The sequence below is a fragment of the Pseudooceanicola endophyticus genome (assembly GCF_018760365.1).
Taxonomy (GTDB): Bacteria; Pseudomonadota; Alphaproteobacteria; order Rhodobacterales; family Rhodobacteraceae; genus Pseudooceanicola; species Pseudooceanicola endophyticus.
Map to the genome: position 1 here is coordinate 79813 of NZ_JAHIAB010000001.1, position 54480 is coordinate 134292.

Sequence of the window (54480 nt, forward strand, 5' to 3'; positions counted from 1 at the left end):
TGGGCTTGGGCTTGGGCTTGGGCTTGGGCTTGGGCTTGGGCTTGGGCTTGGGCTTGGGCTTGGGCTTGGGCTTGGGCTTGGGCTTGGGCTTGGGCTTGGGCTTGGGCTTGGGCTTGGGCTTGGGCTTGGGCTTGGGAAAAATTCGCCGCTATCGCAGGTCGCTGCAAGCCCCCGACCGGTGCAGGCTCAAGCCCCCCGGGATCAGAGATCGGCCGCCACCCGGAAGCCGGCGTTCGACGTGGCGCTGTCGGGATCGTTGCGGGTGCGCGAATGCACATGGTAGCGATCACAGTAGCTGACGTGGCACAGGAAGGAACCGCCGCGCTGGATGCGGGCCTGCCCCTCTGCCGGACCCGCCGGGTCGACCTCGGGCAAGGCCCCCGGGGGGGTGCGGGGCCCGTAGTAATCGGCCACCCATTCCCAGACATTGCCGGTGCAATTGTAAAGACCATAGCCGTTCGGCGCATAGCTGCGCGCGGGCGCGGTGCCGACAAACCCGTCCTCGGCCGAATTCTCGTCCGGGAAATTGCCCTGCCAGGTGTTCATCGCAAAGCCCGTCTCGGGCACCAATGCATTGCCCCAGGGGAATTTCAGCCGCGCCTTGCCGCCCCGGGCCGCGCGCTCCCACTCGGCCTCGCGCGGCAGGCGCAGGCCGGCCCAGGTGACATAGGCCAGCGCATCGTACCAGCACATCTGTGCCACCGGGTGATCGGCGCGCCCGTCCTGCCAGCTGCTGCCCGGCCCCTCCGGCGCCGCCCAGAAGGCGCCATGGACCTGACGCCACCAGCGCAGCCCCGGCGGGCTGACGGGATATTGCGCGGGATCCGCCAGCAGGATGTGGAAGACGTAGCTCCAGCCTTCCTGCTCGGCCACGGTGCGATAGCCCGTCTCGGCCACGAAGCGGGCATACTGGGCATTGGTGACGGTGGTCGCGCCGATCCGGAACGGGCTGACCTTGACCTTGCGGCGCGGGCTGTCGAGGTCCTCGGGGAAGGTCGACTTGCGGGTACCCATCTCGAAGATGCCGCCGGGGATCTTCACCAGCTCGGCCTTAAGGGCCTGCTGCACCTCAGGCGCGGCCCGGGGCACCGCCAGCGCGGCCTCCAGAAAACCCGCGTCCCGGCCCTTCGGCCCTTCCCGTTTGGCGCCGCAGCAGCCGCCCTGTCCCATGATCCTACCTCCGGTCCTTGCGGAAGATCACCGAGGCCAGCCAGCCGGTGGCAATGGCGATCAGCACCGCAATGCATCCGTAGAGCGTCCCGTTGCCCTGTGCAAACTGGTAGACGTAGCGTTCCAGCGGGGCCTTGCGGACGGCAAAGACCCGGCGGGTGGCGTCGATCACCCGGCCGTCCCGGGTCAGGAAGACCCGCACCACGTAATCCCCCTGCGAGGTCGAGGAAGGCAGCGAGAAATGCGCGTCAAACAACGCCCCCTGGGCCAGCCGCACCGCGCCCTCTCGGCTGCGGAACCGCCCGGACCGTTCGCCAATCCGTGTCATCGCCGCCGCGAAGGCCTGCGGATCGCCCGAGGGCTGGCGGGCGGTGACGGCGCGGGTGCGCGCGGGCACGCTGATGTTGTAGGCGGCATCCTCCGAGCCACGCAGCAGATCGGCCAGCGGCGCCGAGGTCGCGACATCGTAAAAGCTGGGCACCGGGGCATAGGCGGCGGCGTCGGAATTGACCCAGATCCCGGCCTCGCGGGTTTTCTGGCGAATGATGGCGACGCCCTCGGGCCCCTCGATGGTGACGATGACGCCGGGGGGCGTGTCGGGCGCGGCCTCGCCCGGGTCGGGACGGATGGCACCGTAGACCGTCAGCTCGGTGCCGCTGAAGGTCGAGGTGATCGAGACCTGCTCCTGCGACAGCTCGAAGACCGCGCGTTCGGCATGGGCGGGTGCGGCCAGCAGCAGAAGCGCCAGGATCGGGCGGATCATCGCATCAGCTCCATGGTGAAGGAGAACGGATCATCCGGCGCCAGCACCAGATCGAGCGCGACCTTGAAGCACACGATCAGCACCAGGATCGAGAGCAGGATGCGCAGCTGTTCGCCGCGCAGCCGGGCGCCGAACCTGGCCCCGAACTGCGCCCCCAGCACCCCGCCGATGCTGAGCAGCAGCGCCAGCAGCACGTCGACGCTGTGGTCGGTCGCGGCATGAAGCACCGTGGTGAAGGCCGAGGTGAACATGATCTGGAACAGCGAGGTGCCGACGACGATCTTGGTGGGCATCTTCAGCAGGTAGATCATCGCGGGCAGCATGACGAAACCGCCGCCCACCCCCATGATCGCGGCCAGCACCCCGCAGAGGAACCCGATGCCCAGCACCGGGATGACCGAGATCACCAGCCCCGAGGTGCGGAACCGCATCCTGAGCGGCATCCGCGCCGCCCAGCCGCGCTGACGCTTGCGCCGCACCGGGGCCTTGCGGGTCAGCGCCCGGGCACTTTCGACGAACATCATCGCGCCGATGCCGCCCAGGAAGACCACGTAGAACAGCTGCACCATCAGATCGACCTGGCCGATCCGGCTGAGCAGGTTGAAGATCCAGACGCCAACCGCCGATCCCGCCAGCCCGCCGGCCAGCAGCATCAGCCCCATCTTCAGGTCCAGCGTGCCGCGTCGCAGATGCGCCAGCGTCCCCGAGAAGGAAGAGGCGACGATCTGGTTCGCCTGGGTCGAAACCGCCACCGCCGGCGGAATGCCGGCGAAGAACAGAAGCGGCGTCAGCAGGAAGCCCCCGCCGACCCCGAAGAGGCCCGACAGAAAGCCCACGAGGCCGCCGAGGCCCAGGATCACCCAGGCATTCACCGAAACCTCGGCAATCGGAAGATAGAGTGTCACGTCACGGATCCGCTTGGTCCGCTCCACGGACGGCGCCGCGCCCCCGGGAAGGAGGCGCGGACAGGGCCGGAGAGCGATCGTCAGAGAGAGAGCGGACCGCGCGGCCCGCAGGAGGTCGCGCGCCCGGGATCAGGCCGGTTCGGGCAGCTTCAGCCCGGCCAGCACATCGGCGCTGACATGTTCGGCCACATCGCCGATCTCGGCCATCTTGGCATCCATCAGCGCCAGCATCTGGGCAAAGACACCGGCATGGGCGGGATCATGGGCCAGGTTGGTCAGCTCGAACGGGTCGGTGTCGCAGTCGAACAGCTCCCATTCGGGCTGGGCGTCGTTCGGATGCGCGCCGATCTGGCCGAGGGGCTTGTTGTACCAGTAGATCAGCTTGTAACGCGGGCCGCGCACGCCGTAATGCGCCCAGGCGCCGTGGAAGGCATCATTGTGCATCCAGTAGCGGTGATAGGCCAGCTGATCCCAGTCTTCGGGGGTCTTCCCCTCAAGCATCGGGCGCAGCGAGGTGCCCTGCATGAAGCTCGGGACCTTGACGCCCGCATAGTCCAGGAAGGTCGGCGCGAAATCGACGTTGCAGCAGATGTCGCGGCTGGTCGTGCCCGCCGGGATCGCCGCCGGGTAGCGCACCAGGAAGGGCATCTGAAGGCTTTCCTCGTACATGTAGCGCTTGTCGAACCAGCCATGTTCGCCCAGGAAAAAGCCCTGGTCGGAGGTGTAGATGATCAGCGTGTTCTCGGTCAGCCCCAGCTCATCGAGCTTGTCGAGCATCCGCCCCACCCCGTCGTCGATGGATTGCACGGTGCGCAGGTAGCGCTTCATGAAGCGCTGGTACTTGAACTCGGCGAAGGCCTGGGGATCGTCGAAGGTGAAGCGTTCGCCGGTCTCGGCGCAGATCACGCTGATGGTGTCGCCCGGGGCCAGGTCGGGCACCTTGCGCATCTTCAGGAAATCGACGACCAGCTCGCCCGCCACGGCCTCGGGGCCGATGGGCTGCACCAGCGCGATGTCTTCCCAGGTCAGGTCCGAGCGCACGCGCATCTTGGCGGCGGCGGCGGCGGCGGCGCGGTTGGAATAGTCGTCGTTGAAGGTCTCGGGCAGCGGCACGTCCTCGTCCGCCCAGAGGTGCGCATGACGCGGATGGGGTTCGAAGCTGCGGTGCGGCGCCTTGTGGTGGCACATCAGGAAGAAGGGCCGGTCCTGGTTCTTCTCGATGAAGTCGATGGACATGTCGGTGATGATGTCGGTGGCATAGCCCGGCACCCGGCGCTTGCCATCGGGGAAGATGAAGGCCGGATCCCAGTAATCGCCCTGCCCCGGCACCACGGCCCAGTCGTCAAATCCCTTCGGTTCGTGCGCGGGCCCCTCGCCCAGGTGCCACTTGCCGTAGATCGCGGTCCTGTAGCCCGAGCTGCGCAGCAGGCCCGCGACGGTGGGAAAGCGGTTGTCCAGATGGGTGACCAGCGTCGTCACCTGGTTCACATGGTTGTGGGTGCCCGTCAGGATCGCCGCGCGCGAGGGCGTGCAGATCGAATTCGTCACATAGGTCGCGTCATGGCGCAGCCCGCCTTCCGCGATCCGGTCCAGATTCGGCGTGTGGTTGATCCCAGCCCCGTAGGCCGAAATGGCGCGCGAGGCATGGTCGTCTGCCATGATGAAGATGATGTTCGGGCGCAAGCTGGTCCTCCTCGTCGTCGTCTGCCGTGGCAGTGTCGGGGGGACCTTAGCCGTGCCTGCGATGACGGGATAATGCAATTACCCCAGCTTCCGATGCACCAGAGGCATCACTCGGGCGCAGAGGCTTCTCCGGTTGCGAGCGCTATCAGTGCCGCCAGTGGCGGCCAGTTCTGCATTTCCTCGCGGTAGATCATGTTGGCGCGCACGCCGCGTTCCCGAAGTCCGGTGCGCACCGGGCGCAACTCGGCCCCCAGGAAGGCCGCCATGGTGGCATCCGGCAGGATCGAGAGATGGTCCGAGCGTTGCAGCACCGTCAGCGTCGACAGCAGGCTTTCGCACTGGATGGTGATGCGCGGCTCCTGCCTTAGCAGCTGATAGAGGCCGTTGCGGGCGGTCTCATGATAGGCCGGGATCTCGGAGTAGACGACCCAGGGATAGTCCAGCAGCCGTTCCGTCGGGATCTGGCCGTCGGGTCCGGCATGGTCAAAGATCGGATGGCCGTCACGCGCCACCACATGGTCGGTCACCTGCGCGAAGGGGCGCGAGACCAGCCGCTGCTCCTCGGCCTCAAGCATCGGGCTGCCGGTAAAGATCACGTCCAGCCGCCCCTCCTTCAGATCGCCGATGGCCTGGGAGAAACGGGTGTTGCGCAGCTCGAACTCAATATCGGGAAAGTCCTTCTCCAGCGCCAGAAGGAAGCCCGGCACCACCGAGGCGCGCCAGACCGGCCCGGCCCCGATGCGCAGCCGGGTCTGGCCAAGCGCGGGATCATGGCGCAGCGACTGTTCGGCCAGCTGCCACTGGCGCTGCATCCGCAGGGCCTCGCTCAGCACCCTTTCGCCGAAGGGGGTGGGCCGCACGCCACGGGCATGGCGTTCCAGCAGCGGATGGCCGAAATAGCGCTCCAGCTGCGCCAGCGAACGCGACAGCGCCGGTTGGGTGATGTTCAGACGATTGGCCGCAGAGCGCAGGCTGCCCTCTTCGAATATGGCCTGGAGGCGGAAGAGGTGGGTGATCTGGTCAAGCATCCGAGCGATAACCTTAAGGCATCAGTTGCGCGCATCTTTTCATTGTCCGTGCATGGGCGCAACTGATACCTCTGTCGGGTACCGGAAGAGCCGGGTGTCTATCGGGAATTGCCCCGACCCGGCCCAGACCTGACACTGGGAGGACCCTTTGACCCAACCGCTTCGCGCGGTCGTGCCCGCCTTCGCAGGTGGCACGGCCATGTCGTCTTTGCCCGCAGGCCGAGGCCCCGCCCCATGCTGACCTATCTTCTGAAGCGCATCGGCGCCGGGATCATCCTCCTGGTGCTGGTGTCGACCGTGACCTTCGCGCTGATCTACGGCTCGACCGGGAACGTGGCCCGCAACATCCTTGGCGAAAGCGCCTCGGCCGCCGACATCGCCGCCAAGGAGCACGAGCTGGGCCTTGACCGCTCTCTGCCGGTGCAGTTCGCCGACTGGGCCGTCCATGCGGTGCAGGGCGATCTGGGCAACAGCTGGACGCGCAACCAGCGTGTCGCGCCCTCGCTGGCCAGCCGTTTCCCGGTGACGCTGTCGATCGTCGCGATCTCGGTCGTCATCATGTTCTTCGTGGCCGCCGTGCTGGGCATCACCGCCGCCGTGCGCCGTGGCATCGCCGACCAGATCATCCAGGTGATCAGCGTCGTCGGCTTTGCCATGCCGAACTTCTGGCTGGGCCTGCTGCTGGTGCTGCTGTTCGCGGTGCGCCTGCAATGGCTGCCGCCCACCGGCTATGTCTCCTTCGCCACCTCGCCCGCGTCCTGGGTCGCCTCGCTGGTGCTGCCGGTCGGCGCGCTGGTCTTCTCGGGCATCGCCTCGGCCAGCCAGCAGGTGCGCGGCGCGGTCATCGACGCGCTGAACAAGGACTACGTGCGTACCCTGCGCGCCCGCGGCGTCAGCCCGCGTTCGATCCTCTATCGCCATGCGCTGCGCAACGCCCTGCCCGCGACGCTGACCGTGCTGTCCGTGCAGTTCATCGCCCTGCTGGGCGGCGCTGCCATCATCGAGCAGGTCTTCGCCATTCCGGGCCTCGGCTCGCTCACCGTGGATGCCGCGCTTCAGGGCGACGTGCCGGTGCTGATGGGCGTGGTCGTCACGCTGATCATCACCGTCGTCATCATGAACATCCTGATCGACATCCTGAACGCCTGGGCCAATCCGAAGGTGCGCCTGCAATGACCGAGACCACCGCTTCCATTCCCGCCGCCGGACCGCAGCGCAGCAGCCTGACCGGGCTGGTGCTGCGCAACCCGCTGGGCCTGCTGGCGACGGCCCTGATCATCGTCGTTCTGCTGACCGCGATCTTCGCGCCGCTCATCGCCCCCAACGATCCCGCCGCCGTGCAGATCTTCAAGGTCAACGTCGCGCCGGGCGATGGCTACCTGCTGGGCGGAGACGGCTCGGGCCGCGACATCTTCAGCCGCCTGGTCTGGGGCGCGCGCAACACGCTGATCGGCGCCGCCATCGCCGTTGTCGTGGCGGCCCTGCTGGGCGTCACCGCCGGCCTTTTCGCGGGCTATTTCGGCAAATGGTACGAGACCGCCTCCAGCTGGATCTCGGACGCGCTGATGGCGCTGCCGGCGCTGATCGTGCTGCTGGCGCTCTATCAGGCGCTTGGCGCCTCGATCTACCTGTCGATGGGCATCTTCGGCATCATGCTGAGCCCGGGCTTCTACCGCCTGACCCGCACCCTGGTGAAGGGCGTCAAGAACGAGCTTTACATCGACGCCGCCCGGGTTTCGGGCCTGACCGACATGCGCATCATCATCCGCCACATCCTGCTGGTGGTGCGCGCGCCGGTGGTCATCCAGACCTCGATCGTGGCGGGCATCGCCATCGTCATCCAGGCGGGGCTTGAATTCCTGGGCCTGGGCGATCCCTCCATGCCGACCTGGGGCGGGATCCTCCAGAACGGCTTCCAGAACATGTACAACGCCCCGCTCGGCATCCTGTGGCCGGGTCTGGCGATCTCGATCACCGTGGCCTCGCTGGTGCTGCTGGCGAACGCGATCCGCGATGCCATGCAGACCGGCGCCGCGCCCAGCTTCCGCACCCCGGCGATCCCGGCGAAATACGCCGCCGCAACGCCCGCGCCGACGCCCGAAGAGGGCGTACTGCTGGACATCCGCGATCTGGTCGTGGCCTATCCCGACGGCAATGGCTGGCGCGAGGTCGTCCATGGCGTGACCCTTCAGGTCCGCAAGGGCGACGTGGTCGGCCTTGTCGGCGAAAGCGGCTCGGGCAAGACGCAGACCGCCTTTGCCGTGCTCGACCTGCTCTCGACCGGGGGCAAGGTGCTGTCCGGCTCGATCACCTTCGACGGCGAGGATCTGACGAAGAAGTCCGAGACCGAGATGCGCGCCCTGCGCGGCCGCCGCATCGCCTATGTCCCGCAGGAGCCGATGTCGAACCTCGACCCCTCGTTCCGCATCGGGGCACAGATGGTCGAGCCGCTGATGAACGTGCTGGGCCTGTCCAAGGCGCAGGCCAAGGCCCGCGTGCTTGAGATGCTGGCCCGCGTCGGCCTGCCCGACCCGGAACGCACCTTCAACGCCTATCCCCACCAGGTCTCGGGGGGGATGGCGCAACGGGTGCTGATCGCGGGCGCCGTCGCCTCCTCTCCGGATCTGCTGATCGCGGACGAGCCGACCACCGCGCTTGACGTCACGGTGCAGGCCGAGGTGCTGGAACTGCTGCGCGAACTGCGCGAGGAATTCCACATGACCGTCGTCATGGTGACCCACAACTTCGGCGTGGTGGCCGATATCTGCGACCGCGTGGCGGTGATGAAGAAGGGCGAGATCGTGGAGGAGAATGCCATCGGCGCGCTCTTCTCGAACCCGCAGCACCCCTATACGCGGATGCTGCTGGGCTCGGTCCTGGAAGACACCGAGGTGCGCGCCTACCGCGCCCCCGCAGCCAAGGGAAATGCGGCATGAGCGACGAGAAACTGGTCGACGTCCGGAACGTCAACATCCACTTCGGGCCGCTGCATGTGCTGAAGGACGTCTCCCTCGACATCCGCCCCGGAGAGACCGTCGGCCTGGTCGGCGAAAGCGGCTCGGGCAAGACCACCATCGGGCGCGCCATCCTGGGGATCTGCCACGTCAATTCCGGGCAGATCGACTTCGAGGGCAAGGACATCGCCAATGTCGCCCCGCGCGAACGCACCGGCGATGCCGCGCGCATCCAGGCGGTGTTCCAGGACCCCTACACCTCGCTCAACCCCTCGATGACCATCGAGGAAATCCTGACCGAGCCGATGATCGCCCGCAAGATCGCCACCGCCGCCGAGGCGCGGGACCGGGTGCGCGACCTGCTGGATCAGGTGAACCTGCCCGCCGATGCCGCGCATCGCTATCCGCGCGAATTCTCGGGCGGGCAGCGCCAGCGGGTCGCCATCGCGCGCGCCCTCGCGCTCTCGCCGCGCCTCATCGTCTGCGATGAGCCGGTCTCGGCGCTGGACCTGTCGACCCAGGCGCGGGTCATGGATCTGTTCATCGAGATCCAGGAGCGCACCGGGGTCGCCTATCTCTTCGTCAGCCACGACCTTGCCGTCGTGCGCCACATCTCGCACCGGGTCGCGGTCATGCGCTCGGGTCGGATCGTGGAATTCGGCGAATGCGACCAGGTGACGGCACGGCCCGAACATCCCTATACGAAACGCCTCCTGCTGGCCGCCCCGGTGGCCGATCCGGTGCGACAGGCCGACCGCCGCCGCGCCTTCCAGGAGCTTGAGGCGGAGGCCTGACATGCGTGCCATCGTCGTGATGTATGACAGCCTTGTCCGGCGGATGCTGCCCCCCTGGGGCGCGCCGCCGGAACAGGCGCCCAACTTCGCCCGCCTTGCCACCCGCAGCGCCACATTCGACACCTGCTATGCGGGCTCCATGCCCTGCATGCCGGCGCGGCGAGAGATGCACACCGGGCGCTACAACTTCCTGCACCGCTCCTGGGGCCCGATCGAGCCCTTCGACGACAGCGTCTACGAGATCCTCGCGAAACAGGGCGTGCACAGCCACCTGATCACCGACCACCAGCATTACTGGGAAGACGGCGGGGCCACCTACCACACCCGCTTCACCACGCACGAGACCTTCCGCGGCCAGGAAGGCGATGCCTGGATGCCGTTCCTCGACCTGCTGGACCGGGACGTGATGCAACAGTACCTGCCGCGCGCGCACACCCAGGACCAGGCCAACCGCACGGTCATGACCTCGCGCGAGGACATGCCGATGACGAAGGTTTTCGACGCCGGTCTGGACTTCCTCGAACGCAATGCGGGCGCGGACGACTGGCTCCTGCAGATCGAGACCTTCGATCCCCACGAACCCTTCACCGTCCCCGGCGAGGAAGGCGACGACTGGCCCGCCTATGGTCCGGTGACACAGGATGCTGCGGGGGTCGAGGCGATGCGTGCGCATTACCTGAAGCTTCTGGGCGAATGCGACCGCCATCTGGGCCGGGTGCTGGATGCCATGGACCGGCTGGAGCTGTGGCAGGACACGATGCTGATCGTGTGCACCGACCACGGCTTCCTGCTGGGCGAGCGTGGCTACTGGGGCAAGAACGTCCTGCCCTGGTATGACGAGGCGATCCACACGCCCTTCTTCCTGTGGGATCCGAAGGCGGGTGTGGCGGGCGAACGGCGCCAGGCACTGGTGCAGACCATCGACATCGCCCCGACCCTGCTGGAAGCCTTCGGCGTGGCCCCCACCGCAGACATGCAGGGCAAACCGCTGGGCGCCACGGTGCGCGACGACACGCCCGTGCGCGAGGCCGCGCTGTTCGGCGTCTTCGGCAGCCATGTCAGCGTGACCGACGGGCGCCATGTCTACATGCGCGCCCCCCTGCCCGGCAACACCCCGCTGGAGGAACATTCGCTGATGCCCACCCGGATGCGCGGCTTTGCCTCGGGCGACGATCTGGCCCGCGCCAGCCTGCACCCGGGCTTTGCCTTCACCAAGGGCATGCCGGTGCTGCGCTACCCGGGGCGGCTGATGCGCGGCCCCGCGCAGCTCCAAAGCCTTCTGTTCGATCTGCAGACCGACCCCGGCCAGCAGACCCCGCTGGAGGACAAGGCCCTCGAAACCCGCATGGCCGGCCATCTGGTCGAGCTGATGCGGGCCTCTGATGCGCCGCCCGGACAATACCGGCGCCTCGGCCTGCCCGAGACCGGCCCGGTGGAAGATCCCCACCTGGCGCTTCTTCCCGCCCAAGACTGAAAGACCCCGCCGATGCAGCCCGAAGACCTGATGCGTGCCCCCTTCCACCTGGACCAGGAGGCCCTGGACTGGGTGGTCGCGACCTGGGACGGCCTTGATCCGCTGCAACAGGCCGCCCAGCTTTTCACGCTGAATTCGCGCGGGCCGGTCGATGCGGCCGAGCGCGCCCGTCTGGCGGCGCTGCAACCGGGCGGCATCACCCGCTTCTTCGGTACCGATGGCGAGGCCGAACGCAGCGCGCTGGATGCGTTGCAGGAGGATGCCGCGATCCCGATGCTGGTCTCGGCGGATCTGGAGGGCTCTCGCATGAGCCTCCCCTTCGGCACCCCGGTGCCCAACCCCCTCGCACTGGCCGCCGCCGATGACGAGGCCCTGACCCGCGAGGTCAGCCGGATCATGGCCGCCGAGGCCCGCGCCATCGGCGTCAACTGGTCCTTCACCCCGGTCCTCGACATCAACGCCGCGCCGCGCAGTGCCATCGTGGCGACGCGCGGCTATGGCTCGGATCCCGCGAAGATCGCCCGCCATGCGCTGGCCCAGCTGACGGAATTCGAGGCCGCGGGCCTGGCCGCCACCGTCAAGCACTGGCCGGGCGAGGGCTATGACGACCGCGACCAGCACCTTGTGACCACGATCAACCCGCTGTCGATGGAAGACTGGCACGCCAGCTTCGGCAAGCTGTACGGGGACGCCATCCGGGCCGGGGCGCGCGCCGTCATGTCCGCCCATATCGCCCTGCCCGCCTACCGACCCGATGCCCCGGACGCCGAACGCTACCTGCCGGCCACGATCTCTCGCGCGCTGAACGAGGACCTGCTGCGCGGCGAGCTGGGCTTCAACGGCATCATCGTCTCGGACGCCTCCGAAATGGCCGGCCTGACCTCGGTTCTGGCGCCGCTGGAGGCCAAAATCGAGATCCTGCGCGCGGGCTGCGACATGGTGCTGTTCTCCTCCGATCCGGAGACCGAGATCGCGGCGGTGCGCGATGCCGTCGCCTCGGGGCGCATCCCGGCGGAACGCTTCCGCGCTGCCGGTCTGCGGGTGCTGGGGCTGAAGGCCTCGCTGGGGCTGCACAGGTCCCGCAAGGCCCCCGAAACGCCCGCGCCCGAGGGACGCGCCACGATCACCGAACGCGCCTTTGCCGCCGCGCCGACCCTGGTCAAGGACCGCGACGCCACCCTGCCCCTTGATCCCGCCAGACATCGCAGGATCCTGGTGCTGAGCCCCGGCATCGTCGAACCCATGGGCAACGAACAGATCCCCTTCGCCCTGCCGCAGATGCTGCGCGAGGCGGGCTTCGAGGTGACCGAGGCGCCCTACGGCACCCCGCTCGACATCACCGGTCAGGACCTGGTGCTGTACCTCTTCGGAGAGGAAACCCTGCTGACCCGAAGCCGGATCTTCCTGGACTGGCGTGCGCTGCATGGCCATTTCAAGACCGCCATGGCGCGGCCCTGGACGGCGCTTCCCACGGTGATGATCAGCTTCGGCTATCCCTACTACCTTTACGATGCGCCCCGGGTGCCGACCTACATCAACGCCTATTCGACCCACGAGGCGATGCAGCGCGCGGTCTGCGAGGCCCTTCTGGGCCGCGCCCCCTTCGCCGGCACCAACCCCGTCGATCCCTTTGCCGGTGCCCCCGACGCCCGGCTCTGAGCCCGCCCGAGCGATAACAACCGTGCATCACCAAGCGGTGAAAATGCACTCCTTACGCATTCCCCACTCGGGTACCACGAGGGCACGCAAGACCCGGGTCCCCAGGGGGCCCACCTTCTGGGAGGAAACCATGTTCAAATCCACCTGTGCCGCGCTGGCGCTCAGCTTCGGCCTGGCCGCCCCCGTGCTGGCCGAGATCCCCAATGATGCGGATACGCTGGCCATCGGCGCCTACCGCGACAACCGGACCTTCGACCGCGCGCAGCTGACCGGCTCGCACTGGATGAACTACTGGCAGCCGGTGTTCGACACCCTGCTGAAGGCCAAGGACGACGGCTCGATCGAACCGAACCTTGCGGAAAGCTACAGCTATTCCGAGGACGGCACCGAGCTGACGCTGAAGCTGCACGCGGGCGTCAAGTTCACCGACGGCACGCCGCTGACGGCGGATGCGGTCAAGGCCAACATGGAATACCTCCAGAACAGCGCCGGGCAGAACAAGTGGATGCTGGCGGGTGTCGACAAGATCACCGTGGTTTCCGACACCGAGCTGGTGCTGCACCTGGCCCAGCCCAACCCCGCCCTGCTGTTCGGCCTGGCCACTGTCGGCGGCGTGGTTGCCCTGCCCTCGACGCTGGGCACCCCCGAAGGCGCGGCGCATCCGGTGGGCTCGGGCCCCTACATCTTCGACACCAAGGACACGGTGACGGGCCGCCAGTACGTCTACACCCGCAACCCGGACTACTGGAACAAGGACGCCTATCCGTTCGACCGCGTCTCGATCACCCCGATCACCGAGCTTTCGGCCCGGCTGAACGCGCTGCGCTCGGGGCAGATCGACGCCGCCGTGGGCGAACCCCGCGTGGTGAACGAGGCCAAGGCCGCCGGCCTGACCGTGACCTCGCTTCCGGCGGACTTCTTCGGCTTCTTCATCGCGGATCGCGACGGCAAGATGGTGCCCGCGCTTGGCAACGTGAAGGTGCGTCAGGCGATCAACATGGCGATGGACAAGGCGCAGATCCTGAAGTTCGTCGACGGCGGCATGGGCAAGGTCACCGACCAGGCCGTCGCGGCGCCGAACGCGCTGTATGATCCGGCGCTGGAAGGCACCTACAAGTACGACGTCGACGCCGCCAAGGCGCTGATGAAGGAAGCAGGCTACGGCGACGGCTTCACCGTGCAGATGCCCGACCTGGCCTCCATGTCGGCCTACAACCCCATCGTCGAACAGCAGCTTGGCGCCATCGGCATCAAGGTGGACTGGGTGAAGGTCTCTCCGACCTCGACGATCCCGGAGCTGCTGTCGGGCAAGTTCCCGCTGTTCCTGTTCCGCCTGGGCGGCAACTCTCCCTGGGGGGACGTGGTGAAATACATCGCCCCCACTGCGCCCTGGAACACCGCCAAGACCGAAACGCCCGAGCTGGACGCGCTGCTGGCGGATGCCCAGAAGGTGCTGCCCGGCCAGGATGACGCGAAATACCGCGCGATCACCGACTACCTGGTCAAGAACGCCTGGTTCGCCCCCTGGTACCAGATCGACTCTGTCTACCTGACGAACAAGAGCGTCTCGGTCTCGCTCCCGGTCGAGAACATCACGCCCTACCTCTACGACTACAAGAAGACCGGCAAGTAAGGCTGGCGCCCCCGCTCCCTCCCGGGCGGGCGTCAGAGCAAGGCCCGCGGTGTCCCTCCCACCGCGGGCCTTGTCGTTTTTAGCCCTGTCGTTTTGGGCCCTGTCATTTTTGGTCTTGTCGTTTTCGGTGCGTTTTCGGAAAGGCCCGCCTCAGGCCGTCGCGCGGTCGCCCGCCACGGTGTCGCGGAAGGCGGCCAGCGCCTCCTCGACCAGCGCCGGACCGGCGCCCTTGCGATGCGCCCCTTCCGAGAGCATCCGCCGCCAGACCCGCGCCCCGGGACGGCCCTGGAACAGGCCCAGCATGTGCCGCGTCACCTGCGCCAGCTTGCCGCCCGCGCTCAGATGCGCCTCGATATAGGGCAGCATGGCGATCACGGCGGCCTCGGGCTCCAGCGCATCGGTCTTCGCCCCGAAGATCCGTTCATCGGCGCCGCACAGCACCGCCGAGGGGTCATGGTAGGCCGCCCGCCCGATCATCACCCCGTCCAGCCCGTCGGCCAGGAAGCCCTCGGTCTGCGCCATCGTGGTGATGCCGCCGTTGACCGAGAGGTGCAGATCGGGAAAGCGCGCGCGCATCCGGCGCACCAGGTCGTAATCCAGCGGCGGGATGTCCCGGTTCTCCTTCGGAGAGAGCCCCTGAAGCCAGGCCTTGCGGGCATGGATGGTGAAGCGCCGGCAGCCCGCCGCCGAAACCTTTTCCAGGAAATCGGGCAGCACCACCTCGGGGTCCTGATCATCGACGCCGATGCGGCATTTCACCGTGACCTCGACATCGACGGCCGCACGCATGGCCTCCACGCAGCGCGCCACAAGGTCGGGCTGCTGCATCAGGATCGCCCCGAAGGTGCCCGACTGCACCCGGTCCGAAGGGCAGCCGCAGTTGAGGTTGATCTCGTCATAGCCGGCCTCGGCGCCCAGTTTCGCGGCCTGCGCCAGCTCGGCGGGGTCCGAACCGCCCAGTTGCAGCGCCACCGGATGTTCCGAAACGTCATGATCCAGCAGGTGCAGCGCCCCGCCGCGCACCAGCGCCGGGGAGGTCACCATCTCGGTGTAAAGCAGGGCCTTGCGGCTGAGCAGCCGGTGCAGATAGCGGCAATGCCGATCCGTCCAGTCCATCATCGGGGCGACGGACAGCCTTGCATTATGATCCAACACGGTGCCAGACATGCGCAACCCCTTGTTCCGGCTCATCCAAGCCCATTCGCGCACCGCAGCCCCCTGGGCACGCGGCGCAAGATCCGTTGACCGGCCCGGGCGAAGCGGCCGCCCCGGCGATGAAACGTGGACATAGGTTCGCTTGCCCGAAGCTGTCAACCGCAACCAGACCGTCTGCGCGGATGCAGGGCGCGCCTCTCAGGCGGTCTGCATGTCGTGGATCATCCGCAGGACCAGCCGCCGGGGGGCGAAGGGCAGAAGGCGCAGCATGAGGCGCTGCACCGGGCTCAGCCCGGTGATGACGTTCAGCCTGCCCTGCATCATGGCATCGTAGCCGGCCTTCGCCACGCTGCCCGCCGAGGCGGCGCCGGTGTAAAGGCCCAGCTGCCCCATGCCGGCGGTCGCCTCGAACCCGGTGCGGACCGGGCCGGGCATCAGCGCCGTGACCGTGACGCCGGTGCCGCGCAGCTCTTCCGACAGGGCATTGCTGAAGGAGGTCACATAGGCCTTGCTGGCATAGTACACGGCCTGCATGGGCCCCGGCAGCAGGGCGCCGCTTGACGAGGTGTTCAGGATCCGGCCCGAGCCGCGCGCGACGAACTCCGGCAGGAACAGCCGGGTCAGCGCCGTCAGGGCGATCATGTTCACCTGCATCATCGCGCGATCCGCCGCCCAGTCCCGCTGATCGAAGCGGCCCAGCCCGCCGAACCCGGCATTGTTGAAGAGGCAGGCAATGTCCTGGCCGGCGTCCAGGACGCTCTGGTGGATGCGGGCCGGTGCGGCCTCGTCCGTCAGGTCCTCGACCAGCACCGAAGCCGCGATGCCATGGCGCGCCTCCAGCTCCTGCTTCAGGGCCTCCAGCGGCGCCCGGCGCCGCGCCACCAGCACGAGGTCACCGCCCTGCTCCGCATGAATGCGGGCCAGGGCTTCACCGATGCCACTTGAGGCACCGGTCACGAGGGCAGTTCCCGGATTCTTGGCCATTTTGGGACTCCGTGTTCGGGATTAGGGCTTGCAGGGACGCGCGGGGTGCGCGATGTCAACGCATGATGACATAAATCATCACCTGTTGACTTTCAAGGGAGAGCCATGCCGACGACACGCAAGAGACCGCGCAATGCCGAAGCCACGCGCAAGGCCATCGAAGCGGCGGCCTGCCGCCACTTCATGGCCCGGCCCTATGACCAGGTGGGCCTGCGGGAGATCGCGCAGGAGGCCGGCGTGGATGCGGCGCTGATCAACCGCTACTACGGGTCCAAGAAGGGCCTGTTCGAAACCGCGATCCTGCCGCATTTCAGCATCGACATCCTGGTGCAGGGCGACATGTCCGATTTCGGCCGCCGCGTCGCGGGGCTGATCCTCGATCCCGGGCACAAGCAGGATTTCGATCCGAACCGTGCGCTGCTGCATTCGATCTCAAGCCCCGAGGTCGGGCCGATGGTCGCGCAGGCCCTGAACGACAACGCGGTCGCGGACCTTTCGGCGCGGATCGGCGGCGCCGAGGCCGGGCTGAGGGCGGCGCTGGCCCTTGCCGTGCTGACGGGGGTCGATGCCCTATACCGGGTGGCCCGTCTGGACACCCTGACAAGGGCCGATCCCGAAGCGCTGAAAGAGCGGCTCGGGGCGCTGCTGCAGGGGTTGGTGGATGCCGGCGATCCCGGGTGACGGGCCCCGGCAGGCTCCGAGGGGCCGGTACGCTGTCCGTTCCGGCCCCCTGTCGCAGCTTCGCGGCGATGATGCTGTCAGAGCGTTCCGCCGAAGACCGGGAAGATGCCGGCTTCACCGTAATCCGGCGCGGTTTCCTGGCCCTTGAGGGTCTCCATATCCGCATCGGAGAGGGTGAAATCCACCGCCGCATTGGTCTTCATATGCGCCGGATTCGCCGTCTTGGGCAGCGGCAGCAGGCCCAGTTGCAGGCAGTAGCGGATCCCCAGCTGCGGGACGGAAACGCCGTATTTCTCGGCCATGGCCCCGACCTCGGCGTTGCGGAACAGCGCGCCGTGGCCGACGGGGGAATAGGCCTCGACCAGGATGTCCTGCCGCTGGCAGACCTCGATCAGGTCGAAGGGGGTATTGGCGACATGGGCGAGCACCTGGTTCAGCATCGGGCGGATCCGCGCGTGCCGCAGCAGGTTCTCCAGGTCGACGGTCTGGAAGTTCGACACGCCGATGGCGCGCAGCTTGCCGGCCTCATGAGCCTCTTCCAGCGCCTTCCAGGCCGCGACATTGCCGTCGAAGAAGCGGTCCTCTCCGGCGAAATCCATCCAGGGCTGGGGGCTGTGGATGATCATCAGGTCGATCACGTCCAGCCCCATGGTGGCAAGTGAGGCGTCGATGGCGGCCTTCGCGCCTTCGTAATCCTTGATCTCGGCCGCAAGCTTGGTGGTGACGAAGATCTCTTCCCGGGGCAGGCCCGAGGTGCGGATGCCCTCGCCCACGCCGCGTTCGTTGCCATAGGCCTGGGCGGTGTCGATATGGCGATACCCCAGGTCGAGCGCGGCGCGCACGGCCTCGGCCACCATGTCATCCTCGATCATCCATGTGCCGAGGCCCAGCTTGGGGATCTCGATGCCATTGGACAGGGTGTAGGTTTCGTTCAGGATCATCCTGGTCTCTTTCGTTGGGGGAATGCGGGACCGGCGCGCGCCCTGCCCGGGCGCGCGGGATCGACAGTCGGCAGTGGGATCGCGGGCCCCTGCCCAAGGCAGGGCCTCGGCATCATCGGGTCGGTTTCGCCCTCAAGGGGGCGTCAGGCGCGGGGCAGAGGGCCGGGGTCAGCCGGCGTAGTCTGCGTCCGAGACCTTCTCGAGCCAGGTCACGGCAGAGCCGTCGATGGCTTCCTGGATCGCGTGGTGGCTCATGGCGGTGTCGGGAGCGGCGCCGTGCCAGTGCTTTTCACCCGCCGGGAACCAGACAACATCCCCCGCCGAAACCTCTTCGACCGGGCCGCCTTCACGCTGGACGCGCCCCCGACCGAAAGTGATGAGGATGGTCTGACCGGCGGGATGGGTATGCCAGGCGGTGCGGGCGCCGGGTTCGAAGGTGACATGGGCGCCGCTGACGCGACCGGGGGCTTCGGCCTGGAACTGGGGATCGATGCGGACGGTGCCGGTGAACCAGTCCTCGGGGCCTTTCACAGAGGGCGTGCTGCCCGAACGGGTGATCTTCATGGGGTCTCCTTTCCGCGCGGATCAGCCGCGCAGTTTCGTGAAAACATAGGTCAGTGCGGGGCCGCCGGGCTGGGCATAGGCCAGTTCGGCGGTGACCATGGCGAAGGGTTCGACGAAGCGGGCATTGGACAGCCCGCCGCAGTCCAGCGGCGCAAAGCCCGTGTCGCGGATCAGTGGCGTGGCGGCCGCCCTTGCGGCACCGTCGTCGGCGCAGGTCAGGACCTGCGGCGCCGGCCCCCGGCCCTTGCGGGCAAAGACCGGGCCAAGGCTTTCCGAGGGCACGGTGTTGAAGCAGGACACCCAGCGGGCAGCGGGGCGCCGGCGGGCCAGATCCTCGGCGCCCGAGGTGGTTCCGCCCAGCACGATCCGGCTGTCGGTCGCATCCAGAGGCACGCAGCAATTCAGCACCAGCTTGCCGGCCATGTCCCCCGCCTGCGCCAGCACATCGGGAACCCGGGACCAGTGCACCGCCAGCAGCAGCGCCTCCGCATGGGCCACGGTCTCGGCCACGCCGGCACTGTGGCCGCCCGTCTCCTGCGCCAGGCGGTCCAGCTTCTGCGCCGAACGGGCGTAGGCAAAGCATACCTCGTGCCCGCAGGCGGCCCAGATCCGGCCAAGCGCGCCGCCCATGCGGCCCGACCCAAGGATGCCGATCTTCATGCGCCGGGTCTCCGTCACGGGGTGCGCGCCTCGAACACCTGCTTCGCCACCGGCAGGGCCGAGAAGACGCGGGGCCAGCCGGCATAGAAGGCAAGGTGCGACAGCATGGCCCCAGCCTCTTCCTGCGTCAGCCCGTTGTCCATGGCGCGGTTGAGGTGGAAGGTCATCTGCGCCGGCTGACCGGCGGCAATCAGCGCGGCGACGGTGACCAGGCTGCGGTCGCGCGGCGCAAGGCCCGGGCGCCGCCAGAGGTCGAGGAACAGCACCTCGCGCGTATTGGCGACGACGCCGGGGCTGACATTGGCGAAGTTGCCCTGAACGGTCGCCTCGCGCGCCGCTTCAGCCGCTTCGTTCAGGGGCAGCAGCCCGGGCGTGGCACCGGGCAGATCCTCGGGGGCAATACCGCGTTCGGCGAAGACCGGCGCGATGGCCTGCGCGGCAGCGGTGGCGTTGCCAAGGCCGGTGTAGAAGGCCAGCTGGGTGATGGTTTCCGACAGCTCCGCCGGTGTGACGCCGGCATCCAGAGCGAGGGCCGCGTGGACGGCAAGGGTGTCGGCCTCGTGCCGGGTCACCAGCGTCGCGAAGGTGACCAGCGCCCGGTCGCGCGGGGCCAGCGCGGCCTGCGCCCATTCCCCATCGAACAGCGCGCCCTCGGCATAGGCGGCAAGCGCGGGCGCCACCTGCGCCACGGCGCCCGGCAGGGTGCTGCGCGGATCCTCGGCAAAGGCGGGCGCCGCCAGCAGGCTCAGGGCGGAGGCCGCGGTCAGGGAGGTGATCTTGCGGGGCATCGGGAACTCCTGTTCGGTTGCTTCCCTGATGTGGCTTTTCCGGGGCAAAGCTTAATGCCCGAAATGATCACCCCACTCATGATCCGCCCTCATGAATGGATCAGCTTTCGCGCAGCGCCTCCAGCACCACGTCGAAAGCCGAGGAAGAGCGCTGGCGACTGGGGTAATACAGGTGGAACCCCGGGAAGGAGGGGCAGTAGTCGCCAAGGCAGGCCACCAGGGCGCCGCTGTCCAGATGCGGCTGTGCCAGCCGTTCGGGGATCAGCGCCAGCCCGTGGCCGTCGACGGCGGCCCGCATCACCGGGTTGATCGTGTTGAAGGTGGCCTGGCCCTGCACCCGGATGTTCAGCTCCCGGCCCTGTGCGTCCTCAAACTCCCAGGCATAGAGCGCGCCATGGGTCGAGAGGCGCAGATTGATGCAGGCATGATCGGTCAGGGCCTGGGGCGTCGCAGGCGTGCCACGAGCGGCGTAATAGCCGGGGCTGCCCACGCAGATCATGCGTTCATCCGGGCCGATGCGCATGGCGATCATCCCCTCGCTGACCTGATCGCCGTAGCGCACGCCCGCGTCGCATTGCGCGGCGGCCAGATCGGTAAAGCCGTAATCCATGACGAATTCCACCTTCACCCCGGGATGGGCCTTCAGCACCGGCGACAACTTGGGCCAGAGCAGGCTTTCGATGGCATATTCCACCGCCACGATCCGCACCGTGCCCGCCGGCTCGTCCCGGCTGTCGTTGAGGGCCTGAAGCCGGGTCTCGATCATCTCGAAACAGGGATTGAGGGTTGCCAGCAGGTCCTCTCCGGCCAGGGTCGGCGCGACAGAGCGGGTGGTGCGGGTCAGCAGACGCAGGCCAAGCCGCTGTTCCAGCGCCTTGATGGTGTGGCTCAGCGCCGATTGCGAGACGTTCAGCTTGGCTGCCGCACGGGTGAAACTGCGTTCCTCGGCGACGGCGGCGAAGGCAATCAGGTCAGAGATATTCTCGCGGATCATGGGGCTGGCCGGGGTTGGTGTCTGGACGATCAAGATGGGTTCCCGATGATAGCGGATTGCGGGGGCGGACGTCGATGGAAGAGCGGTTGCGACGGACTGTCCTGTCGGATTGGCCGGGATGGCGCGCGGCAGGGTGCCCACCCCATCTGGGGGCGCGGGGCACGGCCGTCATGGCCCCGGGGCCGAAACCGCCCATGAGCGCGCCTCATGAATGCTGTGCGACAATCCGCGATTATCCCGGCGCCGGATCCGGGCCATCCTTCCGGGCAGAGCCCCCCCAGAGCCCCCGGAGCGCCCCATGCCCGACGCCTGCCCGCCCCCGCCCCATCCGCTATCGACCCCGCCCATGGTGCCATCCCCATGTGGCGGCTCCCGCCCCGTGCGGCAGGCGCAGGAGGCGGTTGGCGGATGATCCCGATTTTCATCCTCGCAGGCAGCATCGTGCTGACGGCCACGCTGGACGACACTGCCGTGGCCCATTCCTTTGCCGCGCTGCTGCCGCTCGAGGTCAGCCTCAGCGATTACCACGGGATCGAGAAGGTGGCGGATCTGCCCCGGCGGCTGAAGACCGGATCGGCGCCCGACAGCTACGCCGCCTCCCGAGGGGATATCACGCTCTACGCGCCCTGGGGCAACCTGGCGATTTTCTACAGGGATTTCCCCTCTGCGCCGGGGCTGATCCGCCTCGGGGCCCTGGACGCCCCGACCGATGTCCGGCTTGAGGCCCTGATGGGCAGGGTCCGATTCGAACGCACCCTTTGACACGACCGGCCTCAGGTCCGACCGGGCCGGCCAAGGGCGCCTTCCCGGGCCTGAGGCCGCGCCGGAGGCTGGCATATTTATCACATTCAATTTTCAAAATGCCCACCCTTGCACCGAATCACCTTAAGGTTGTGTTAATTGTTGAGCACTTCACGAACGCAAAGGACAGGCACATGAAAACGATCTTTCTGACTTCCGCCTTCGCCCTCGCGGCGGGCGCCGCAGCGGCGGGGTCCTACGGCCCTGCGAAGATGGAACCGGCCCCGATGGTGGCCACCCCGGTCATGGCAGCGCCGACCGCCGACTGGACCGGCCCCTACCTGGGCGTCGCCGCCGGCGTCGGCAAGGTCGAGGCCGATTACATGGGCACGACCGACGACGAGGATCTGAATGCCTACGGCGTCTTCGGCGGCTATGATTACGACATGGGCCAGTGGGTCCTGGGCGGAGAGCTGGACTACAACAGCATCGACATCGACAATACCGACGACGATGGCGACCTGTACCGCCTGCGCGGGCGGATCGGCTACGATGCCGGCGCCTTCATGCCCTATGTCACGCTGGGCGCGGCCTGGCTGAAGGTCGATGACGAGACCGACAACGGCTTCACCTACGGCGCCGGCGTCGACTACATGATCAACGAGAACTTCAGCATCGGCGCCGAGATCACGATGAACAGTTTCCGCGATTTCCAGGACACCAGCGGCCTGGACGTGGATGCGCGGATGATCCAGCTTCGGGGGTCCTTCAGGTTCTGAACGACCATCCCCGGAAAGCCCCTCGGGAAGGGCGCCGCGTCACTGCGGCGCCCTTTCGCATTTTCCGACCCGTTTTAAGGTTCGCTTAAGGTTGAGAGGCCAAAGCCCCCCCCGAGGCCGGGAGCTTTTCGTCCCCGAGAAAAGCGTGTTTCCTGTCGTTTCCGCCCGGCCTCCCCCCTCCTCCTGGCTAAGGCCCCTCCGGGTGCTGCGCCGCCGCACGGCGCCTCCATACCCCCCCAAGGCCCCGGCGTATCCGCCTTTGGCAGGATGACACCCCCCCCATTCCGATAGGCCAAATGGCTAGTCCGCCCCGCCGAAAATCGGCCAATTGCGCTACGGCATTAGCCAATGGCCCCCTGTAACTTTGTCCGAATTTATTTTCCCGATACCTCCCCATAAAACTAAATCTCGAAGCGCCGTTCCGCGTTTCATTTCAAAGGAGAAGCGGTCATTCCGCTTAATGGGAGGTACACATCATGAAAGTTCTCATTCTTGCCACCACGGCCCTCTTTATCGGCGCCGGCGTCGCATCCGCTGACACCGTGCTTGGCACCGGTTCCTGGTCCGGCTCGGAAAGCGGCGCCAGCTTCGGCGGCGGCTCGGGCGCCGGCACCTTCGGGGGCATCTCGGGCGCATCCAACACCACCTCGATGAACCTGTCGTCCTCGGGCGCTGCGGGCGGCTTCACCGCCATCGGCCCGGGCGGCGCGGTGTCGGGGTCCGGCTCCACCACCAATGCCTCGGGCAGCGTCAGCAACACCTCGGTTGCGGGCTCCTTCGGCTTCGGTGGCGCAGGCGCCTCGGGCGGCTACACCGGCTCGAACGGCAGCTCTGCCGGCGCCTTCGGGGGGCTTGGCACCATCTTCTGACGGATGGTGTCAGGGCTCGGGTCCGCCTGCGCGGTCCCGGGCTGGCCGGAGTGGGTATCCGAACGTACCGCTCCGGCCTCTTTGAAAACCTCTGCGTTCGGAGGGGAGTATGAAACCATGAAAATCGTGACAAAGGATATCCCTGCCACAGCCGTGACTGTCGCAGCCATCGTCGCCACCTCGCTGCTCTGGAGCGTCTCCGCGACCGCCCAGACCACCACGACCACCAGCAATGCCGGGTCCAGCTCTGCCAGCTCTGCCCAGGTGGAAAGCTCGGCGGGCGCCTATGCGTCCGGGGGCACGGGGGGCAATTCCAATTCCAATGCCCAGATCTACATCGATCAGAGCACGCCCGAGACGATCACCACCCGCCAGCAGTACACCGGGAAATACACGGTGCGTTCCGCCCCGGCGGTGCAGCCGCCCTCGATGGGCTCCGGCCATCCCTGCGCGCTGGCCAGCAGCATCGGCATCTCTCTGATCGGAGGCGGAGCCGCTGGCGGTCTGGGACGTGTCGACGAGGCCTGCCTGCTGGCACAGATGGGCCAGGGCCAGGCCGCCCTGCTGATGATCGCCCGGCGTGACAGCGAGGCCTGCGTGGCCCTGCGCCAGGTCGGCACGATCCCGTCGAACAGCGTCTGCTCGGCCACCGAACGCCGCCAGGCCGCCCGCGCCCAGAGGGCCTCTGCCCCGCAGGTCAGCCGCCAGGCCGCCACCCCGGCCACGCCGCGCCCGATCGCCAGCTACGTGCGCTGCTCGCGTCGCTCCGACGGCAAGATCCTGGCACAGCGGCAAAGGGGCACCCCCTATACCGACGCCCAGGTCGCCGATTATTGCCGGGGCCAGATCAAATGACAGCCTGACGCCCGCCGCCGGATTTCCGCGCGGCGGGTCCGATTCCGGAAATGCAGATTACGGAAAGATGATGGCCCCGGGATATCCGGGGCCATATCCTTTTGCACATCCTCATTTCGAAGGAACACCCCCGAGCCGAAAAATGGAACCCTCAGGATTCAGCTTTTGACGGCTATTGATTCCAGGGGTGATCCATCAGGTACTGGGCGTAATGCGCCCGCAGCACCTCGGTCAGTCGGGAAAAGTAATCGGCATAGGAGGGCACCGTCATCAGGTGCCGGGGCGTCGCCAGCACCATCTGCTGGGCGGTGCGTCCGATGTCGTAAAAATTCACCTGGGACCGGATGCGCTCTGACAGGTTGCTGTGCAGCGTGATGGAGACATGGCAGGTGCCCAGGCCCGCCGCAACGATCTCGGCCGCGCCCAGGTGCAGGTCGCTGACGTAGAAGGGCACCGCGCCGGGCAGATGGGCTGCGAACCAGATGTCGCTGGTCGCACGCCATTCATGGGGCACATCCACCACCACCCGGTTGCTCAGCGCCGACGGCAGCACCGTCGGCAGCGTGCCGGCATCGATGATGCCGCGCACCAGGGCAGGATCGACGCTCTTGGGCACGGCCCAGAGGATGCGGTCCTCGTACAGCACCTCGCTGCGGAAGGCCGGCATCTCCGAAAGGGCGCTGGTCATGGCCATCAGGGCCATGTTGGCCTTCCGGATCTCCAGATATTCCATCAGCATGGAGCTGGAGGGCGCCCAGCTGACCGAAAATTCCGAGATCGTCGGATCGGCCCGCGCCTCGGCGGCGGCATAGCCCAGCACCCGGCCCGAATGCGACGGCATGGTGGCAAAGCGGATGCGGTAGCGGTGCTGGCCGAACAGCTCCCGGTGGCGGTGCGTTCCGGCTTCCAGGTCCGAGAGCACGGCGCGCGCGGTGCGCGCCCAGAGCTCTCCGGCAGCGGTCAGCACGTCGAGCCGCTGACGGTCGCGGTGCACCAGCTCGGCCCCCACCGCTTCCTCCAGCTTGGCCAGCTGCGCCGAGACGGTCGGCTGAGACACCCCCAGAAGCTTTGCGGCCTGGCGCATCGATCCCGCCGCAGTGATGGCATTCAGGACTTCCATTTGCCGTATCGTGATCGCATTCGAATAGGGCATTGCCAACTCCAAGGACCCGGGGCACCGGCGCCTTGCGCAGGGGCCCGCTGCATGCGCAGCGCACATCACTTCCCGGTCCCCTGCCTTCGTTCCCCGAAGAAAACCTATACACTCATAAGGCGATACGCGATTATTTACAACAAATTAAGAAAGCCATTCCCGAGCCTCGCCGGAGGCACCCGCCAGAGCCGCTCCGCCGCGCCCGGACCCCGGCCCGGCTAGCCGTCCCTGTGATGGAAACAGATCGCCGCCTCGGTGCGGTTCGACACCCCGAGCTTGGCCATGATCCGGTGGATATGCAGCTTGACCGTATGGGCCGAAACCGACAGCTCATTGGCGATGACCTTGTTCGGACGCCCGGCCGCGACCAGCGTCAGCACCTCGCGTTCGCGCGGCGTGAGGCGGGCCACCGCCCCGGCCGTGGCCGCGCAATCGGGCCCGGCCTCAGGGGCTGCGGGCTCTGCCTGGTGCAGCGCCACGACATTGCCGGGCGGCGCCGGCATTCCCGGATCGCCGCGGCGCCCGCCGTCATAGACGCAGGTCGGCAGGTAGCGCCCGCCGCAGTCCAGCAGCCGGATCACCTGGATCCAGGCGTTCAGATGCAGGTTCATCGGCAGGATGCTGACCCCCGCCGCCGACAGAAGCACCCCCCAGCGGGCCATCAGCTCGCTCGCGCCGCTGTCCTCCCGCACCGCGATGGCCAGGTTCACTTCCCGAGTCAGCGCGTCGCGCCGCTTGACGAACAGCACCAGGTCGGCCGCCTGGCGTTCATCCACGATCAGCAGCCGCAACGGCGGGTGACCCGGCTGCCCGTGACTTGCAAAGACCAGCGAACAGGTCGCCAGATCCGGGCATCGTGTCGCCCGGACGCCGGCGAATTCGGTCTCGATGGTGCGCAGAACCACCTCCGAGAACAACCGTCGCGAGCCAACGAAACTGAATGAAACCTGGGGTACTACCTCCGGTCCGAGGACCGCCTGTCCCGCCAGCCCGTGCTCTGATCCATCCGGTTCATGCATGGGTCGTCTCCTTCGCTTATTGTGAGGCGTGCAGCAGCCCGTCGGGCTTCACCTCTTGTCCGGCATCCCCATCCGCCCAGACACAACCAGGAGGTTAACAGAATTGAAATCGACGTTAATCTATCCGCGAGATAGGGAAACTTTGTCACCTGCCCAAAGGGTTAGGGGGCCCCGGGTGAAAGCTTTCGGGAATTCGCATTCAAATTCAGACATTTGAATATTGTCTTAACACATATCGAATGCCCATTCAGGGCGCTGAACGAAGGGGAAATATCCTTAAGGATAGGTACCCGAATAGGGGCGTAATTCCGGGTCCGGAACGGGAAAATCCGAATTTTGCCCTGTCTCCAAGGCCCTGCAGTGGATTCGCCGGTGTCCCCCGAATTTCTAGCTATCGGGAAACCGGTCCTTCCCGCATCACTGTATCAGGTATTCGGAGCCCGCCGGGAAAGCCGCTCCGAAGCCGGCGACAGCAACAGTTGGTCCCCAAGCGATGTCGCCATGGCGCGCCCGCCCCCGAATGGCATCCCCAGTGTCAGGGCGCGCCGCCTCGCCGCCCGGGCGCCATGGCCCCTCCGGTTGCCTAAGCCGGTGCGGGATCGGCGCCGGGCGGCGAGGTCTGCTTTCCCTCCCCCCTTTTCCGATGCCTTCAACACACGCATTGAGGTCTTTATCGAAATGATAGATAAACCTTAAGGACACCTCAGGGAGGAGGTTCCGCCATGCCCGATATCGACAGCGACTTCAAAGGCTCCATCCCGGAGATCTATGACAGCCATCTGGTGCCGGTGCTCTTTGCCGATTACGGCGCCGAGCTGGCGCGTCGCGTCGCCCGCAGTGATCCCGCCGCCGTGCTCGAGATCGCCGCCGGCACCGGCGCGGTGACCCGGGCCATGGCGCCACTGCTGAGAGCGGGCGCCCGTTACGTGGTCAGCGACCTGAACGAGGCGATGCTGGAACGCGCCCGGATGCATCACCCCGCCCCGGTGCCGGGCATGGAATGGCAGATCGCCAATGCCCTGGCCCTGCCCTTCGAAGACGACAGTTTCGACGCGGTCTTCTGCCAGTTCGGCGTGATGTTCTTCCCCGACCGGGTGAAGGGCTTTTCCGAGGTGCGCCGCGTCCTGCGGCCGCAGGGCCGTTTCCTTTTCAACAGCTGGGGGCCGCTGGAGGAAAACGACTTTTCCCGCATCGCGGTCGAGACGCTGATCCGGCTTTACCCGGACGACCCGCCGCTGTTCCTGGCCCGCACCCCCTTCGGCTACGGCGATCCCGCCGTGATCGAACGCGACCTGCGCGCCGCCGGCTTCACCCGGGTCTCGCTCGAGCGGGCTGAGCGCGAATGCCATGCCGGGACGGCGGATGATTTCGCCTTCGGACAGATCTACGGCTCTCCGCTGCGCCTCGAGATCGAGGGCCGGGGCGATCCGCCGCTGGCGCAGGTCCGCAAGGAGGTCGCGAAGGCGCTGGCCGAGCACTGCGGCAGCGGCCCGACCCGGGGCCGCATGGTGGCGCTGATGGCCGAGGCCAGCGGCTAGATCACCAGCAGCCAGATCACTGCGGCCAAATCACTGCGGCCAGATCAATAGAGACGGGTGCGCGCATCCTCGTCGTGCATCTCCTGGATCTGGGTCAGGTTCAGCTCGGACGGGGCAGCCTCGGCGGCCCATTGCGCCAGGGTCGGGGCGCTGCGGCGGGCGGGCCAGGTCTCGCTCCGCCAGAGGGCCGAGCGCACGAAGGCCTTGGAGCAATGCATGAAGACCCGCTCCACGGTGATCGCCAGCGCCAGGTCCGGCAGGCGCCCGTTATGGGCCAGCGCCGCGCGGATATCCTCGTCGCGCAGGATCTGCGCCCGCCCCGAAACCCGCAGCGTCTCGGTATGGCCGGGGATCAGGAACAGCAGGCCAACCTCGGGATGGCGCAGGATGTTCTCGAAACTGTCGAGGCGCTGGTTGCCCAGCCGGTCGGGCAGCAGCAGGGTATGATCATCGGCCACCCGCACGAAGCCCGCCGCGTCGCCGCGCGGCGAGGTTGCGATGCTGCCATCCGCCCCCCGGGTCGAGAGCACCGCGAAGGGCGAGAGCGCGATGAAATCCCGCGCCAGGGCGTTCAGGCGGCTCATGTCCTTGTGCAGCACCCGGACCGAGGTTGGCTCGGGCAGGATCGCGCGCAGGGCCGCGCGGCTGGTGACGGGGGACTTCGGCGTGAAGGTCATGGGCAGCTCCGTTTCGGACCGGGAAGACGACGGACTTCAGCTTCTGGCTCGCAGCCTAGCACATCGCGCCCTGGTTGCATCCCGGCATTCCGCCTCGCCGAAACCGGCCCGCGCGGGGGCCCCTGCCCGGCAAAACCGCCCGTCCGGGCCGGAAACCGCCGATCCCCGGGCCGGCCATTGGCGGGGTTCCACCCGTCCCGCCGACCCGTGTGCCGGAACATGGAACAGCCAGCGGGGGCATGATCGTTCTTCCTCGGACGCGGGGCAGCCGTCCCGCCATGAGGATCGGAGCGCATGAACGAGATGCAGGAACAGCCCGGCCGGGACAGCGGCGCGGGCACCGTCACCGGCGGGCCGCCGCAGAAATGGGATTACCAGAGCCTGACCGCCTTCCGCGGCATCGCCGCACTGCTGGTCGTCTTCTACCATTTCTCGGGCGGCTTCATGCCGGGGCTCAGCCCGGAACATGTCACCTACTTCGTCGATCGCAGCTACCTATGGGTCGATTTCTTCTTCCTGCTCAGCGGCTTCGTGATGGCCCATGTCTACCGGGAGCGCTTTTCGGAACGGATCGGCGGCCCGGCCTACCGGGGGTTTCTGGTGGCGCGCCTAGCGCGGATCTACCCGCTGCACCTGGCCCTGCTGGCGGCCTTCGTCGCGCTTGAGGTGCTGCGCAGCCTGGCGCTTCAGGACGGGCTGATCGAGGCCCGCCTGCCCCCCTTTGAAGGCCCCAAGAGCCTGTCGGCGCTGCTGGTCAGCCTGGGCCTGCTGCAATCCACCGGCATCGAAAGCGCGCTGGCCTGGAACTGGCCCTCCTGGTCGATCGCCTCGGAATGGTTCGCCTACCTGCTGTTCCCGGTGCTGGTGCTGGCGGGCGCGCGGATGGGCCGGCGCGCCGGGCTGCTGTCGGCAGCGGCCTGCCTGCTGGGCCTGGTGCTGCTGTCCAAGGACGGCGGCGCCCAGCTGGACCGCACCGCAGATTTCGGCGTGCTGCGCTGCCTGTGCGAGTTTTCCCTCGGGATGCTGGTCGAGGCGGCGTTGCAACGGCTGCTGCGCGCCGGGGACCGGCTGCGCTGGCTGGCGCGCGGAACCACCTCGGTGGGGCTGCTGGCCCTGATCGTGCTGGGGATGCACCTGGGCTGGGATGCCATCGCCTTCCCGCCGCTGATGGCCGCCTTCCTGCTGTGCCTGGCGCTGAATGACCGCCGCGAGGGGCGCTTTGCCCGGGCGCTGTCGGGCCGGATGCTGCTGTGGCTGGGCACGATCTCCTATGCGATCTACCTGTGCCACGCGCTGGTTCTGGAGGCGGCAGAGCTGGCCGGCAAGGTCCTTGTGGGGCACAAGCCCGGCGTCGGCCTGGACCCGGCGCAGTCGCTGATCGCCATTGCCATCGCCTATGCGCTGATCCTGCCGCTGGCCCATGTGCTGCACCGCGGGATCGAACGTCCGGCGCAATCCGCAGTGAAATCCAGCCGTCTGGCTCGGCGTTTCATCCACGGTCCGGCAGCCACCGGGACCCGTCCGGCCACCCAGGGCTGAAATTGCAGGCGACCTTAAGGTAAAGGGTTGCAAACGTTGGGAAGCCTCTCTAAAGACGCGAACACGATCTGCGCCCTGCGGCGCCGGTCAGGGCGACGAGCTGCAAGGTGCGGCAGCGGACTGTAACTCCGCCGGGGAGACCCATGCCTGGTTCGATTCCAGGGTCGCCCACCACTTCCCCTTCTCAGAACGTGGTGGACCCGGGGCCGGGTCGACGGGCCTTTTCGGCCCGCCGAAAGCGCCTTAGCGGCCCGACGTGTCCAGCTGGTCGCGCAGCCAGTCCCCGAGCAGACTGATCGACAGCGTGGTCAGCACGATCACCACCGCCGGGGCCAGCAGCACCCAGGGCGCCGTGCTCAGGTAGCTGCGCCCGTAACCCACCATGTTGCCAAGGCTGGTGTTGGGCGGCTGGATGCCAAGGCCCAGGAAGGACAGCCCGCTGGCCGCCAGGATCACCTCCGGGAAGGCCAGCGTGGCCGAGACGACCAGCGTGGCGGCGATGTTGGGCAGCAGGTGACGGGCATAAAGCCGCCCCGGCCCCGCCCCCAGCTGACGCACCGCCATCATGTAGCCCTGCCCGTTCGCCGCCATCGCAAGGCCGCGCACCACGCGGGCGTGACGCTCCCATCCGTAGAAGGCCAGCAGGAAGACCAGCAGCGTCCAGGAATTGCCGAAGAACGCGAGCGCCGACAGCGCCAGGATGATGAAGGGCAGCGCCGCCTGCACGTCGATCAGCACCAGCACGACCTGCTCTACCGGGCCACGGAAATGCGCCGCCGCCAGCCCCATCAGCGCCCCGAAGGCCACCCCCAGAAGGGTCGCGCAGAAGGCCAGCGTCAGCGACACCCGGATCGAGACGATCAGCCGGCTCAGCACGTCGCGGCCCAGCTGGTCGGTGCCCAGCGGATGCGCCCAGGCGCCGCCGAACAGCACCGGCGGTTGCAGCCGCGCGGAAAGGTCCATCTGCGTGATCGTGTAGGGTTGCAGCCAGTGCGCGCAGAGCGCCACCGCGACCATCAGCAGGATCCACAGGCTTGCCGCCGCGATCGAGGCAGGCATCGCCGGCAGGCGCAGGCGGCGCCGCTCGGGCAGGCTCAGGGTGACATCGGCGCTCATGCCTGGGCCTCCTTCATGCGGGGATCGAGCCAGGTGTAAAGAAGGTCCACCAGCATGTTGGAGACGACCATCGTCGTGGCCACCAGCACCAGCACGCATTGCACCACCGACACATCGCGCGAGGTGACCGAGGTGACGATGAGCTGCCCCAGACCCGGCCAGCTGAAGACGCTTTCGGTGACCACGGCACCGGCCAGCAGCCCGCCCACCATGAAGCCCACCATGGTGACCACCGGGATCGAGGCATTGGGCAGCGCGTGGCGCAGCACGACCTCGTGCCAGAGCAGCCCCTTGGCCGAGCCGGTACGGATATAGGGCTGGTCCAGCACCTCGATCATCGCGGAGCGGGTGAAGCGCGCCAGGATCGCCGCCCAGCCCACCGCCAGGGTGAAGACCGGCAAGAGCGCCGAGGTCCAGCTGTCGTTGCCGCCAGAGGGCAGCCAGTGCAGGTTGACGGCAAAGATCAGCACCAGCACCAGCCCCAGCACGAAGCCCGGCACCGAAAAGCCCGCGACCGCGCCGAACATCATCAGCCGGTCCAGCCAACGGCCCCGGTTCAGCGCCGCAAGGGTGCCAAGGGCCACGCCGAAGACCACGCCCAGGATCAGCGCGGGCACCATGATCTCAAGCGTCACGCCGACGCGGGCGGTGACCTTCTGCAACACGTCGGCCCCGTCCAGCATCGACTTGCCGAACTCTCCGTGCAGGATCTGCCAGGCGTAGGAGGCGAACTGGATCACCAGCGGCTGATCAAGGCCCCAGGCCTTGCGGAAGGCGGCCAGCGCATCGGGCGGGGCATCGGGGCCCAGGATCACCATGGCGGGATCCGAGGTGGTGCGCAGCGCCACGAAGGCCGCCACCACCACGATCAGGATGGTCAGCACGGCGCGCAGCAGGCGCCGGATCAGGAAGCGGGTCATGCCGGGGTCTCCTGGAGGTCGTGATGGCAGGCCACCGCGCGCCCGTCGGCACGCAGGCTCAGCCCCGGGTCCGTGCGGCGGCAGTGTTCGCTGGCCCGGGCGCAGCGCGGATGGAAGGCGCAGCCCGAGGGGCGGTTGCCAGGATCGGGCGGCTCGCCCGACAGGCGCGGGCGCGGCGTGGTGCGGAACGGGTCCGGGATCGAGCTGACGAGGACCTGCGTATAGGGATGGCGGGGGGCGGCAAAAAGCTGCGCGGGCGTGCCGCGTTCGACGACGCGGCCCAGGTACATCACCGCCACCTCGTCGGCGATGGTGCCCACCAGCTTCAGGTCGTGGCTGATGAACAGCATGGCCAGGTTCAGCTGCCGTTGCAGCCCCAGCAGGATGTTCACAACCTGCGCCTGGATCGACACGTCCAGCGCCGAGACCGGCTCATCGCAGACCAGAAGCTCGGGTTCGCTCGCAAGGGCGCGGGCCAGCACGACGCGCTGGCGCTGCCCGCCCGAGAGGGCCAGCGGCTGGGCTTCGCCCTGATCGGGACGCAGGCCGACGGCACGCAGCAGCTCGGCCACGCGGGCGGCGCGGGTTTCCTGCGTGCCGATGGCGTGGATCTCAAGCGGTTCGGCGATCTGGGCGGCGACCGACATGCGCTTGTCGAGCGCGCCCAGAGGATCCTGGAAGACCAGTTGCATACGACGGCGCAGGGCGCGCCAGGCGGCGCTGCCCTCAGGCGGCATGGGGGCGCCGTCAAACAGCACCTCTCCGCCATCGGGGGCCTCCAGCCCCAGGGCGATACGCCCGGTGGTCGACTTGCCGCAGCCGCTTTCCCCGACGATGCCAAGGATCTTTCCGCGCGCGACGGAAAGCGACACATCGCTCAGGGCATGGACGGGGGTCGGCGCCTGGAACAGGCCGCCGCCGCGCGCATAGGTCCGGCTGACGGAGCGCAGTTCAAGTAAGGGCATCGGTCTGCTCCGGGGTCAGGGTCTGCGCCGGGGTCGACAGGACGCAGGCCGAGAGATGGCTGCGATGGCCGGCGACGGGCGCGAAATCGGGCTGTGCATGGGTGCAATCGGCGCGGACATGCAGGCAGCGGGGCGCGAAGGCGCAGCCCTTCGGCATGTTCCAGGGGTCCGGCACCTGCCCCGGGATCGGCGTCAGCGTGCCCCGGCCCCGCCCCAGGCGCGGCGCGGCGGCGATCAGCCCGGCGGTATAGGGATGGGCGGGCGCGCGCAGCAGGCGGCCCATCGGCGCGCTTTCGACGATGCGCCCGGCGTAAAAGACGGAAATGCGGTCGCAAAGCTCGCCCACGACCGCCAGATCGTGGCTGATCAGCACCAGCGCCATGCCCAGATCGCGCCGCAGATCATCCAGCAGCGTCAGGATCTGCGCCTGGATGGTGACATCAAGCGCCGTGGTGGGTTCATCCGCGACCAGCAGATCGGGCTGGCCGGCCAGCGCCATGGCGATCATCACCCGCTGGTTCTGGCCGCCCGAAAGCTCGTGCGGGAAAAGATCGACGCGGTTCCTCGCATCGGGAATGCCGACCTGATCGAAAAGCCGGATCGTCTCGCGCCGCGCCTCGGTCTTGGAAAGGCCGCGATGCAGGCGCAGCACCTCGGCGATCTGGCGGCCGACCCGCTGCACCGGGTTCAGCGCGCTCATCGGATCCTGGGAAATCAGCGCGATGCGCCCGCCGCGCAGCCGTGCCAGGCGCCCTGCCGGCATGGTCCGCAGGTCCTGATCATCGAAGCGGACGGAGCCGGTGATCTGCGCCGCAGGCCCCAGCAGGCCAAGGGCTGCCAGCCAGGTCACCGACTTGCCCGAGCCGCTTTCGCCGACGATGCCCAGGGCCTCGCCCTTCGACAGCGACAGGTCGATCCCGCGCACGGCGGGGCCGCGCGGGAAGCGGACGTGGAAATCGTCGAAGCGCAGGAGCGGATGCGCCGCTCCTGCTTCGGTCATGGACGGGGCCATGATCAGCTCCAGTTGCCAGGACGGAAGTCCATGGCGAAGGAGGGCGACACCTGCCAACCCATCGACTTCGATTTGGCGGTGAAGGTGGCGTTCTGGTTGATCACGCCATAGGCCGGATCCTCGCGTTCCAGGATCACCAGCATGCGCTGGAAGGCCTTGCGGCGCGCGGCCTTGTCGGTCGAGGTCTGAAGGACGCCGCAGAGGGTGTTGACCTCATCGTTGCCGTATTCGCCGGTCTGCACCGCCTGGCCCTGCGGCCCCCACTGGTTCGGCTGGGTCGCGACCGGATCGGGGAACGACCCGCCCGAGGACCAGTCATGCACGCCGCGGGTGCCGTTCGGATCCCAGACCTGGGACCAGTTTTCCTTCATCTCGATCTCGACGTTCAGACCGACCTGCTTCCACATCTCGACCATGACCTGGGCGTTGTTGACCTGAAGCGTGTAGTAGTCGTTCAGCAGGCGGTAGGGGATCGCATCGCCCTTGTAGCCGGCCTCCTTCAGCAACTGGCGCGACTTCGCGGGGTCGTATTCCGGCGCCGCCCAGTCCGAAAGGTACATGTCGCCGTACCATTTGAACTGATCGCCCTTGGGCACCACGGTCTTGCCCATCCAGAGCTGGTCCACGATCATCTGGCGGTCGATGGCATGCAGCATGGCCTGACGGACGCGCGGATCGACCAGCGCGGTGTCGTGCTTGTCAAAGCAGGTGACGCGGATGTTGTTGATGATGCCGCCGACGACCTCCAGGCGAGTGTCGCTTTCGACCTGGGCGAACTGGTCCGGCGTCAGGTCGCAGGCCATGTCGTACTGGCCGGCGCGCACGCCGTTCACCCGCTGCGCGGCCTCGGGCACCTGCACGAAGCGGATGCGTTTCAACGGCGGCAGGCCACCCCAGTAGTCATCATGAGAGACCAGCACCAGCTCGGTATCGGGATCCAGCTTTTCGACCTTGTAGGGGCCGGTGCCGACCGGGGCGCGGGCGAAATCAAGCCAGCTCGGGGCCTCTTCGAAGGCGCGGCGGCTGATGATCTGCGAGCCGAGCGCCATGATCCGGCCTTCCATCGTGACGTCCGGCGTCGCGTTGATGAAGCGGACCTTGTAATCGCCCACGGCCTCGACCTTGACGAGGCTCGGCCAGAGGCGGCGGGCCACGGCGGGCACCTGCGGCGGCAGCTCCTTGGTGCGGGCGGTCACGGTCCGCTCGACCACGGAGATGGTCTTGTCCCAGCCCTCGGGCGTGGTGTCGCCCATCATGCGGTCGGGGCTGAAGGTGAAGACGACATCCTCGGCGGTCAGTTCATCCCCGTTGTGGAATTTCACGCCACGGCGCAGGTCCAGCTCGACCGTCTTGTCGTCGATGCGGGTCCAGGCGGTCGCCAGACGCGGGATCGGCGACAGGTCGCCGCGCAGGTCCTGACCGATCAGGCACTCCAGATAGGAATTCATGATGCGGGTGCCGACGTTGGATTGCTCCGACAGTGGATCAAGCGTGTTCGAGGTCGCCAGTTTCTGCACGGCGATGGTGATTTCGGGACGGCCTGCGGCCTGGGCGAAGGAAAGGCTGGGGGCGGCCAGAGCACCGGCCGTGAGGCCGAGGAACCGGCGACGGGGAAGGAGAAGCATCTGTCTGTCCTTGAACGGGTTCAATGGGAGGAACGGCGGTCCAGGAACCCTTCGGGGTTGCTCTGGAACACGGTGAGGGTGCGGTCGGCATGGCGCATCCGCCAGCTCAGCATCTTCTGCGCATAGATGCGCAGGGTGTCCGCATGGGCGGGGTCTTCGGCCAGGTTGATGAACTGGCCCGGGTCGTTCTTCAGATCGAAAAGCAGCGGCGGCATCGCGGTGAAATGGACGTATTTCCAATCTCCGTCCTGAATCACGCAGAGCCCGGCCTCGTGCTGGCCGACGCCAAGCGCGGCCTCGTGTTCGCGCCCGAAGGCATCGCGGCTGTCGAATTCGTAATGCAGCGCCTCCCGCCAGCCCTCTGGGCGCCCGCTCTCAAGGAAGGGCAGCAGCGAATGGCCATCGACCGTATGAGGCACGCTGCCCCCCAGCCAGTCGAGGATCGTCGGCATCACGTCGATGGATTCGGTGAAGGCGGTCTCAATCTCTCCGGCGCGGGATTTGCGACGGGGATCCTTGATCACCAGCGGCACCCGGAAGCTCTGGTCATGGTAGCAGGTCTTGCCCAGCAGATGGTGATCGCCCAGCTGTTCGCCGTGATCCGAGGTGAAGACGATCAGCGTGTCGTCCCAGATCCCGGCGCGGTCGAGCTGGGCAAAGATCCGGCCCAGGTGGTCGTCGATCTCGGTGACCAGGCCGTAGTAGGTGGCGCGGGTCTGGCGGATCTCATCATCGCTCAGATCGGCGGCCAGCCCCTCGGCGCCCTGGAAGTAGTCGCCGCTGCGGTTGGTGCGCAGGTGATGGGCTAGCAGCGGGTGCTGGGCGCCCTCTTCCCGCGGCGAGGGGGCGCGCAGCGGCCCGGGCATGTCGGCGGGATCGTACATGTCATTGTAGGGCGCAGAGGCGACGAAGGGCGGATGCGGACGCCAGTAGCCCAGATGCAGGAAGAACGGCCGCTCGGGCGTGCGCCCCTCAAGATAGGTCAGCGCGGCCTCGGTGAAGAAGGCGGTGTCGGAAAGCGGCGCGGGAATGCGCGCGGGCCGGTCCGTGGGACCGGGTGTCGCGTCGCCCTCGGGCAGCCAGATGTCGTCGCGGTTCGCCGGCAGCGGAAAGCCCTGGCGGGAGACCCAGCCGAAATAGGCCTCCTTCTCGGGCTCGAAGGAGGCGATGGGGCGGAAGCCCTCCATCACGTCGCCCAGCCAGCGGAAGCGGGGATCGTTCGTCGACAGGCCGCGCGGATCGGGAACCGAGGTCGAATAGCCGATCAGCGCCGGATCATAGCCGACCTTGCGCAGCTCTCCGGCCAGGGTGGCATGGCGCCGATCCAGCGGCAGGGAGTTCTGCACGACGCCGTGGTTCGAGGCATAGAGGCCGGTCATCAGGCTGGCGCGCGCCGGGCCGCAGGGGCAGGTCACGGTGACATGGTTGGCGAAGGTGACGCCCTCGGCGCAGAGACGGTCGATGTTGGGCGTGCGGATATGCTCGGTCCCGAGCTTCGAGAGGACATCGGCGCGCCACTGGTCGACGACGATCATCAGGACATTGGGTTGGGTCATCTGCGCCTTCCACTTTGAAGAAGGCCTCACGCCCTCCCGTTGCGGCGCAGTTCAACGCGGAAGCTGTGTCAGTCGGATAACGTTAGTATGAATATATATTAAAGCTGAGCGGTAGTGGCGGCCCCCTGCCCCGCACGGCAAAACGGCGCGCCCCGGAGAGCGCGCCGTCGGATCTTGCGGAAAATGCGATGGCCTCAGGCCAGTTCGCGGCCCAGCTTGCCCAGATAGCCGGTCACCAGCTCTTCGGCACGACCCGAGGTCGCGGCCTCGGCGTAGCAGCGGAACTCGGGCGCGTTGCCGGAGGGGCGCAGGTGCACCACGTCGCCGCTTTCGAAGCGCAGGCGCAGGCCGTCGGTCAGATCGACCGCCTCCTCGCTGCCCATGTCGGCAAAGAAGCCGGCCCGGGCCGAGGCGTCCTCGGTCAGCCTGGCGATGAAGGCCTTGGAGACATCGGTCTCGATCCCGGCGATGCGGTCGGCGGCGGTGAAGCGCGGCGGCAGGGCGGCAACCAGATCGGCCAGGGTCTTGCCCTCGGCCACGGCGGCGGCCAGCGGCGTCAGGATCGGCAGCAGGCAGTCGCGGGTCATCAGCGGCGCCAGCTTGCCGGCGGGGCCGGAGGCGGCAAAGCCCAGAAGGAAGCCCCCGTTGGCCTCATAGCCCACCACGGCGGCGGCGGGATCGGCGGCCAGCTCGGCCTCCATCGCGGCGATCACGAAGGGAGAGCCGATCTTGGTGCTGACCACCTTGTCAAAGCCCATCTCCTGCACCAGCGTGTTCGACGACACCGGGGTGCAGATCACCTTGGCACCCAGGGTCTTGGCGCTCAGCGCGCCCAGCACGTCACCGGGCACGATGCGGCCGGTGGCATCGGCAACCATCGGACGGTCGGCATCGCCATCGGTCGAGATCACGGCATCCAGACCATGTTCGCTGCACCAGCCCGAGAGCATGGCACGGGTCTCGGCGTCCAGCGCCTCGGTGTCGACGGGGATGAAGACATCGGAGGGGGCAAGGATCACCGCCTCGGCGCCCAGCCCCTCGACGACCTCGACCATGGCGCCGCGCGCGACCGAGCTGTGCTGGTAGACGCCGATCTTCAGACCGGCCAGGGCGGAGGTGCCGAAACCGTCCTTGTAGCGCTCCACATAGGCGGGCAGCGCAGCGGGGGCCTCGACGATGGGCGCCGGGATGGCCCCGGAGGCGGCGCGGCCAAGATTGGCGTTGATCCCCTCCTCGTCCGCCTTCGAGATCTCGCCCGAGGGGACGTAGAACTTCAGGCCGTTGCGGTCGGCGGGAATGTGGCTGCCGGTGATCATCACGGCGGCATGGCCCGCGGCCATGGCATCCAGCGCCAGCGCCGGGGTCGGCAGCGCGCCGCAGTTCATCACCGCCACGCCCTCGGCGGCGATGGTCTGCATCACCACGGCGGCAATGTCGGGCGAGGACGGGCGCAGATCCCAACCGACATGCACGGCGCCGCCCGTCGGGCAGGCCGCCAGGAAGGCACGGGTGTAATCGGAAACAAGTTCGGCGGTCAGCTCGACGACAAGGCCGCGCAGGCCGCTGGTGCCAAATTTGGGAGCCATAATGGATTTCCTTCTAAAAGATTTGAGAATTTTCTGGCCGAGGTTGCGCCCGCTTGCAACCTCGGAAACCTTCCGGGCCGTTGCGGAACGCCGCCCTGCCCATTCCGCCATCAGCCAGCGGCGGGAAAGCGCGTCCGGGTGCGGTTGGCGAAGGCCACGAGCGAGAGCATCACCGGCACCTCGACCAGCACGCCCACCACCGTCGCCAGCGCCGCACCGGAGTTCAGCCCGAACAGGCTGATCGCCACCGCCACCGCCAGTTCGAAGAAGTTCGACGTGCCGATCAGCGCGCAGGGTGCGGCGATCCGGTGCGGCACCTTCAGCGCGAAGGCCGCGCCATAGGCCAGGGCGAAGATGCCGTAGCTCTGGATCAGGATCGGAAGGGCGATCAGCGCGATGACCAGCGGATGCGCCAGGATCACCGCGCCCTGAAGCCCGAACAGGATCGCCACCGTGGCGATCAGCCCCAGGATCGACCAGGGCTTGGCGCGGGCCGAGAAGGCCTCGACCGCCGCCTTGCTGCCCAGCCGCGCCCGGGTCAACGCCCCCGCCAGCAGCGGCAGCGCCACGTAAAGCAGCGTCGCCAGCACCAGGGTTTCCCAGGGCACGCGGATCTCGGTCACGCCCAGCAGGAACGCCACCACGGGTGCGAAAACCACCACCATGATCAGATCGTTCACCGAAACCTGGACCAGCGTGTAGGTGGCATCGCCGCGCACCAGCTGCGACCAGACAAAGACCATCGCCGTGCAGGGCGCCGCCCCCAGCAGGATCAGCCCGGCGATGTACTGCGCGGCCTGCCCGGGCGCCAGGAAGGCCGCGAAGAGGTGGTCGAAGAACAGCACCGCCAGCGCCGCCATGGAGAAGGGCTTGATCAGCCAGTTGACCACCAGCGTCACCAGCAGGCCCCGGGGCTGGCGCGCCACCCCGGCAACGGCACGGAAATCGACGCCCACCATCATCGGATAGACCATCGCCCAGACCAGCACCGCCACCACAAGGTTGATCCGCGCCACCTCGGCCCGGGCGATCAGCCCGACCAGCCCCGGCGCCAGCACACCGATCGCGATGCCCCCCGCCATGGCCAGCGCCACCCAGAGCGTCAGCAGCCGTTCGAAGCGCCCCATGGCAGGGGGAAGGGAAAGGTCGGTCTGGGTCATGGGGGCTCCGGCGGATGGGTTTTCCCAGACCTACGTCAGCCGCCGCGCTCTGCCAATGCACAGGCCGATGACACCTTGCCGCCACCCCGACCCTGCGCGCTATTTGACATTTGTTCACATGGTGCACTAACTGGGGACATGCCGATCAAGCAGACAGATTTCATCGCCAGTTTCGCCAAGGGCCTCCAGGTCCTCGAATGTTTCGGGGCCGAGGCCGTGCGCCTGTCAATCACCCAGGTCTCCGAGGCCACCGGCCTTGACCGGGCGACGGCGCGGCGCTGTCTTCTGACCCTGGCCGAGCTGGGCTATGCCGAACATGACGGCAAGTTCTTCCAGCTGACCCCGAAGGTGATGCGGCTGGGCATGGGGGCGCTGGCCAGCCTGCCACTGACCCGCATCGTGCAGCCCTGGCTTGAGGAGCTTTCGGGGCGGATCGGCGAATCGGTCTCGGTCTCGATCCTCGACGGCACGGAGATCGTCTATGTCGCCCGGGCCGCACAGCGCCGGGTGATGTCGATCAGCCTGATGCCCGGATCGCGCCTGCCGGCCTACTGCACCTCCATGGGGCGGGTGCTGCTGGCCGCCCTGCCCGAGGCCGAGGCCCGCGCCGTCATCGAACGCTCGCGCCGGGTGGCGCGCACGCCCCAGACCCTGACCGACCCGGAGCAGATCATGGCCCGCCTCGACCAGGTGCGCCACAGCGGCTACGCGATCATTGATCAGGAGATCGAGACCGGCCTGCGCTCGATCGCGGTGCCGCTGATGAATGCCCATGGCAAGGTGGTGGCAGCGCTGAACACCGGCCTGCCGGCGCTGCACGCCGATCCCGAGGAACTGGCGCGCGACTACCTGCCCGCCCTGCAATCGGTGCAGGCCGGGCTGCGCAGCGTTCTGCATTAGGGCTGAAGGCGCGCTGCAATTCCCTCCAGCACCAGGGCGCGCTTTCGCAGCCACCAGCGCCTTGGTTCGCCCCGCATCACCTCGGCGGTGTGGCGCAGGGCGCCCGCCAGTGCCGGTTCCTCCTCGGCCACCTGATCCCAGCGGGCAGCCAGAACCTCGACCCGGGGCCGGCCCTCGGCATCGCCCGAGGTGATCCTGCGCCAGCCCAGGAAGGAATCCGAGGTCACGTCGATCAGCGTCTCGACCGCCAGCACCGCATCGGGCAGCGCGAAACCATAGGCCTGCATCTGCACCACCGCCTCCCCAAAGCTGCGGATGCCGCTGACCGGCATCACCTCCATGGAGCGGATCGCGTCGGCCAGACCCGGATGACGTTCATAGAGATCCCAGACCGCGTCGCACATCGCCTCAAGGAACAGCCGCCAGTCGCCCTCGGTGCGGCGCCAGTACAGATCGGCCACCGCCAGCTCGGCGGCGGCAGCGATGATCTCGTCCCGACCGCGCACATGGCGATAGAGAGAGGAGTGATCGACCCCGAGCTGGGCCGCCACGCTTGTCACCGTCGCCACGTCAAGACCGATCTCGAGCGCGGCCCCGGCAATCGCGTCCCGCGAGATCCGCGCGGGGCGCCCCGGCTTTCGGTTGGGGGGGGAAAGATCGTTGGAGTCGTCTACCTGCATACAGCACACCTTATACGCGAGCACTCGGTAAAACCAGTTAAAGCAATGCCTTGCGTCCTATCCAAAGGTCCTATTCCGCAAAGGCCGTCCCAGTGCGCCCAACCTCGGAGCATTCACCCTTCATATTCCGAATATAAGATTGAACAAGGCACCTCTTGCAGCAGCCTGACCGCCGGTCCCTGCCTGCCACAGACCTGCAAATATGCTTTTGCGATGTGGACTTCCGGAGGGTCCGCTTGTCATAGATCAAGGAGGCCCGGAAGGTCCGGGTGCACTGATCCGGCTCTGACCGCCGCCCGGCGCCCCCATCGAAGGACCGAACCGACATGACAGCACTTCCTGCCGCGCCCCGGCCCGGACCGTCTCCGGCCCGCCCCGTTCCGGCAGTGATCGCCGTCGTTGCGCAGGAGGGGGCCGTGCTGCTGGTGCAGCGCTCCAAGGCGCCCGACGCCGGCCTGTGGGGCTTTCCCGGTGGCCGGGTCGAAGCCGGCGAAACCGTCTTTGCCGCCGCCGAGCGCGAACTGCACGAGGAAACCGGGATCACCGCCCGCGCCGACGACGTGCTGGACGTTCTCGACATCCTCGATCGGGACGAAGACGGCGGGCTGCGCTTCCACTACGTGCTGATCGCGGTCCGCTGCGCCTGGCAGGCGGGAACTCCGGTGGCCGGCGACGATGCGCTGCAGGCCCGCTGGGTCCGGCTCGCCGAGCTGGACGCCGAAGCGCTGGCCCTGTCGCAGGATGTCGCCCGGCTGGCGCATCTGATGCTGGACGGGACCCACCCCGCATGACCGGCCCGGCCCGCCTGCTGATCATCGCGCCTTCCGATCCCACCGGCGCCGACGGCCACCAGGCCCGGGCCGCCGCCCTGGCCGGTCTGGACATCGAGACCTGCTGCATCGCCTCCGGCCTGCTGATGCGCCGCCCCGGGGCCGCCGCCACGCTGCTGGCTCATCCCGCCGATCTGCTGGCCGCGGCGCTGGAACAGGCCCTGGCCAGGGCCCCGGTCCAGGCCATCCTGATCGGCGCCCTGGGCAGCCCCGGCAATGTCCGCCTGCTCGCCCACCTCCTGCGCCGTCATCCGGGCATCCCGGTTCACTGTGCCCCCGGCACGCTGGAGGACGCCCCCGAAGCGCTGATCGCCGCCCTGACAGGCGAACTGCTGCCGCTGTGCAGCCTGCTCAGCACCGGGCACGACGGCGCCCGGGCCCTGCTGGGCCGCCCTCTGCCCCACCCGCAGGGGATCGCTCAGGCGGACCTGGCCGGGCTGCACGCCCTGGGCTGTCCCAACGTGCTGCTGCATGCCATGGACGCGGACGGCACGGGGCGGCTGCGCAGCCTGCTCTCCGGCACCTGCGGCCTGCGACGCTTCGAGGCGGTCCTGCCAGAGGGCGCCGGGAGCACGACCGCGCTCTGCCCGCTGATCACCGCCTTCCTGGCCCGGCTCGAGATTCCCGAGGCGGTGTTCCGCGCCCAGTCGCATCTGAGCCGCGACACGGTGATCACCGACTACCTGGCCCCCGGCGACATCGCGCGCCCCGTCCGGCTGTCCGGATCGGCCCCCTGAGGCGGCCTTCGGAGACGGCTTCGGGCGAACTCCCGACCAAAACAGTCAACTATTTGAAATTGTTGAATTTTACTCTTGCGCCCCGAAACAGGACCGGGTATCACCTGTCTTCAAGAGGACCAGCCAGCTGAACGCCAGCCCCTCCTCTTCTTCCAGCACCGCCAGGACAGCGACGCCGCGCGCAAGGGTCAGACCCAGCCAGCCATCGCAGCCATTTCCCAGCCAGCACGAAGCCCCGCCGGATCCCGCCTAGACCGGGCGCAGGAAACCGCCATGCGGTCGCGCAGATCCCGCCGGCCAAAGCCCGACCCGGATCATCAGACGTTCCAGCCAGCCCCCGCGACGCGGGGCCACCAGGCATTCGAGAACGAAGCGCAGGGGCGAAATCTCGGTCATCCATCCCTCCCGGGGTCACAGATGCGTCCTGCCTAGCCGGTCGTGGTAACGCCGCCGTGACGCCCGAGTATCAGCCGCGTTAAAGCATGTGCGCCGCCTTGTTTCCCGCGTCGTCGGGCGCCAGTCTGCCCGGGAAACGACCGGAGACACGACATGAGCCTGTTCGACGAAGACCTTTTCCTGAAGGGCCTTGCACAGCGCAAGGGCACGCTGGGCGATGCCTATGTGCAAAAAAGCCTTGATGCGGCGGATGACTTCACCCGCCCCTTCCAGGAGGCCATGACCGCCTGGTGCTGGGGATTCGGCTGGGGCGACGAGGTAATCGAACCGAAAACGCGCTCGATGATGAACCTCGCCATGCTGGGGGCGCTCGGCAAGATGCACGAATGGGAGCTGCATTGCCGCGGCGCGCTCAACAACGGGGTCTCGGTCGAGGAGATCCGCGCCATCGTCCATGTGGTGGCGATCTACTGCGGCGTGCCCCAGGCGCTGGAATGCTTCCGCGCCGCCCGCAAGGTGCTGGAAGCCGAGGGCCGGCTCTGAGCCATCTGGATTTCGCGGGCCGGTCGCCTTATGCGGGGGGCATGACCCGCGTGATCCTCTTCAACAAGCCCTTCGACGTGCTGCCGCAGTTCACCGACCGCGGCACCGAAGGCACGCCCCGCCGCACCCTGTCGGATTTCATCGACCAGCCCGGGGTCTACCCGGCCGGACGCCTGGATCGCGACAGCGAGGGGCTGATGGTGCTGACCGATGACGGCAAGCTGCAGGCGCGGATCACCGATCCGAAGCACAAGCTGCCCAAGACCTACTGGGTCCAGGTCGAAGGCCTGCCCTCGGACGAGGCCCTGGAGGCGCTGCGCCGGGGCGTCACGCTGAAGGACGGCCCCACCCGCCAGGCCCGGGTGCGCCGGATCGAAACGCCCGAAGCTCTTTGGCCCCGCGATCCGCCGATCCGGGTCCGCAAGTCGATCCCCGATTGCTGGCTGGAACTCGAGATTCGCGAAGGGCGCAACCGCCAGGTCCGCCGCATGGTTGCCCATGTCGGCCATCCCTGCCTGCGCCTGATCCGCGCCGCCGTCGGCGACTGGCGGCTGGACGGTCTGGCTCCGGGCGACTGGAAGGATGGCGAAGCCCCGAAGCGGCAGCGCTGACGCCAAAGGAGGGGGCTCTGCCCCCGTCTCCTGTGGAGACTCCCCCGGGATATTTCCGGCCAGATGATGAAGAGCGCCTGCTCCCTGTCATCTGGCCATAAATATCCCCGCCGGAGGCACTGTCAGCCGACCCGCTCCCCCTCGACCCAGATGCCGCGGGTGACAGGCACGCCGCCACGCAGGGAAAAGCGGACCAGGTCGGCGCGCAGGCCCGCTCCGATCCGCCCGCGATCACTCAGCCCCGCCGCATCCGCGGGGGCGGCACTGACCGTCGCGATTCCCCGTGCCATGTCGCCCCAGTGCTGCCCCAGCTGCACCGCAGCCTGCAACAGCGCCGCCGGCACGTAATCCGAGCTTAGGATGTCCAGCAGCCCGAGGTCCGCCAGCTCCAGCGCAGAGACGTTTCCGGAATGAGAGCCGCCGCGCACCAAATTGGGTGCCCCCATGATCACCCGGATGCCGGTCTCGTGGCAGGCGCGTGCCGCCTCGACCGTAGTGGGGAATTCTGCCACGCGGATGCCGTAGGCGTGGCTGGTCATCACCTGGGCCCGCGTGGTGTCATCGTGGCTGGCCAGCACGGCGCCGAAACGACCCGCCGCCTCCACCGCCGCCGCCTCGTGCCGGGCGCCCAGCTGGTCGTGCAGATCATAAAGGAACTGGATGTAGTCCTCGAACCCCGCGCGGGAGAGGCCGTGCTTGCCGCAAACGTAATCCTCAAACTTGGAGATATCGGAGAACTGTCGCTGCCCCGGCGTGTGATCCATCAGGCTGACGATGCCGATGCCATCCTCGGGGCCGAATTCCGACAGCTCCTCGATCAGCGTTTCCGAGCAGGTCTCGGCGCGCAGGTGCAGCTTGTGGTCGATCCGCAGCGCCCCCTGGCGGCGCATCGCCAGAATCTCGTCCGCCATGGGACGGGCATAGCGGCGATAGTCGCCGCGCGGCCCCTCGACGATCGAGCCCACCCGGATCGCGTCGAAGACCGTGGTGATGCCGCAGCCGCAAAGCTCCGCGTCATGGGCGACGATGGCGGCATTGTGCGGCCAATGCGCCTTGGGGCGCGGCATCAGGTGGCGTTCCAGGTTGTCGGTATGCAGCTCGACCAGACCCGGTATCAGGTAATCCCCCTCGCAATCCAGCGCGCCGCGCGGCACCGCGCCGCTGCCGATCTCGGCGATCCGCCCGTCGCGCAGCACCAGATGGCCGCGCCGCACCTCGTCCGGCAGCACCAGCTGCGCATTGGCCAGCACCTGCTCCGAGGTCCGCCCCCCGATCTCCTGCCCTGCTCCGTCCATCATCGTCACTCCGTTCCCCAGCCTCTGTCGCATCATTGCGCGGGCATGTCTTCGAGAAGGGCCAGCACCCGCGCCACCGTAGCGTCGAGCGGGCCCGAATTGTCCACTTCCGTGGCGGGAATGCCCGGCGGCAGGGCGAAATCCGCCCGCGCCAGGCGCCGGGCGATATCGCCGGCATCCTCGCGCCCGCGCGCTGCCAGCCGCGCCGCCAGTACCGGCACCGGGGCGCTCAGCCGCAGGCACAGGAACCCCGGCACCCGGGCCCGCGCCAGACCCAGCACCCCGCGCGAGAGGTTGACCAGCGCGTCCTGCCCCGCCGCCAGCGCATCGCCCACGTCATCGGGGATGCCGTAATGCAGGCCATGGGCCTGCCAGGACAGCAGGAAGGCCCCCGCCGCCTCGCGCGCCAGGAACTCCGAACGGCTGACGCTGTCGAAGACCTCGCCGCCCGCCGCGCCGTCCCGGGTGATCACCCGGCGCACCAGCACCGTCCCGGGACGGCGCGCGGCCACCGCCTGCATCACGCTGTCCTTGCCCACGCCCGAAGGCCCCACGACCCCGATCAGCCGGCCCGCCATCCTCAGACCTCCCGCGCCGGCGTGAAGGCGGTCACGTCGACCTCCCGGTCGCAGACCCGCGCCCGCGCCGCCGCATCGTGGAAGATCCCCAGCAGGGCCGCGCCACGCGCCTTTGCTTCCTCGATCAGCGCCAGCACCTCCTCGCGGTTCACCGCATCCAGGCTCGCCGTCGGCTCGTCCAGCAGCAGCGCCGGGTAATCGCGCACGAAGCCGCGCGCGATGTTGACCCGCTGCTGCTCTCCGCCCGAGAAGGTCGTCGGCGACAAGCCCCAAAGCCGCTCGGGAATGTTCAGCCGCGCCAGCAGCACCGCCGCCCGCGCCCGCGCCGCCTCCGGCGCGACGCCCGCCTCCAGCAGCGGCTCGGCCACCACCTCAAGCGTCGGCACCCGGGGCACCACCCGCAGGAACTGGCTGACATGGCCCAGCACATTGCGCCGCATCTCCAGCACCTCGCGCGGGCGCGCCGCGGCCACGTCCAGCCCCCCCACCAGGATCCGCCCCGAGGCCGCAAGATAGTTGCCATAGACCATCCGCATCAGCGTCGATTTCCCCGCCCCCGAGGCCCCCACCAGCGCCACGCATTCCCCCGGCGCCACCGTCAGAGAGGCCCCCGCCATCACCGGGATCACCGCGCCGCCCTGGTTGTGCAGGGTAAAGCGCTTCGACACGTTCTCGACCTTGATCATTTCATCTTTCCCCAAATATGTCGGGGGGATCGCGCCACAGGCGCGATGGGGGCAGAGCCCCCTCCCCGCTCTCAGACCTGCAGAACCGAACTGACCAGCAGCTGCGTATAGCCATGCTGCGGATCATCTAGCACCTGGTCGGTCAGCCCGGCCTCCACCACGCGCCCGCCCTGCATCACCATCAGCCGGTCCGCCAGCAGCCGCACCACCGCAAGATCGTGGGTCACGATGATGGCCGACAGGCCCATCTCGCGCACGAGGCCCCGCAACAGGTCCAGCAGCCGCGCCTGAACGCTGACATCAAGGCCCCCGGTGGGCTCGTCCATGAACACCAGCCGCGGCCCCGTCACCAGGTTGCGCGCGATCTGCAACCGCTGCCGCATCCCCCCCGAAAACGCCGAGGGCCGGTCATCGACCCGGTCGGCGGCAATCTCGACCCGGCCCAGCCAGTCCACCGCCTGCGCCCGGATCGCCCCGTAGCGACGCGCGCCCATGCCCATCAGCCGCTCGCCCACATTGCCGCCGGCACTGACGTTCATCCGCAGCCCCTCATGGGCATGCTGATGCACGAAGGCCCAGTCCGAGCGTTTCAGCCGCCGCCGCGCCGGCTCGTCCAGCGTCACCGTATCGACCATCCCCTCGCCCATGTCGTAAAGCACCCGCCCGCCATCCGGCGCCAGCTGTCCGGCCAGGCAGTTCAGCAGCGTGGTCTTGCCCGATCCGCTCTCCCCGACGATCCCCATGACCTCCCCGGGCCAGAGATCAAAGCTCACGCCCCCGCAGCCCAGCCGCGCGCCATAGCGCTTTTCCAGCCCCTCGACCCGCAGCAGCGGCCCTTCCGTCCTGTCCCTCATGCGCTCTCTCCCAGCCGCCCGACATGGCCCGCAGCCCGCCGTTCCCCGCAGAAATCGGTGTCCGAACAGACGAACATCCGCCCCCCCGCATCATCGGTGATCACCTCGTCCAGATAGCTGTCCCCGGCCCCGCACAGATCGCAGGCATGGGGCGCCCGCGCCGCCTCGAACGGGTAATCCTCGAAATCGAGGCTCACCACCTCCGTCCAGGGCGGCAATGCGTAGATCCGCTGCTCCCGGCCCGCGCCGAACAGCTGGATCGCCGCCATCGAAAGCTTGGGGTTGTCGAATTTCGGGATCGGAGAGGGATCCATCACGTAGCGCCCCTCCACCTTCACCGGATAGGCATAGCTGGTGGCAATCTCGCCGTGGCGCGAAATATCCTCGTACAGCTTCACATGCATCAGCCCGTATTCCTCCAGCGCATGCATCTTCCGCGTCTCGATCTCTGAGGGTTCCAGAAAGCGCAGGGGCTCGGGAATCGGCACCTGGTAGACCAGGATCTGCCCCTCCTCCAGCGCCCGCTCGGGGATGCGGTGGCGGGTCTGGATCACCGTGGCCTGCGCCGTCGCCTCGCTCACCGCGACCCCGGCGACCTTCTGGAAGAAGCGCCGGATCGAGACCGCGTTGGTGGTGTCATCGGCCCCCTGGTCGATCACCTTCAGCACATCCTCGGGCACCAGCACGGCGGCACTCACCTGCACGCCCCCGGTGCCCCAGCCGTAGGGCATCGGCATTTCCCGGCTGGCAAAGGGCACCTGGTAGCCCGGCACCGCCAGCGCCTTCAGCAACGCCCGCCGGATCATCCGCTTGGTCTGCTCATCGAGATAGGCAAAGTTATAGGCGCTCATCGCGGCCCCCCTTCGCAGCGGGGATCCGCCCCCGCCATTTTCTTGTTCCAAATACCTCCGCCGGAGGCACCGGCGCCTGCGCCGGTCTCATTCCGCCGCCGCCTGCGCATCTGCCTGAGCACCCGCCCGCACCTCCGCCCCCGCAGCCCGGCGCAGCTTGCGCACCAGCTCCAGCTCGGACTGGAAATCGACGTAATGTGGCAGCTTGATATGCTCCAGGAACCCGGTCGCCTGGATGTTGTCGCAATGCGAAAGCACGAATTCCTCGTCCTGCGCCGGGGCGCCCTTCCAGTCCTCGCCCAGCTCCCGCCAGCGCAGCGCCCGGTCCACCAGCGCCATGGAGATCGCCTTGCGCTCGCTCTGCCCGAAGACCAGCCCGTAGCCGCGGGTGAACTGCGCAGGCGCGCTTTTCGAGCCGGTGAACTGGTTCACCGTCTCGCATTCGCTCAACTCCAGCTCGCCGATCTCCACGGCAAAGCCCAGCTCGGGGATCTCGACCTCGACCGCCAGGGCGCCGATGCGCAGCTCGGCCACGAAGGGGTGGTTCTTGGCATAGCCCCGCTGGGTCGAATAGGCCATCGAGAGCACGAAGCCCTCATCGCCCCGCGCCAGTGCCTGCAAGCGCAGCGCCCGCTCCGCCGGCAGTTCCAGCGGCGCGCGGGTCAGATCGCCCGGCACCGCCTCGCAGGGTGGCTCGGGCTGGATCAGCCCCTCGGCATCCAGGAAGCCGGTGACCCGGGGCATCGCGCAGGGATCGGCCTCGGCGGGGACGGCGGGCCGGTCCAGCCCCTCGGCCTCCAGCGCAAAATCCAGCAGCCGGTGGGTATAGTCGAAGGTCGGCCCCAGCACCTGCCCGCCCGGCAGATCCTTGTAGGTGGCCGAGATCCGGCGATCGCAGCGCATCGCCCCGGTGTCGAGCGGGCGCGAGGCCGCAAAGCGCGGCAGCGTCGTGCGATAGGCGCGGATCAGGAAGATCGCCTCGATCAGGTCGCCGCGCGCCTGCTTGATCGCCAGCGCCGCAAGGTCCGGATCAAAGAGAGAGCCCTCGGCCATCACCCGGTTCACCGCCAGCGCCAGCTGCTCGCGGATCTGCGCCACCGACAGCTCGGCCACCGACGGATCGCCCCGCCGCGCCTCGGCCAGCCAGTCATGGGCCTGGTCGATGGCCTTTTCGCCCCCCTTTACAGCCACATACATCAGGAACCCTCCATCCGGATCCGGGTCGACCGGGGCAGCGCCCAAAGGCTGTCCGCACGCGTGAAATAGGCATCCCACCCCAGCGGGAAGCGCGCCGCATTGGCGCGGAAAGCTTCGGGCATCGGCAGTTCTGCCGCGCGGGCCTCGCGCAGGCCCGGGCCGCTCAGGCGCACCGGGTGGGCCGACGCCCAGCCATCGATGATCAGCGTCGCCGAACGGTCGGGATATTCGGGCACCCCCACGGCGAAATCCGACAGCGGCGCCAGCGCCTCGGCGGTGCCAAGCGCGAAGACGGCCGCCACCCGCGTCTCCACCAGCGGCGCCCCGGTGTGGAACCGCAGCCAGTCCCGCATCGCGGCGCTGTCATGGGCCCCGGCCAGAAAGACCGGCGTCTCGGGATCGCAGAGCACCAGCAGCAGCGTCGCCGCCGCCGGGCTGCAGGGCGCCGGAGCCCGAGCCACCTCGCCCAGTTGCTGAAGCTGCCCGGGCCGGGCCATCGCCTCCAGCGCCGCACGGAAGGCCCGTGCCGCCTGGCGGGGGGCGTCGTCGAAACCGCCGCCCAGGGTTTCCGTCGTGCTCTCCATCAGTCCTCTCCCCGTACCATGGTGAAGAAATCGACCCGGGTGGCATCAGCCTTCGCGGCCCGCAGCCGGGCGCGCTGCGCCTCGGCCTGCGCCAGCGGCGCCAGCAGCGCCGCCCGCAGCCCCGCAGCGCCCGCGCCCTGCATCCCGGCATCGACCCGGGCCGCGATCTCGGCCTTCTCTCGGTCGCGGCCCTGCACCATCGCATGACCGACCGCACCGCTTTCCAGCCGCAGCGCACAGCGCGTCACCGTCATTTCCCCAAGGTTGAAGGGCGCGCCGGTGCCCCCCGTGCGCCCGCGCACCATCACCGTGCCCACCTCGGGCGGGCGCAGCCAGGCAAAGCCCTCCGCCCCTCCGGCCGCCTGCCAGAGCCGCTTCAGCTCTGCCGCCGGCGCCCGGGCCAGAAGGCCCATCCAGCCCTGCCGCTCTGCCTGTTCCGTCATCTCGACACCTTGACCGATTTGTCTAAATTACTATACAACTAGACAAATCGTTACCCCCCTTGCCCGAGTCGCACAATCCCGCAGTGGTGAAATTTCCATGACAAACGCCCCCCGCAAGACGCCGCTCTGGCAATCCATCGCCAAAGCCCTGACCGCCGACATCGCCGAGGGGCGCTACCGCCCCGGCGACCGCCTGCCCACCGAGGCCGAGCTGTCCGCGCGTTTCGGGGTCAACCGCCACACCGTCCGGCGCGGCCTCGCGGTGCTCTCGGAGCAGGGCATGATCCACGCCCGCCGCGGCGCCGGGGTCTTCGTTGCGCTCAGCCCCACCGATTATCCGCTGGGCAGGCGGGTGCGCTTTCACCAGAACATCCGCGCCGCCGGGCGCCTGCCCGCCCGCCAGCTGCTGCTGACCGATACCCGCAAGGCCGATGCCGCCGAAGCCCGTCACCTGGGCCTGCCCCCCGGCGCGCCGGTGCTGGCAACCGAAGGCATCTCGCTGGCCGATGGCCAGCCGATCGCGCTGTTCCGCTCGGTCTTTCCCGGCGATCGCTTCCCGGGCCTTGCCCAAAGCCTGGCCGAGGTCCCCTCGATCACTGCGGCCCTGAAGCGCCATGGGGTGACCGACTATACCCGCGCCTGGACTCGTGCCGATGCGCGCCGCGCCGATGCCACCCAGGCCCTGCACCTGCACCTGCGCGAAGGCGACCCGCTGCTGCGCACGACCTCCCTCAACGTCGATCCGCAGGGGCAGCCGGTGGAATATGGCCGCACCTGGTTTGCCGGCGAACGCGTCACCCTCACCCTGGGCGGCCCGGAGGACTGAGCGCCCTGTCGTCCCGAAAATCTGCAACAAGTGAAAGGGATACCGTCACGCCGGCGATACAAAGCCCGGTTAGACCTGCGGCAACCAGACCGAGCAGAGCCATGCCCAGCCCGACCGCCCCCTTCCTGCCCGCCCTGCGCCTGACCGGCGCCCAGGTCCTGCGCGACGGCGCCCTGCGTCCGGACAGCATCGGCCTTGCCGAAGAGCGGCTGAGCGATGCCCCCCTGCCCTCGGTCGACCTGAGCGGATACCTGGTGCTGCCGGGCATCATCGACCTGCACGGCGACGCTTTCGAACGCCAGGTCGCGCCCCGCCCCTCGGCCCCCTTCCCGCTGGAGATGGCCCTGCGTGCCACCGATGCCGAGGCCGCCGCCAACGGCGTCACCACCGCCTGGCTGGCCCAGAGCTGGAGCTGGGAGGGCGGCGCGCGCGGCCCCGATTTCGCGGAGCGGATGATGGAGGCGCTTTCCGCCTACCGGCCCCATGCCCGCACCGACCTGCGCCTGCAGATCCGCTGCGAGACCCATACCGTCGGCACCGAAGCGCGCCTGCTGGCAGCCCTCGGTCGCCATGGCATCGACTACGTGATCTTCAACAACCACCTGGAGGAAGCCGCCCAGGTTGCGGCCTCGCGCCCCGACCTGCTGCTGGGCTGGGCACAGAAGGCCGGACGCACCCCCCAGGACCATCTGCGTCTGATCCGCGAGGCCCGCACCCAGTCCCGGGAGGTGCCCCGCTATCTCTGCCGTCTGGCCGGCCATTTCGACAGCCTCGGGATCACCTACGGCTCGCATGACGATCCCGATGGCGAAACCCGCGAGACCTTCTCGATGATCGGCGCCAAGATCTGCGAATTCCCCACCGCCCGCCCGGCAGCCGCCCTTGCCCATGCGGTCGGAGACCCGATCCTGATGGGTGCCCCCAACGTGGTGCGCGGCGGCTCGCAATCGGGCAACATTGCCGCGGCAGAGCTGATCCGCGCCGGCCTCTGCGATGCGCTGGTCTCGGATTACCACTACCCCGCCCTGGCCGCCGCCGCCTTCCGGCTGGCCGATGACGGCCTGCTGCCCCTGGCCCGCGCCTGGGAGATGATCTCGACCCGCCCGGCCCAGATCCTGTCGCTCACCGATCGCGGGCACATCGCGCCCGGGCTGCGCGCCGATCTGGTGATCCTCGATGCCGCAACCCGCCGCATCGAGGCCACGATCAGCGCCGGACGCATCGCCCACATGACGGGCCCCGTCGCCGCCCGCTTCCTCGCCGCGACGCCGGAGGTCCGGCTGGCCGCCGAATAGCCCGACCCCTCATTTTCTTGTTCCAAATACCTCGGGGGAGTCAGCCGCAGGCTGACGGGGGCAGCGCCCCCGCACGCTCAGCCATCCACTCCCTCAGCCATCCGCGCCCTCGTAGCGCTCCAGGAAGGCCGGCGCCGAAAGCGCCCGGAAATCCTCCAGTGCCGCGCGCAGCCGGGCATGATCCCAGTCCCACCAGCCAAGCGCGATCAGCCGTTCGGCAATCACTTCGGGCTGGCGGCGGCGCAGCACCCGCACCGGCGTGCCCGCGACGATCACGTAGGGCGCGACATCCTTCGTCACCACCGCCCCGGCGGCCACCACCGCGCCATGGCCGAGGCGCACCCCCGGCTTCACCATCGCGCCGTGACCGATCCAGCAGTCATGGCCGATCACCGCGCGCCGCGACCGCCGATGCGCGAAGAAGGCGGCATCCTCCTGCGCATCGTCCCAGTAATCGGCCGAGCGGTAGAGGAAATGATGGCAGGCGGCAGTCTCCAGCGGGTGATCCGTGGCGCCGATCCGGGTGAAGGCGGCGATATTGGCGAACTTTCCGATCTCTGCATTGGCGATATCGGCATAGCGGTCGCAATAGCTGTAGTCGTCCAGCGCGGAATGGCTGATCCGGCTGCCCTCTCCGACCTCGCAATAGGCGCCGAAGCGCGCGCCGGTGAGGGAAACCCCGGGATGCAGGAACGGGGCTTCGGCGGTCAGGCGGGGCATGAGCGGGCTTTCCTGTGACAGCTGTTTCGACGCCTCCGGCGGAGGTATTTTGAACAAGAAAATGGCAGGCCGTGCGCTCAGGGGGCGGCAGGGGCGCCCTTGATGAGCTTGCGGCGCAGCCAGCCCGAAAGGCTGTCCATGGCGAAGACCGTCAGGATCACCAGGGTGATGTAGTAGGTCACCTCTTCCCAGTCCTTGGTCGTGATCATCGCCTGGGTTAGCAGCAGGCCGATGCCGCCGCCGGTGATCGCGCCGATCACCGTGGCGCTGCGGGTGTTGCTTTCGAAGAAGTAGAGCACCTGGCTGAGCAGCACCGGGATCACCTGGGGCAGCACCCCGAAGCGGTAGCGCTGCACCGGGTTGGCGCCCGTGGAGCGGATCCCCTCGATCTGCTTGCCGTCGACGTTTTCCAGCGCCTCGGAGAACAGCTTGCCGAAGGAGCCGGTGTCGGTCAGCAGGATCGCCAGCGCCCCGGTCAGCGGACCGGGGCCGAAGGCGCGGGCCAGAACGATGG

General features: G+C 68.1%; 55 protein-coding genes and 1 tRNA gene (1 of these 56 only partly in view). 21 read left to right on the forward strand and 35 right to left on the reverse strand.

What is annotated here, in order from left to right; translation table 11 throughout:
- Positions 1-201: 201 nt before the first annotated feature.
- The 5 genes from KM176_RS00380 to KM176_RS00400 all read right to left on the reverse strand — a co-directional run bounded on the left by KM176_RS00380 (position 202) and on the right by KM176_RS00400 (position 5549).
- The gene (locus KM176_RS00380) at positions 202-1170 is read right to left on the reverse strand and encodes a formylglycine-generating enzyme family protein (RefSeq protein WP_160891593.1); all 969 of its coding nucleotides are present in this window, start codon (positions 1168-1170) and stop codon (positions 202-204) included.
- 4 nt (positions 1171-1174) lie between these two features.
- Complete coding sequence (locus KM176_RS00385; protein ID WP_160891595.1) at positions 1175-1933, reverse strand: TIGR02186 family protein; 759 nt, start codon at positions 1931-1933, stop codon at positions 1175-1177.
- The gene (locus KM176_RS00390; RefSeq protein ID WP_160891597.1) at positions 1930-2838 is read right to left on the reverse strand and encodes a sulfite exporter TauE/SafE family protein; all 909 of its coding nucleotides are present in this window, start codon (positions 2836-2838) and stop codon (positions 1930-1932) included. Before KM176_RS00390 ends, KM176_RS00385 begins: the two co-directional genes overlap by 4 nt.
- A 129-nt stretch (positions 2839-2967) precedes the next feature.
- Complete coding sequence (locus KM176_RS00395; RefSeq protein ID WP_160891599.1) at positions 2968-4521, reverse strand: sulfatase family protein; 1554 nt, start codon at positions 4519-4521, stop codon at positions 2968-2970.
- Between the two features lie 107 nt (positions 4522-4628).
- Positions 4629-5549 carry a LysR family transcriptional regulator gene (locus KM176_RS00400; RefSeq protein WP_160891601.1) on the reverse strand — a complete coding sequence of 307 codons (921 nt, stop codon included), beginning with the start codon at positions 5547-5549 and terminating at the stop codon, positions 4629-4631.
- A 234-nt stretch (positions 5550-5783) separates the two neighbouring features.
- On the opposite strand from KM176_RS00400, the gene KM176_RS00405 reads away from it, so the two are divergent.
- From KM176_RS00405 to KM176_RS00430, 6 genes are all read left to right on the forward strand, one after another.
- A complete protein-coding gene (locus tag KM176_RS00405) occupies positions 5784-6725 on the forward strand; it encodes an ABC transporter permease (protein ID WP_160891603.1) in 942 nt (313 codons plus the stop codon).
- On the forward strand, positions 6722-8485 hold the full coding sequence (locus tag KM176_RS00410; RefSeq protein ID WP_160891605.1) for a dipeptide/oligopeptide/nickel ABC transporter permease/ATP-binding protein: 1764 nt from the start codon (positions 6722-6724) through the stop codon (positions 8483-8485). Before KM176_RS00405 ends, KM176_RS00410 begins: the two co-directional genes overlap by 4 nt.
- Positions 8482-9297, forward strand: a complete 816-nt coding sequence (locus KM176_RS00415; RefSeq protein ID WP_160891607.1) for an ATP-binding cassette domain-containing protein — start codon at positions 8482-8484, stop codon at positions 9295-9297. The genes KM176_RS00410 and KM176_RS00415 overlap by 4 nt, the downstream gene beginning before the upstream one ends.
- 1 nt (position 9298) lies before the next feature.
- The gene (locus KM176_RS00420; RefSeq protein WP_160891609.1) at positions 9299-10771 is read left to right on the forward strand and encodes a sulfatase; all 1473 of its coding nucleotides are present in this window, start codon (positions 9299-9301) and stop codon (positions 10769-10771) included.
- A 12-nt stretch (positions 10772-10783) separates the two neighbouring features.
- A complete protein-coding gene (locus tag KM176_RS00425; RefSeq protein WP_160891611.1) occupies positions 10784-12430 on the forward strand; it encodes a glycoside hydrolase family 3 protein in 1647 nt (548 codons plus the stop codon).
- Positions 12431-12560: 130 nt separating this feature from the next.
- Positions 12561-14063, forward strand: a complete 1503-nt coding sequence (locus tag KM176_RS00430; RefSeq protein ID WP_160891613.1) for an ABC transporter substrate-binding protein — start codon at positions 12561-12563, stop codon at positions 14061-14063.
- Between the two features lie 150 nt (positions 14064-14213).
- On the opposite strand, the gene dusA is transcribed toward KM176_RS00430, so the two are convergent.
- Positions 14214-15230 carry a tRNA dihydrouridine(20/20a) synthase DusA gene (dusA, locus tag KM176_RS00435; protein WP_236045119.1) on the reverse strand — a complete coding sequence of 339 codons (1017 nt, stop codon included), beginning with the start codon at positions 15228-15230 and terminating at the stop codon, positions 14214-14216.
- Between the two features lie 186 nt (positions 15231-15416).
- Positions 15417-16202 (reverse strand): SDR family NAD(P)-dependent oxidoreductase, encoded by a 786-nt coding sequence (locus KM176_RS00440; RefSeq protein WP_160891617.1) that lies wholly within the window; start codon positions 16200-16202, stop codon positions 15417-15419.
- Between the two features lie 105 nt (positions 16203-16307).
- Between KM176_RS00440 and KM176_RS00445 the strand changes: the two genes are divergently transcribed.
- Positions 16308-16883, forward strand: coding sequence for a TetR/AcrR family transcriptional regulator (locus KM176_RS00445; protein ID WP_160891619.1), 576 nt, complete (start codon positions 16308-16310; stop codon positions 16881-16883).
- A 77-nt stretch (positions 16884-16960) separates the two neighbouring features.
- Here the strand turns inward: KM176_RS00445 and KM176_RS00450 are convergent, their stop codons facing one another.
- From KM176_RS00450 to KM176_RS00470, 5 genes are all read right to left on the reverse strand, one after another.
- Entirely contained in the window at positions 16961-17824 is an 864-nt protein-coding gene (locus KM176_RS00450) for an aldo/keto reductase (RefSeq protein WP_160891621.1), read from the reverse strand.
- A gap of 168 nt (positions 17825-17992) precedes the next feature.
- A complete protein-coding gene (locus KM176_RS00455; protein ID WP_160891623.1) occupies positions 17993-18388 on the reverse strand; it encodes a (R)-mandelonitrile lyase in 396 nt (131 codons plus the stop codon).
- Positions 18389-18409: 21 nt separating this feature from the next.
- Entirely contained in the window at positions 18410-19048 is a 639-nt protein-coding gene (locus KM176_RS00460) for an NADPH-dependent F420 reductase (RefSeq protein ID WP_215558751.1), read from the reverse strand.
- Between the two features lie 14 nt (positions 19049-19062).
- The gene (locus tag KM176_RS00465) at positions 19063-19836 is read right to left on the reverse strand and encodes a carboxymuconolactone decarboxylase family protein (RefSeq protein ID WP_160891627.1); all 774 of its coding nucleotides are present in this window, start codon (positions 19834-19836) and stop codon (positions 19063-19065) included.
- A gap of 100 nt (positions 19837-19936) precedes the next feature.
- A complete protein-coding gene (locus tag KM176_RS00470; RefSeq protein WP_160891629.1) occupies positions 19937-20830 on the reverse strand; it encodes a LysR family transcriptional regulator in 894 nt (297 codons plus the stop codon).
- A gap of 408 nt (positions 20831-21238) precedes the next feature.
- On the opposite strand from KM176_RS00470, the gene KM176_RS00475 reads away from it, so the two are divergent.
- The 4 genes from KM176_RS00475 to KM176_RS00490 all read left to right on the forward strand — a co-directional run bounded on the left by KM176_RS00475 (position 21239) and on the right by KM176_RS00490 (position 24074).
- Positions 21239-21592 carry a cyclophilin-like fold protein gene (locus tag KM176_RS00475; protein WP_160891631.1) on the forward strand — a complete coding sequence of 118 codons (354 nt, stop codon included), beginning with the start codon at positions 21239-21241 and terminating at the stop codon, positions 21590-21592.
- 173 nt (positions 21593-21765) lie between these two features.
- Positions 21766-22350, forward strand: coding sequence for an outer membrane protein (locus KM176_RS00480; RefSeq protein WP_160891633.1), 585 nt, complete (start codon positions 21766-21768; stop codon positions 22348-22350).
- A gap of 476 nt (positions 22351-22826) precedes the next feature.
- Positions 22827-23219, forward strand: coding sequence for a hypothetical protein (locus tag KM176_RS00485; RefSeq protein WP_160891635.1), 393 nt, complete (start codon positions 22827-22829; stop codon positions 23217-23219).
- Positions 23220-23372: 153 nt separating this feature from the next.
- The gene (locus tag KM176_RS00490) at positions 23373-24074 is read left to right on the forward strand and encodes a hypothetical protein (RefSeq protein WP_160891637.1); all 702 of its coding nucleotides are present in this window, start codon (positions 23373-23375) and stop codon (positions 24072-24074) included.
- A 172-nt stretch (positions 24075-24246) separates the two neighbouring features.
- Here the strand turns inward: KM176_RS00490 and KM176_RS00495 are convergent, their stop codons facing one another.
- Both KM176_RS00495 and KM176_RS24770 read right to left on the reverse strand, forming a co-directional pair.
- Complete coding sequence (locus KM176_RS00495; protein ID WP_236045120.1) at positions 24247-25194, reverse strand: LysR family transcriptional regulator; 948 nt, start codon at positions 25192-25194, stop codon at positions 24247-24249.
- 251 nt (positions 25195-25445) lie between these two features.
- A complete protein-coding gene (locus KM176_RS24770) occupies positions 25446-26246 on the reverse strand; it encodes a helix-turn-helix transcriptional regulator (RefSeq protein WP_236045121.1) in 801 nt (266 codons plus the stop codon).
- A 722-nt stretch (positions 26247-26968) separates the two neighbouring features.
- Here KM176_RS24770 and KM176_RS00505 point away from each other — a divergent pair.
- Positions 26969-27784 (forward strand): class I SAM-dependent methyltransferase, encoded by an 816-nt coding sequence (locus KM176_RS00505; protein ID WP_160891641.1) that lies wholly within the window; start codon positions 26969-26971, stop codon positions 27782-27784.
- 44 nt (positions 27785-27828) lie between these two features.
- Here KM176_RS00505 and KM176_RS00510 read toward each other — a convergent pair whose 3' ends face one another.
- Positions 27829-28461, reverse strand: coding sequence for an MSMEG_1061 family FMN-dependent PPOX-type flavoprotein (locus KM176_RS00510; protein ID WP_160891643.1), 633 nt, complete (start codon positions 28459-28461; stop codon positions 27829-27831).
- Between the two features lie 294 nt (positions 28462-28755).
- Between KM176_RS00510 and KM176_RS00515 the strand changes: the two genes are divergently transcribed.
- Both KM176_RS00515 and KM176_RS00520 read left to right on the forward strand, forming a co-directional pair.
- On the forward strand, positions 28756-30000 hold the full coding sequence (locus tag KM176_RS00515) for an acyltransferase family protein (RefSeq protein WP_160891645.1): 1245 nt from the start codon (positions 28756-28758) through the stop codon (positions 29998-30000).
- A gap of 90 nt (positions 30001-30090) precedes the next feature.
- Positions 30091-30174: transfer RNA gene (locus tag KM176_RS00520), tRNA-Tyr, on the forward strand.
- Positions 30175-30243: 69 nt separating this feature from the next.
- Here the strand turns inward: KM176_RS00520 and KM176_RS00525 are convergent.
- The 8 genes from KM176_RS00525 to arsB all read right to left on the reverse strand — a co-directional run bounded on the left by KM176_RS00525 (position 30244) and on the right by arsB (position 39907).
- Entirely contained in the window at positions 30244-31116 is an 873-nt protein-coding gene (locus tag KM176_RS00525) for an ABC transporter permease (RefSeq protein WP_160891647.1), read from the reverse strand.
- Positions 31113-32036, reverse strand: a complete 924-nt coding sequence (locus tag KM176_RS00530) for an ABC transporter permease (RefSeq protein ID WP_160891649.1) — start codon at positions 32034-32036, stop codon at positions 31113-31115. The genes KM176_RS00525 and KM176_RS00530 overlap by 4 nt, the downstream gene beginning before the upstream one ends.
- Positions 32033-33001 (reverse strand): ABC transporter ATP-binding protein, encoded by a 969-nt coding sequence (locus KM176_RS00535; protein WP_160891651.1) that lies wholly within the window; start codon positions 32999-33001, stop codon positions 32033-32035. Before KM176_RS00535 ends, KM176_RS00530 begins: the two co-directional genes overlap by 4 nt.
- Positions 32988-34001 carry an ABC transporter ATP-binding protein gene (locus KM176_RS00540; RefSeq protein WP_160892499.1) on the reverse strand — a complete coding sequence of 338 codons (1014 nt, stop codon included), beginning with the start codon at positions 33999-34001 and terminating at the stop codon, positions 32988-32990. Before KM176_RS00540 ends, KM176_RS00535 begins: the two co-directional genes overlap by 14 nt.
- A 14-nt stretch (positions 34002-34015) precedes the next feature.
- The gene (locus KM176_RS00545) at positions 34016-35638 is read right to left on the reverse strand and encodes an ABC transporter substrate-binding protein (protein WP_160891653.1); all 1623 of its coding nucleotides are present in this window, start codon (positions 35636-35638) and stop codon (positions 34016-34018) included.
- 20 nt (positions 35639-35658) lie between these two features.
- Positions 35659-37194, reverse strand: coding sequence for an alkaline phosphatase family protein (locus KM176_RS00550; protein ID WP_160891655.1), 1536 nt, complete (start codon positions 37192-37194; stop codon positions 35659-35661).
- A gap of 194 nt (positions 37195-37388) precedes the next feature.
- Positions 37389-38780 carry a phosphomannomutase gene (locus KM176_RS00555; protein WP_160891657.1) on the reverse strand — a complete coding sequence of 464 codons (1392 nt, stop codon included), beginning with the start codon at positions 38778-38780 and terminating at the stop codon, positions 37389-37391.
- 110 nt (positions 38781-38890) lie between these two features.
- Positions 38891-39907, reverse strand: coding sequence for an ACR3 family arsenite efflux transporter (arsB, locus tag KM176_RS00560; RefSeq protein WP_160892501.1), 1017 nt, complete (start codon positions 39905-39907; stop codon positions 38891-38893).
- A gap of 171 nt (positions 39908-40078) precedes the next feature.
- Between arsB and KM176_RS00565 the strand changes: the two genes are divergently transcribed.
- The gene (locus tag KM176_RS00565) at positions 40079-40840 is read left to right on the forward strand and encodes an IclR family transcriptional regulator (RefSeq protein ID WP_160891659.1); all 762 of its coding nucleotides are present in this window, start codon (positions 40079-40081) and stop codon (positions 40838-40840) included.
- On the opposite strand, the gene KM176_RS00570 is transcribed toward KM176_RS00565, so the two are convergent.
- The gene (locus KM176_RS00570; RefSeq protein ID WP_160891661.1) at positions 40837-41520 is read right to left on the reverse strand and encodes a TetR/AcrR family transcriptional regulator; all 684 of its coding nucleotides are present in this window, start codon (positions 41518-41520) and stop codon (positions 40837-40839) included. The two genes, KM176_RS00565 and KM176_RS00570, sit on opposite strands and share 4 nt — an antisense overlap.
- A 326-nt stretch (positions 41521-41846) precedes the next feature.
- Here KM176_RS00570 and KM176_RS00575 point away from each other — a divergent pair, with 326 nt between their 5' ends.
- Positions 41847-42311, forward strand: coding sequence for an NUDIX hydrolase (locus KM176_RS00575; protein WP_160891663.1), 465 nt, complete (start codon positions 41847-41849; stop codon positions 42309-42311).
- A complete protein-coding gene (locus KM176_RS00580) occupies positions 42308-43087 on the forward strand; it encodes a bifunctional hydroxymethylpyrimidine kinase/phosphomethylpyrimidine kinase (RefSeq protein ID WP_160891665.1) in 780 nt (259 codons plus the stop codon). Before KM176_RS00575 ends, KM176_RS00580 begins: the two co-directional genes overlap by 4 nt.
- A gap of 249 nt (positions 43088-43336) precedes the next feature.
- Here KM176_RS00580 and KM176_RS00585 read toward each other — a convergent pair whose 3' ends face one another.
- Positions 43337-43483, reverse strand: a complete 147-nt coding sequence (locus tag KM176_RS00585; RefSeq protein WP_160891667.1) for a hypothetical protein — start codon at positions 43481-43483, stop codon at positions 43337-43339.
- A 153-nt stretch (positions 43484-43636) separates the two neighbouring features.
- On the opposite strand from KM176_RS00585, the gene KM176_RS00590 reads away from it, so the two are divergent.
- Complete coding sequence (locus KM176_RS00590) at positions 43637-44026, forward strand: carboxymuconolactone decarboxylase family protein (protein WP_160891669.1); 390 nt, start codon at positions 43637-43639, stop codon at positions 44024-44026.
- A gap of 41 nt (positions 44027-44067) precedes the next feature.
- Positions 44068-44637, forward strand: coding sequence for a pseudouridine synthase (locus tag KM176_RS00595; protein ID WP_160891671.1), 570 nt, complete (start codon positions 44068-44070; stop codon positions 44635-44637).
- 122 nt (positions 44638-44759) lie between these two features.
- Here KM176_RS00595 and KM176_RS00600 read toward each other — a convergent pair whose 3' ends face one another.
- The 8 genes from KM176_RS00600 to phnG all read right to left on the reverse strand — a co-directional run bounded on the left by KM176_RS00600 (position 44760) and on the right by phnG (position 51125).
- Positions 44760-45932, reverse strand: a complete 1173-nt coding sequence (locus KM176_RS00600; protein ID WP_160892503.1) for an alpha-D-ribose 1-methylphosphonate 5-triphosphate diphosphatase — start codon at positions 45930-45932, stop codon at positions 44760-44762.
- A 32-nt stretch (positions 45933-45964) separates the two neighbouring features.
- The gene (gene phnN / locus KM176_RS00605; protein ID WP_160891673.1) at positions 45965-46510 is read right to left on the reverse strand and encodes a phosphonate metabolism protein/1,5-bisphosphokinase (PRPP-forming) PhnN; all 546 of its coding nucleotides are present in this window, start codon (positions 46508-46510) and stop codon (positions 45965-45967) included.
- A gap of 2 nt (positions 46511-46512) precedes the next feature.
- Positions 46513-47196, reverse strand: a complete 684-nt coding sequence (phnL, locus tag KM176_RS00610; RefSeq protein WP_160891675.1) for a phosphonate C-P lyase system protein PhnL — start codon at positions 47194-47196, stop codon at positions 46513-46515.
- A 71-nt stretch (positions 47197-47267) separates the two neighbouring features.
- On the reverse strand, positions 47268-48050 hold the full coding sequence (gene phnK, locus KM176_RS00615) for a phosphonate C-P lyase system protein PhnK (protein ID WP_160891677.1): 783 nt from the start codon (positions 48048-48050) through the stop codon (positions 47268-47270).
- On the reverse strand, positions 48047-48901 hold the full coding sequence (locus tag KM176_RS00620) for an alpha-D-ribose 1-methylphosphonate 5-phosphate C-P-lyase PhnJ (RefSeq protein ID WP_160891679.1): 855 nt from the start codon (positions 48899-48901) through the stop codon (positions 48047-48049). The genes phnK and KM176_RS00620 overlap by 4 nt, the downstream gene beginning before the upstream one ends.
- An 87-nt stretch (positions 48902-48988) precedes the next feature.
- Positions 48989-50098 carry a carbon-phosphorus lyase complex subunit PhnI gene (locus KM176_RS00625; RefSeq protein ID WP_160891681.1) on the reverse strand — a complete coding sequence of 370 codons (1110 nt, stop codon included), beginning with the start codon at positions 50096-50098 and terminating at the stop codon, positions 48989-48991.
- Positions 50098-50682: a phosphonate C-P lyase system protein PhnH gene (gene phnH, locus KM176_RS00630; protein ID WP_160891683.1), complete on the reverse strand. Its 585-nt coding sequence runs from the start codon at positions 50680-50682 to the stop codon at positions 50098-50100. Before phnH ends, KM176_RS00625 begins: the two co-directional genes overlap by 1 nt.
- The gene (gene phnG, locus KM176_RS00635; RefSeq protein ID WP_160891685.1) at positions 50682-51125 is read right to left on the reverse strand and encodes a phosphonate C-P lyase system protein PhnG; all 444 of its coding nucleotides are present in this window, start codon (positions 51123-51125) and stop codon (positions 50682-50684) included. Before phnG ends, phnH begins: the two co-directional genes overlap by 1 nt.
- Positions 51126-51222: 97 nt before the next feature.
- On the opposite strand from phnG, the gene phnF reads away from it, so the two are divergent.
- The gene (gene phnF, locus KM176_RS00640; RefSeq protein ID WP_160891687.1) at positions 51223-51951 is read left to right on the forward strand and encodes a phosphonate metabolism transcriptional regulator PhnF; all 729 of its coding nucleotides are present in this window, start codon (positions 51223-51225) and stop codon (positions 51949-51951) included.
- A gap of 101 nt (positions 51952-52052) precedes the next feature.
- Positions 52053-53246, forward strand: a complete 1194-nt coding sequence (locus KM176_RS00645) for an alpha-D-ribose 1-methylphosphonate 5-triphosphate diphosphatase (RefSeq protein ID WP_160891689.1) — start codon at positions 52053-52055, stop codon at positions 53244-53246.
- 93 nt (positions 53247-53339) lie between these two features.
- Here KM176_RS00645 and KM176_RS00650 read toward each other — a convergent pair whose 3' ends face one another.
- Both KM176_RS00650 and phnE read right to left on the reverse strand, forming a co-directional pair.
- Positions 53340-53966: a DapH/DapD/GlmU-related protein gene (locus tag KM176_RS00650; RefSeq protein WP_160891691.1), complete on the reverse strand. Its 627-nt coding sequence runs from the start codon at positions 53964-53966 to the stop codon at positions 53340-53342.
- A 77-nt stretch (positions 53967-54043) separates the two neighbouring features.
- Positions 54044-54480: the 3' end of a phosphonate ABC transporter, permease protein PhnE gene (phnE, locus tag KM176_RS00655; protein ID WP_160891694.1), read on the reverse strand. It continues 880 nt past the right edge of the window; the window shows 437 of its 1317 coding nt (coding positions 881-1317); its start codon lies off the right edge, out of view; it ends in the stop codon at positions 54044-54046.

Excerpts from the sequence above, each read along its gene's own strand:
- KM176_RS00380 (WP_160891593.1), bottom strand. The coding sequence starts at position 1,170 with ATGGGACAGGGCGGCTGCTGCGGCGCCAAACGGGAAGGGCCGAAGGGC.
- KM176_RS00385 (WP_160891595.1), bottom strand. The coding sequence starts at position 1,933 with ATGATCCGCCCGATCCTGGCGCTTCTGCTGCTGGCCGCACCCGCCCAT.
- KM176_RS00400 (WP_160891601.1), bottom strand. The coding sequence starts at position 5,549 with ATGCTTGACCAGATCACCCACCTCTTCCGCCTCCAGGCCATATTCGAA.
- KM176_RS00405 (WP_160891603.1), top strand. The coding sequence starts at position 5,784 with ATGCTGACCTATCTTCTGAAGCGCATCGGCGCCGGGATCATCCTCCTG.
- KM176_RS00410 (WP_160891605.1), top strand. The coding sequence starts at position 6,722 with ATGACCGAGACCACCGCTTCCATTCCCGCCGCCGGACCGCAGCGCAGC.
- KM176_RS00415 (WP_160891607.1), top strand. The coding sequence starts at position 8,482 with ATGAGCGACGAGAAACTGGTCGACGTCCGGAACGTCAACATCCACTTC.
- KM176_RS00420 (WP_160891609.1), top strand. The coding sequence starts at position 9,299 with ATGCGTGCCATCGTCGTGATGTATGACAGCCTTGTCCGGCGGATGCTG.
- KM176_RS00425 (WP_160891611.1), top strand. The coding sequence starts at position 10,784 with ATGCAGCCCGAAGACCTGATGCGTGCCCCCTTCCACCTGGACCAGGAG.
- KM176_RS00430 (WP_160891613.1), top strand. The coding sequence starts at position 12,561 with ATGTTCAAATCCACCTGTGCCGCGCTGGCGCTCAGCTTCGGCCTGGCC.
- dusA (WP_236045119.1), bottom strand. The coding sequence starts at position 15,230 with ATGTCTGGCACCGTGTTGGATCATAATGCAAGGCTGTCCGTCGCCCCG.
- KM176_RS00440 (WP_160891617.1), bottom strand. The coding sequence starts at position 16,202 with ATGGCCAAGAATCCGGGAACTGCCCTCGTGACCGGTGCCTCAAGTGGC.
- KM176_RS00445 (WP_160891619.1), top strand. The coding sequence starts at position 16,308 with ATGCCGACGACACGCAAGAGACCGCGCAATGCCGAAGCCACGCGCAAG.
- KM176_RS00450 (WP_160891621.1), bottom strand. The coding sequence starts at position 17,824 with ATGATCCTGAACGAAACCTACACCCTGTCCAATGGCATCGAGATCCCC.
- KM176_RS00455 (WP_160891623.1), bottom strand. The coding sequence starts at position 18,388 with ATGAAGATCACCCGTTCGGGCAGCACGCCCTCTGTGAAAGGCCCCGAG.
- KM176_RS00460 (WP_215558751.1), bottom strand. The coding sequence starts at position 19,048 with ATGAAGATCGGCATCCTTGGGTCGGGCCGCATGGGCGGCGCGCTTGGC.
- KM176_RS00465 (WP_160891627.1), bottom strand. The coding sequence starts at position 19,836 with ATGCCCCGCAAGATCACCTCCCTGACCGCGGCCTCCGCCCTGAGCCTG.
- KM176_RS00470 (WP_160891629.1), bottom strand. The coding sequence starts at position 20,830 with ATGATCCGCGAGAATATCTCTGACCTGATTGCCTTCGCCGCCGTCGCC.
- KM176_RS00475 (WP_160891631.1), top strand. The coding sequence starts at position 21,239 with ATGATCCCGATTTTCATCCTCGCAGGCAGCATCGTGCTGACGGCCACG.
- KM176_RS00480 (WP_160891633.1), top strand. The coding sequence starts at position 21,766 with ATGAAAACGATCTTTCTGACTTCCGCCTTCGCCCTCGCGGCGGGCGCC.
- KM176_RS00485 (WP_160891635.1), top strand. The coding sequence starts at position 22,827 with ATGAAAGTTCTCATTCTTGCCACCACGGCCCTCTTTATCGGCGCCGGC.
- KM176_RS00495 (WP_236045120.1), bottom strand. The coding sequence starts at position 25,194 with ATGGAAGTCCTGAATGCCATCACTGCGGCGGGATCGATGCGCCAGGCC.
- KM176_RS24770 (WP_236045121.1), bottom strand. The coding sequence starts at position 26,246 with ATGCATGAACCGGATGGATCAGAGCACGGGCTGGCGGGACAGGCGGTC.
- KM176_RS00505 (WP_160891641.1), top strand. The coding sequence starts at position 26,969 with ATGCCCGATATCGACAGCGACTTCAAAGGCTCCATCCCGGAGATCTAT.
- KM176_RS00510 (WP_160891643.1), bottom strand. The coding sequence starts at position 28,461 with ATGACCTTCACGCCGAAGTCCCCCGTCACCAGCCGCGCGGCCCTGCGC.
- KM176_RS00515 (WP_160891645.1), top strand. The coding sequence starts at position 28,756 with ATGAACGAGATGCAGGAACAGCCCGGCCGGGACAGCGGCGCGGGCACC.
- KM176_RS00525 (WP_160891647.1), bottom strand. The coding sequence starts at position 31,116 with ATGAGCGCCGATGTCACCCTGAGCCTGCCCGAGCGGCGCCGCCTGCGC.
- KM176_RS00530 (WP_160891649.1), bottom strand. The coding sequence starts at position 32,036 with ATGACCCGCTTCCTGATCCGGCGCCTGCTGCGCGCCGTGCTGACCATC.
- KM176_RS00535 (WP_160891651.1), bottom strand. The coding sequence starts at position 33,001 with ATGCCCTTACTTGAACTGCGCTCCGTCAGCCGGACCTATGCGCGCGGC.
- KM176_RS00540 (WP_160892499.1), bottom strand. The coding sequence starts at position 34,001 with ATGACCGAAGCAGGAGCGGCGCATCCGCTCCTGCGCTTCGACGATTTC.
- KM176_RS00545 (WP_160891653.1), bottom strand. The coding sequence starts at position 35,638 with ATGCTTCTCCTTCCCCGTCGCCGGTTCCTCGGCCTCACGGCCGGTGCT.
- KM176_RS00550 (WP_160891655.1), bottom strand. The coding sequence starts at position 37,194 with ATGACCCAACCCAATGTCCTGATGATCGTCGTCGACCAGTGGCGCGCC.
- KM176_RS00555 (WP_160891657.1), bottom strand. The coding sequence starts at position 38,780 with ATGGCTCCCAAATTTGGCACCAGCGGCCTGCGCGGCCTTGTCGTCGAG.
- arsB (WP_160892501.1), bottom strand. The coding sequence starts at position 39,907 with ATGGGGCGCTTCGAACGGCTGCTGACGCTCTGGGTGGCGCTGGCCATG.
- KM176_RS00565 (WP_160891659.1), top strand. The coding sequence starts at position 40,079 with ATGCCGATCAAGCAGACAGATTTCATCGCCAGTTTCGCCAAGGGCCTC.
- KM176_RS00570 (WP_160891661.1), bottom strand. The coding sequence starts at position 41,520 with ATGCAGGTAGACGACTCCAACGATCTTTCCCCCCCCAACCGAAAGCCG.
- KM176_RS00575 (WP_160891663.1), top strand. The coding sequence starts at position 41,847 with ATGACAGCACTTCCTGCCGCGCCCCGGCCCGGACCGTCTCCGGCCCGC.
- KM176_RS00580 (WP_160891665.1), top strand. The coding sequence starts at position 42,308 with ATGACCGGCCCGGCCCGCCTGCTGATCATCGCGCCTTCCGATCCCACC.
- KM176_RS00585 (WP_160891667.1), bottom strand. The coding sequence starts at position 43,483 with ATGACCGAGATTTCGCCCCTGCGCTTCGTTCTCGAATGCCTGGTGGCC.
- KM176_RS00590 (WP_160891669.1), top strand. The coding sequence starts at position 43,637 with ATGAGCCTGTTCGACGAAGACCTTTTCCTGAAGGGCCTTGCACAGCGC.
- KM176_RS00595 (WP_160891671.1), top strand. The coding sequence starts at position 44,068 with ATGACCCGCGTGATCCTCTTCAACAAGCCCTTCGACGTGCTGCCGCAG.
- KM176_RS00600 (WP_160892503.1), bottom strand. The coding sequence starts at position 45,932 with ATGGACGGAGCAGGGCAGGAGATCGGGGGGCGGACCTCGGAGCAGGTG.
- phnN (WP_160891673.1), bottom strand. The coding sequence starts at position 46,510 with ATGGCGGGCCGGCTGATCGGGGTCGTGGGGCCTTCGGGCGTGGGCAAG.
- phnL (WP_160891675.1), bottom strand. The coding sequence starts at position 47,196 with ATGATCAAGGTCGAGAACGTGTCGAAGCGCTTTACCCTGCACAACCAG.
- phnK (WP_160891677.1), bottom strand. The coding sequence starts at position 48,050 with ATGAGGGACAGGACGGAAGGGCCGCTGCTGCGGGTCGAGGGGCTGGAA.
- KM176_RS00620 (WP_160891679.1), bottom strand. The coding sequence starts at position 48,901 with ATGAGCGCCTATAACTTTGCCTATCTCGATGAGCAGACCAAGCGGATG.
- KM176_RS00625 (WP_160891681.1), bottom strand. The coding sequence starts at position 50,098 with ATGTATGTGGCTGTAAAGGGGGGCGAAAAGGCCATCGACCAGGCCCAT.
- phnH (WP_160891683.1), bottom strand. The coding sequence starts at position 50,682 with ATGGAGAGCACGACGGAAACCCTGGGCGGCGGTTTCGACGACGCCCCC.
- phnG (WP_160891685.1), bottom strand. The coding sequence starts at position 51,125 with ATGACGGAACAGGCAGAGCGGCAGGGCTGGATGGGCCTTCTGGCCCGG.
- phnF (WP_160891687.1), top strand. The coding sequence starts at position 51,223 with ATGACAAACGCCCCCCGCAAGACGCCGCTCTGGCAATCCATCGCCAAA.
- KM176_RS00645 (WP_160891689.1), top strand. The coding sequence starts at position 52,053 with ATGCCCAGCCCGACCGCCCCCTTCCTGCCCGCCCTGCGCCTGACCGGC.
- KM176_RS00650 (WP_160891691.1), bottom strand. The coding sequence starts at position 53,966 with ATGCCCCGCCTGACCGCCGAAGCCCCGTTCCTGCATCCCGGGGTTTCC.